The 56,485-nt window shown below is 65.6% G+C and carries 54 protein-coding genes and 1 tRNA gene; 24 read left to right on the top strand and 31 right to left on the bottom strand.

What is annotated here, in order from left to right; all coding sequences use genetic code 11:
* Positions 1-422: 422 nt before the first annotated feature.
* The 10 genes from LKK40_RS07330 (at position 423) to mobF (ending at position 12,344) form a co-directional block, all read left to right on the top strand.
* The gene (locus LKK40_RS07330) at positions 423-641 is read left to right on the top strand and encodes a glutaredoxin domain-containing protein (RefSeq protein ID WP_304310079.1); all 219 of its coding nucleotides are present in this window, start codon (positions 423-425) and stop codon (positions 639-641) included.
* 488 nt (positions 642-1,129) lie between these two features.
* Positions 1,130-1,747 (top strand): hypothetical protein, encoded by a 618-nt coding sequence (locus LKK40_RS07325; RefSeq protein ID WP_273296304.1) that lies wholly within the window; start codon positions 1,130-1,132, stop codon positions 1,745-1,747.
* Positions 1,748-1,770: 23 nt separating this feature from the next.
* Positions 1,771-3,333 carry a ParB/RepB/Spo0J family partition protein gene (locus tag LKK40_RS07320; RefSeq protein WP_273296306.1) on the top strand — a complete coding sequence of 521 codons (1,563 nt, stop codon included), beginning with the start codon at positions 1,771-1,773 and terminating at the stop codon, positions 3,331-3,333.
* Between the two features lie 404 nt (positions 3,334-3,737).
* Positions 3,738-4,046: a hypothetical protein gene (locus tag LKK40_RS07315; RefSeq protein ID WP_304310078.1), complete on the top strand. Its 309-nt coding sequence runs from the start codon at positions 3,738-3,740 to the stop codon at positions 4,044-4,046.
* A 30-nt stretch (positions 4,047-4,076) separates the two neighbouring features.
* Positions 4,077-4,688 carry a hypothetical protein gene (locus tag LKK40_RS07310; protein WP_304310077.1) on the top strand — a complete coding sequence of 204 codons (612 nt, stop codon included), beginning with the start codon at positions 4,077-4,079 and terminating at the stop codon, positions 4,686-4,688.
* A 406-nt stretch (positions 4,689-5,094) separates the two neighbouring features.
* The gene (locus tag LKK40_RS07305) at positions 5,095-5,973 is read left to right on the top strand and encodes a hypothetical protein (RefSeq protein WP_273296307.1); all 879 of its coding nucleotides are present in this window, start codon (positions 5,095-5,097) and stop codon (positions 5,971-5,973) included.
* Entirely contained in the window at positions 5,970-6,350 is a 381-nt protein-coding gene (locus tag LKK40_RS07300) for a hypothetical protein (RefSeq protein ID WP_273296308.1), read from the top strand. The genes LKK40_RS07305 and LKK40_RS07300 overlap by 4 nt, the downstream gene beginning before the upstream one ends.
* A gap of 511 nt (positions 6,351-6,861) precedes the next feature.
* Positions 6,862-7,575, top strand: a complete 714-nt coding sequence (locus LKK40_RS07295) for a hypothetical protein (RefSeq protein WP_304310076.1) — start codon at positions 6,862-6,864, stop codon at positions 7,573-7,575.
* A gap of 24 nt (positions 7,576-7,599) precedes the next feature.
* The gene (locus LKK40_RS07290; RefSeq protein WP_273296310.1) at positions 7,600-8,088 is read left to right on the top strand and encodes a hypothetical protein; all 489 of its coding nucleotides are present in this window, start codon (positions 7,600-7,602) and stop codon (positions 8,086-8,088) included.
* A complete protein-coding gene (gene mobF, locus LKK40_RS07285) occupies positions 8,085-12,344 on the top strand; it encodes a MobF family relaxase (protein ID WP_304310075.1) in 4,260 nt (1,419 codons plus the stop codon). The genes LKK40_RS07290 and mobF overlap by 4 nt, the downstream gene beginning before the upstream one ends.
* On the opposite strand, the gene LKK40_RS07280 is transcribed toward mobF, so the two are convergent.
* The 11 genes from LKK40_RS07280 to LKK40_RS07230 all read right to left on the bottom strand — a co-directional run bounded on the left by LKK40_RS07280 (position 12,230) and on the right by LKK40_RS07230 (position 23,228).
* Positions 12,230-12,892: a hypothetical protein gene (locus tag LKK40_RS07280; protein WP_273296314.1), complete on the bottom strand. Its 663-nt coding sequence runs from the start codon at positions 12,890-12,892 to the stop codon at positions 12,230-12,232. The two genes, mobF and LKK40_RS07280, sit on opposite strands and share 115 nt — an antisense overlap.
* The gene (locus LKK40_RS07275) at positions 12,889-13,722 is read right to left on the bottom strand and encodes a hypothetical protein (protein ID WP_273296316.1); all 834 of its coding nucleotides are present in this window, start codon (positions 13,720-13,722) and stop codon (positions 12,889-12,891) included. Before LKK40_RS07275 ends, LKK40_RS07280 begins: the two co-directional genes overlap by 4 nt.
* A gap of 5 nt (positions 13,723-13,727) precedes the next feature.
* Positions 13,728-15,638: a type IV secretory system conjugative DNA transfer family protein gene (locus LKK40_RS07270; protein WP_273296318.1), complete on the bottom strand. Its 1,911-nt coding sequence runs from the start codon at positions 15,636-15,638 to the stop codon at positions 13,728-13,730.
* Between the two features lie 11 nt (positions 15,639-15,649).
* Positions 15,650-17,230: an ATP-binding protein gene (locus tag LKK40_RS07265; RefSeq protein WP_304310074.1), complete on the bottom strand. Its 1,581-nt coding sequence runs from the start codon at positions 17,228-17,230 to the stop codon at positions 15,650-15,652.
* Positions 17,227-18,690 (bottom strand): SCO6880 family protein, encoded by a 1,464-nt coding sequence (locus LKK40_RS07260; protein WP_304310073.1) that lies wholly within the window; start codon positions 18,688-18,690, stop codon positions 17,227-17,229. The genes LKK40_RS07265 and LKK40_RS07260 overlap by 4 nt, the downstream gene beginning before the upstream one ends.
* 46 nt (positions 18,691-18,736) lie before the next feature.
* Positions 18,737-20,251 carry a hypothetical protein gene (locus tag LKK40_RS07255; protein ID WP_304310072.1) on the bottom strand — a complete coding sequence of 505 codons (1,515 nt, stop codon included), beginning with the start codon at positions 20,249-20,251 and terminating at the stop codon, positions 18,737-18,739.
* Between the two features lie 17 nt (positions 20,252-20,268).
* Positions 20,269-20,586, bottom strand: a complete 318-nt coding sequence (locus LKK40_RS07250) for a hypothetical protein (RefSeq protein ID WP_024463946.1) — start codon at positions 20,584-20,586, stop codon at positions 20,269-20,271.
* A 110-nt stretch (positions 20,587-20,696) separates the two neighbouring features.
* On the bottom strand, positions 20,697-21,335 hold the full coding sequence (locus LKK40_RS07245; protein ID WP_304310071.1) for a hypothetical protein: 639 nt from the start codon (positions 21,333-21,335) through the stop codon (positions 20,697-20,699).
* A 17-nt stretch (positions 21,336-21,352) separates the two neighbouring features.
* Positions 21,353-22,540 carry a peptidoglycan amidohydrolase family protein gene (locus LKK40_RS07240; RefSeq protein WP_304310070.1) on the bottom strand — a complete coding sequence of 396 codons (1,188 nt, stop codon included), beginning with the start codon at positions 22,538-22,540 and terminating at the stop codon, positions 21,353-21,355.
* Positions 22,465-22,785, bottom strand: a complete 321-nt coding sequence (locus tag LKK40_RS07235; RefSeq protein ID WP_304310069.1) for a hypothetical protein — start codon at positions 22,783-22,785, stop codon at positions 22,465-22,467. The genes LKK40_RS07240 and LKK40_RS07235 overlap by 76 nt, the downstream gene beginning before the upstream one ends.
* Positions 22,786-22,790: 5 nt before the next feature.
* Positions 22,791-23,228, bottom strand: coding sequence for a hypothetical protein (locus LKK40_RS07230; protein WP_304310068.1), 438 nt, complete (start codon positions 23,226-23,228; stop codon positions 22,791-22,793).
* Between the two features lie 170 nt (positions 23,229-23,398).
* Between LKK40_RS07230 and LKK40_RS07225 the strand changes: the two genes are divergently transcribed.
* Positions 23,399-24,601 (top strand): hypothetical protein, encoded by a 1,203-nt coding sequence (locus LKK40_RS07225; protein ID WP_304310067.1) that lies wholly within the window; start codon positions 23,399-23,401, stop codon positions 24,599-24,601.
* A 332-nt stretch (positions 24,602-24,933) separates the two neighbouring features.
* Here the strand turns inward: LKK40_RS07225 and LKK40_RS07220 are convergent, their stop codons facing one another.
* From LKK40_RS07220 to LKK40_RS07190, 7 genes are all read right to left on the bottom strand, one after another.
* Complete coding sequence (locus LKK40_RS07220) at positions 24,934-29,235, bottom strand: LPXTG cell wall anchor domain-containing protein (protein WP_304310066.1); 4,302 nt, start codon at positions 29,233-29,235, stop codon at positions 24,934-24,936.
* 173 nt (positions 29,236-29,408) lie between these two features.
* Positions 29,409-30,596: a hypothetical protein gene (locus tag LKK40_RS07215; RefSeq protein ID WP_304310065.1), complete on the bottom strand. Its 1,188-nt coding sequence runs from the start codon at positions 30,594-30,596 to the stop codon at positions 29,409-29,411.
* A gap of 114 nt (positions 30,597-30,710) precedes the next feature.
* Positions 30,711-31,205 (bottom strand): hypothetical protein, encoded by a 495-nt coding sequence (locus LKK40_RS07210; protein WP_304310064.1) that lies wholly within the window; start codon positions 31,203-31,205, stop codon positions 30,711-30,713.
* Between the two features lie 39 nt (positions 31,206-31,244).
* On the bottom strand, positions 31,245-31,778 hold the full coding sequence (locus LKK40_RS07205) for a hypothetical protein (RefSeq protein ID WP_304310063.1): 534 nt from the start codon (positions 31,776-31,778) through the stop codon (positions 31,245-31,247).
* A gap of 7 nt (positions 31,779-31,785) precedes the next feature.
* Entirely contained in the window at positions 31,786-32,232 is a 447-nt protein-coding gene (locus LKK40_RS07200) for a hypothetical protein (RefSeq protein ID WP_304310062.1), read from the bottom strand.
* 50 nt (positions 32,233-32,282) lie between these two features.
* Positions 32,283-32,750: a WhiB family transcriptional regulator gene (locus LKK40_RS07195; RefSeq protein WP_304310061.1), complete on the bottom strand. Its 468-nt coding sequence runs from the start codon at positions 32,748-32,750 to the stop codon at positions 32,283-32,285.
* Entirely contained in the window at positions 32,747-34,009 is a 1,263-nt protein-coding gene (locus tag LKK40_RS07190; RefSeq protein ID WP_304310060.1) for a helix-turn-helix domain-containing protein, read from the bottom strand. The genes LKK40_RS07195 and LKK40_RS07190 overlap by 4 nt, the downstream gene beginning before the upstream one ends.
* A gap of 53 nt (positions 34,010-34,062) precedes the next feature.
* Here LKK40_RS07190 and LKK40_RS07185 point away from each other — a divergent pair, with 53 nt between their 5' ends.
* On the top strand, positions 34,063-34,752 hold the full coding sequence (locus LKK40_RS07185) for a DUF6037 family protein (protein ID WP_033502839.1): 690 nt from the start codon (positions 34,063-34,065) through the stop codon (positions 34,750-34,752).
* Here LKK40_RS07185 and LKK40_RS07180 read toward each other — a convergent pair.
* From LKK40_RS07180 to LKK40_RS07140, 9 genes are all read right to left on the bottom strand, one after another.
* On the bottom strand, positions 34,731-35,417 hold the full coding sequence (locus LKK40_RS07180; protein WP_024464174.1) for a hypothetical protein: 687 nt from the start codon (positions 35,415-35,417) through the stop codon (positions 34,731-34,733). The genes LKK40_RS07185 and LKK40_RS07180 overlap by 22 nt on opposite strands.
* Positions 35,414-35,770: a helix-turn-helix domain-containing protein gene (locus LKK40_RS07175; RefSeq protein ID WP_033502829.1), complete on the bottom strand. Its 357-nt coding sequence runs from the start codon at positions 35,768-35,770 to the stop codon at positions 35,414-35,416. The genes LKK40_RS07180 and LKK40_RS07175 overlap by 4 nt, the downstream gene beginning before the upstream one ends.
* Complete coding sequence (locus LKK40_RS07170; protein WP_024464172.1) at positions 35,767-35,958, bottom strand: hypothetical protein; 192 nt, start codon at positions 35,956-35,958, stop codon at positions 35,767-35,769. The genes LKK40_RS07175 and LKK40_RS07170 overlap by 4 nt, the downstream gene beginning before the upstream one ends.
* The gene (locus LKK40_RS07165) at positions 35,955-36,176 is read right to left on the bottom strand and encodes a hypothetical protein (protein WP_024464171.1); all 222 of its coding nucleotides are present in this window, start codon (positions 36,174-36,176) and stop codon (positions 35,955-35,957) included. The genes LKK40_RS07170 and LKK40_RS07165 overlap by 4 nt, the downstream gene beginning before the upstream one ends.
* A complete protein-coding gene (locus LKK40_RS07160; RefSeq protein WP_304310059.1) occupies positions 36,170-36,352 on the bottom strand; it encodes a hypothetical protein in 183 nt (60 codons plus the stop codon). The genes LKK40_RS07165 and LKK40_RS07160 overlap by 7 nt, the downstream gene beginning before the upstream one ends.
* Positions 36,349-36,609, bottom strand: coding sequence for a hypothetical protein (locus LKK40_RS07155; protein WP_024464169.1), 261 nt, complete (start codon positions 36,607-36,609; stop codon positions 36,349-36,351). Before LKK40_RS07155 ends, LKK40_RS07160 begins: the two co-directional genes overlap by 4 nt.
* A complete protein-coding gene (locus LKK40_RS07150) occupies positions 36,606-37,094 on the bottom strand; it encodes a hypothetical protein (RefSeq protein WP_304310058.1) in 489 nt (162 codons plus the stop codon). The genes LKK40_RS07155 and LKK40_RS07150 overlap by 4 nt, the downstream gene beginning before the upstream one ends.
* 137 nt (positions 37,095-37,231) lie before the next feature.
* Positions 37,232-37,477 (bottom strand): helix-turn-helix domain-containing protein, encoded by a 246-nt coding sequence (locus LKK40_RS07145; RefSeq protein ID WP_304310057.1) that lies wholly within the window; start codon positions 37,475-37,477, stop codon positions 37,232-37,234.
* A gap of 482 nt (positions 37,478-37,959) precedes the next feature.
* A tRNA-Lys gene (locus LKK40_RS07140) sits at positions 37,960-38,033 on the bottom strand.
* A gap of 312 nt (positions 38,034-38,345) precedes the next feature.
* Between LKK40_RS07140 and LKK40_RS07135 the strand changes: the two genes are divergently transcribed.
* The gene (locus LKK40_RS07135) at positions 38,346-39,542 is read left to right on the top strand and encodes a glutamyl-Q tRNA(Asp) synthetase (protein ID WP_304310056.1); all 1,197 of its coding nucleotides are present in this window, start codon (positions 38,346-38,348) and stop codon (positions 39,540-39,542) included.
* Between the two features lie 719 nt (positions 39,543-40,261).
* Here LKK40_RS07135 and LKK40_RS07130 read toward each other — a convergent pair.
* Positions 40,262-40,564 (bottom strand): acylphosphatase, encoded by a 303-nt coding sequence (locus tag LKK40_RS07130; protein ID WP_304310055.1) that lies wholly within the window; start codon positions 40,562-40,564, stop codon positions 40,262-40,264.
* Between the two features lie 201 nt (positions 40,565-40,765).
* On the opposite strand from LKK40_RS07130, the gene LKK40_RS07125 reads away from it, so the two are divergent.
* From LKK40_RS07125 to LKK40_RS07085, 9 genes are all read left to right on the top strand, one after another.
* Positions 40,766-41,638 (top strand): YggS family pyridoxal phosphate-dependent enzyme, encoded by an 873-nt coding sequence (locus LKK40_RS07125; RefSeq protein ID WP_304310054.1) that lies wholly within the window; start codon positions 40,766-40,768, stop codon positions 41,636-41,638.
* Positions 41,639-42,297: 659 nt separating this feature from the next.
* Positions 42,298-43,113: a fumarylacetoacetate hydrolase family protein gene (locus tag LKK40_RS07120; RefSeq protein WP_304310053.1), complete on the top strand. Its 816-nt coding sequence runs from the start codon at positions 42,298-42,300 to the stop codon at positions 43,111-43,113.
* 478 nt (positions 43,114-43,591) lie between these two features.
* Positions 43,592-45,553, top strand: coding sequence for an FTR1 family iron permease (locus LKK40_RS07115; protein WP_304310052.1), 1,962 nt, complete (start codon positions 43,592-43,594; stop codon positions 45,551-45,553).
* A 142-nt stretch (positions 45,554-45,695) separates the two neighbouring features.
* Positions 45,696-46,334, top strand: a complete 639-nt coding sequence (locus tag LKK40_RS07110; RefSeq protein ID WP_273229040.1) for an iron transporter — start codon at positions 45,696-45,698, stop codon at positions 46,332-46,334.
* Positions 46,335-46,533: 199 nt separating this feature from the next.
* Positions 46,534-47,808, top strand: coding sequence for a DUF2318 domain-containing protein (locus LKK40_RS07105; RefSeq protein ID WP_304310051.1), 1,275 nt, complete (start codon positions 46,534-46,536; stop codon positions 47,806-47,808).
* A gap of 15 nt (positions 47,809-47,823) precedes the next feature.
* Complete coding sequence (locus tag LKK40_RS07100; RefSeq protein ID WP_304310050.1) at positions 47,824-49,212, top strand: ABC transporter permease; 1,389 nt, start codon at positions 47,824-47,826, stop codon at positions 49,210-49,212.
* Between the two features lie 106 nt (positions 49,213-49,318).
* Complete coding sequence (locus LKK40_RS07095) at positions 49,319-50,830, top strand: ABC transporter permease (RefSeq protein ID WP_304310119.1); 1,512 nt, start codon at positions 49,319-49,321, stop codon at positions 50,828-50,830.
* Between the two features lie 125 nt (positions 50,831-50,955).
* A complete protein-coding gene (locus LKK40_RS07090) occupies positions 50,956-51,756 on the top strand; it encodes an ABC transporter ATP-binding protein (protein ID WP_304310118.1) in 801 nt (266 codons plus the stop codon).
* A gap of 326 nt (positions 51,757-52,082) precedes the next feature.
* The gene (locus tag LKK40_RS07085; RefSeq protein ID WP_304310049.1) at positions 52,083-52,646 is read left to right on the top strand and encodes an FMN-binding protein; all 564 of its coding nucleotides are present in this window, start codon (positions 52,083-52,085) and stop codon (positions 52,644-52,646) included.
* A 155-nt stretch (positions 52,647-52,801) separates the two neighbouring features.
* On the opposite strand, the gene LKK40_RS07080 is transcribed toward LKK40_RS07085, so the two are convergent.
* Both LKK40_RS07080 and LKK40_RS07075 read right to left on the bottom strand, forming a co-directional pair.
* On the bottom strand, positions 52,802-53,812 hold the full coding sequence (locus tag LKK40_RS07080) for a ketopantoate reductase family protein (protein ID WP_273296377.1): 1,011 nt from the start codon (positions 53,810-53,812) through the stop codon (positions 52,802-52,804).
* Positions 53,813-54,796: 984 nt separating this feature from the next.
* Positions 54,797-55,234 carry a MarR family winged helix-turn-helix transcriptional regulator gene (locus tag LKK40_RS07075; RefSeq protein WP_273296378.1) on the bottom strand — a complete coding sequence of 146 codons (438 nt, stop codon included), beginning with the start codon at positions 55,232-55,234 and terminating at the stop codon, positions 54,797-54,799.
* Between the two features lie 28 nt (positions 55,235-55,262).
* On the opposite strand from LKK40_RS07075, the gene LKK40_RS07070 reads away from it, so the two are divergent.
* Positions 55,263-55,445, top strand: coding sequence for a hypothetical protein (locus LKK40_RS07070; RefSeq protein ID WP_273296380.1), 183 nt, complete (start codon positions 55,263-55,265; stop codon positions 55,443-55,445).
* Positions 55,446-55,492: 47 nt separating this feature from the next.
* Positions 55,493-55,903, top strand: a complete 411-nt coding sequence (locus tag LKK40_RS07065) for a DUF6069 family protein (RefSeq protein ID WP_273296382.1) — start codon at positions 55,493-55,495, stop codon at positions 55,901-55,903.
* Between the two features lie 258 nt (positions 55,904-56,161).
* On the opposite strand, the gene LKK40_RS07060 is transcribed toward LKK40_RS07065, so the two are convergent.
* The coding region (locus LKK40_RS07060; RefSeq protein ID WP_304310048.1) for a hypothetical protein at positions 56,162-56,485 on the bottom strand (324 nt) is incomplete at its 5' end.

Raw genomic sequence — 56,485 nt, 5'->3', positions numbered from 1 at the left:
GGGCCGCCATGCCGCAGCATCCCTGCCATCAGTGCATGCGCCGCCATTCGTGTCGCAGCCGATCTCCGGCTGGCTTTCGACCGCTATGGCAAGCGTAGCAGCCGTTCCTGTACGCTCTCGCAGGTTCCACAGGGACGCCGGCGGCCGCATGCAGCACCTTGGATTCCCGATCGGCGTGGCGGCTTGAAGTCCGGTGGCGCGTGTTCTGGCGCGGGCCGTGCCGGGATGCTGTCTGCGGGTCGAGTGGGCACATGGCTTTTCCTTCCGTCTTGTTTTTTTGAGCCGCTGCACTATATCTCCGCTCCGCGTCCGGTCCAGGCCCGCTCGTCGGAGCAACAGCGCCCCGCCGCGCGCGGCCTGGACCGGACGCTCCGCTTCGATGCGTTGCGCTTGTTCAAAAAAGCAACACGGAAGGAAAGACTATGAATATCACCATCTACACCAAGCAGGGATGCCAGCAGTGCAAGGCCACCAAGCGGCGGCTGGACAGGCGGGGCATCGCCTACCAGGAGATCGATCTGGACACTGATCCGTGGGCCAGGATCTTCGTCAGGCAGCTGGGATACCGGTCGGCCCCGGTGGTCGACACGCCTCGCGGCACCTGGGCGGGATACCGGCCTGGCCTCATCGACCGGATATGACCGGCCCGGGGCCGCCCCCGGCAGGCGGCCCCTCCCCATTTCCCTTGCGGTGGCGCAATGGCGCGCCTCGCGCCCCCGGCGATGCCGGCGGGATCGGCGCGCCCGAACCGGCACGGTTCGACCCAGCAGAGAGCGCGAGCCAGGCAGGCGATGAGGATGCTGTCGTGTTCGTCTCCCGACTTGCGGGGATATGGGCCGCTGCTCCTTCGTCGCAGCGGGACGGCTTCAGGCCGCCCGCCGGCAATGCCGGCGGATCGGGAGTCTGCCAGTGGGGTGTTGCTGCCGTCTCCCATTCTGGCACGGCCCGCTGCGCGTCAAGTCGGAGCGTTCGCGCGCCACGCCTCGCTCCCGGCCCGGGGATTCGAAAAGCATAATCCCCGGCCCTTCCGCTCCCCGTCTCGCGCGCCCGCACGCGACTTGACGCTCCGCTTTCCGGCCGTGCCGCCATGCGAGCCGTCAGCAACACAGACGAGCAGGAAGGCTCCATCATGACACAACCAACAACCGCAACCACCACCATCCAGACAGCCGCGCGCCAGCTCACCAGCATGCGCCGCGAACAGGGAGTCAAGAAGGCCGACCGCGCCTACTGCGCGACCCCATGCGCCGAATGGCTCGACAGCCTGAACGCGGGCCGCGACCAGACCAGCATAGAGACCCGGCAGCGGCTCGCGGCGGGCATGAGCATAAGCCTAGCCATCCGCGACGCGCTCATCCTCAGCGCCGTGGACAACGAAACAGGCCTCGACGCGATGCTCGACTTCGCCGCCGACCCGCACGCGCCACGCACCGCGCAACGCATGTACCACACGCTGCGCACCGCATTCGACGACCCCCTGTGGGCGCCCGACCAGCCGCGCGTGGACACGGCGCTGGACATCCTCGACGCCATGCGCCGCGACCTCGCCGACCACGAGAACGAGTACGCCGCGCAGCCCTTGGCCGTGAGCGCCTACCTGCGCTGGTGGACGGGACAGGCCGGAGCCTTGGAGAAGGCGATGCGCGCCCTCGCCGTCCAGCCGGACACCACGCTGGCCGCCATCGTGCTCACCGCGCTCGACCACGACATCAAGCCCGCCCACCTCGCCAACCGCAACAACCAATAAACCACAGATACGAAGGAATCATCATGGACAGCCAGACGCTACAGGACATCAGCATCGAGAGCATCGACCCGAACCCCGCCAACCCGAGGCAGGATGTGGGCGACGTGAGCGAACTCGCCGCCAGCATAGCCGAGCAGGGAGTCCAGCAGAACCTCGTCGTCGTGCCCAGCGGCGAGAACCGCTACACCGTGGTCATCGGCCACCGGCGGCTCGCCGCCGCCAGACAGGCCGGACTAGCCAGCCTGCCCTGCGCGATACGCGAATGGGACGAGACCACGCAGCGCGAAATCATGCTCGTCGAGAACACCCAGCGCACCGACCTGACCGCGCTCGAAGAGGGCGACGGGTACCAAGGACTGCTCGACCTCGGGGTGAGCGTCGAGCAGGCCGCGCAGCGCACCGGACGCAGCGAGAAGACCGTGCGCCGCCGCCTGAGCATAGCCGCCATACCCCAAGCCGCGCGAGACAAGGCCGCAACGGCCCAGCCCACCATCGAGCAATGGCAGGCCATCGCCGAACTGGACGACCAGAGCGACCTGCAAGAGCAACTGGCCGCGACAGCCGGAACCCGGGACTGGGACTACACGCTGAGCACCACGACGGAGCACGCGGCCCGCCGCCGCTGGTACGAGGCAGCCAAGACGCTGCTCGACCAGCAGCAGCGCGAATACACGTCCGAAGAGCCCAACGGCGGCTACTACCAGACGCCCGAAGGCTGCACGCAGCTCGCGCTGCTCGCCCCCGGCAAGCCCTTCGAACAGCAGGAGGCCGAATGGCTCGAAGCGAGAGACGAGGGCGCGCAGCCCGTCACGCGAATCGGGATGCGCGCGTGGGACGGCAAGCGCCCCACATGGAGCGAAGGCATCGCCCTGTACGCGCAATACGACATCAAGCAAGTCAAGCAGGAGCGGGCCGAGCGCGAAGCCGCACGGCAGCGCCAGCGCGAACAAGCCGAAGCCGAGCAGGCCCCAGCCAAAGCGCACGCCGCCACCAGCCTCGCCCTGCGCCGCGAGTTCATCGCGCACCTGCTCGAACTCAAAACCCTGCCGCGCAACACGAGCAAAGGAATCGCCCTGCTCGCAGCCACGGCCATCCAAGGACTCATCACCGGCCGCATCGACGCATGGGGCCGCGACTCGGGCGAAATCCTCCAGACCCTCGAAGACATCGGACTCCAAGACCCGCGCAACGACGACGAGAACGACACGGACGAGGGCGAGTACGAGGGCACCGGCGCAATCATCGCCCGCACCATAGCCCGCCTCGACCCGCAACGCCAAACGCTGGCCCTCGCCTACGCGAGCATCGAAAGCAGCATAAGCTGGCTCGACTGGCTGCAGGACGACGGCCTCACACAATCCATCACGCCCCTGTACGCCGCGCTCGAAACGCTCGGCTACCAGACCAGCCAGCCCGAACAAGACGGACTCGACGGCGCATACCTCCCTGAACCCGAACCCGACGAAGAGAACGAGGAAGAACAGCCGGACGAAGACGAGGCAGAGACGGCAACGCAAGAGGAGAACGAGGAAGACGAGACGGAGACCGGAAAAGAGCCGGAGGAGAGCGAGGCCATCGAGCAATAAGAGCAAGGCCAAGGGCCGGGAGTCCGCAGCGGGACCCCCGGCCTGCCCTCGCGCCCAGGCCGACCCGTCGACCATCCCGCGAGGGGACGGATCTCCGCGCCGGCACTTCGCCGGACGGCAGGCGAAGGCGGAGCGCCTTGCGGCGCGCGCCCCGGCCGAATAGGGCCGGTGCCGACAGCGGCCGCGGCCGCCGTCGAGAGGAGCGGGCTTCGCCCGCCGTCCAGTTTTTCTTTTTGGCCGGTCGGCTTCGCCTTGGATCATACCGGCGTCGCGGAACCCGTCAACGCCCACGCGCCGGAACAGCGCCGCGCGTGTTCTTATGACGGAACCCGCTTTGGCCGGTAACGCTTCGCTTGACCAACCGGCCAAAAAGAAAAAACAGGAAGCACTAAGGAGCACACGACATGAACGCATCCACCTCACCAAACTGCGCGGGAACCGCAAACAACGCATACTACTGGCCGGCCGTGCCGCCCAAGCTGACGGACAGCCAATTCGAGCAGCGGGAGCGCCACTTGGCGAAGCAATACCGCCATTTGGACCGCCTTCGCCGCCGGCATGAACTGCGTATGCACTATCTGACGCTGCGCATCACGCTCGGGAAGATGAACGCCGTGCTCGACTACTGGCCTTCGACCATCGCCGGCATCGCCACGGCATCCGCCGCCGTCGCAGCGCTGCTCAGCATCGCGACCAGCAAGCACAGCAAGTAACCCCACTCGCAAACCGAAGGAGCACACGACATGAACGCACCCACCTCGCCTGACATCGCGCAGCCGACCGTAACCAACAGCCACAAGGACGGCATACGATACACCGGCGGCAAGTACGACCCGAGCAAGACAGCCAAGCAGCGCGTCGCCGCCATGCGCAAGGACATCAAAGCCCTGCAAAGAAACGGGAGCATCCCCAAGGACTACGCCATCAGCTGCCGCACCCGCGACTACGGAACCGGCGGCAGCGCGTGGAGCGCCGACATCACCATCGCCATACCCACGTCCGGGCTGTACGCCGTGCCGAGCCTCGGCCAGCTCACGCACATCGCCACCACCCCGGCTGAACGCGAAGCCGCCCGCGTGTTCTCCAAGCTCTGCGCGCGCCACGGCGGCCAAGCCAGCGACCAGCAGCTTCAAGCCGACCTCGACGCCGCGCAGAGCAAGCTGGACGCCAAGGAGTTCGACAAGCTCGACAACGACGACATGGACATGCTCGTGCTGGCCCCGGCAGCACGCCGAGCGCTCGAACTGTGCAAGCAGGTGGGCGAGCAGTACATAGCCTACGAACTCGCGCCCGCACGCGACTACAGCACGCGCGACGGCATCATATGCGCGAGCCTCGAAAGAGCCCTCGACTAGCCAGCCCCGCCAGCGGCATCCGGCCCCGCCAGCCAGCCGGACGCCGCCCGGTCGCGCCGATGCCGTTTCTCGCCCGCCCATGAAACGGGCGGGACTCGAAGCCGGCACTTCGCCGGACGGCAGGCGAAGGCGGAGCGCCATGCGGCGCGCGCCCCGGCCGAATAGGGCCGGTGCCGACAGCGGCCGCGGCCGCCGTCGAGAGGAGCGGGCTTCGCCCGCCGTCCAGTTTTTCTTTTTGGCCGGTCGGCTTCGCCTTGGATCATACCGGCGTCGCGGAACCCGTCAACGCCCACGCGCCGGAACAGCGCCGCGCGTGTTCTTATGACGGAACCCGCTTTGGCCGGTAACGTTTCGCTTGACCAACCGGCCAAAAAGAAAAAACAGGAAGCACTAAGGAGCACACGACATGAACGCAGCACAGGCAATCAGCGAGGACGCGGCCCGACAGGCGAAGCAGGCGCGCAGCCTCGCCGGCTACCGGGAAGGCAGCGCCACCAGCGAACACGAGCAGGCCGTGCAGGAGATACGCCAGCTCGCCGAGCAGCGCAAGCAGGAAGTGGACGAAACCTACCACGAGCGAATCGACCAGCTGGCCGACCGGTACGCCGCGATCCTCGCCACGCAGACCAACGAATTCAACGAGCGCAGCGCGCGAATCCCCAGCGTGATGCTCACCGGCCCCGCGAACTACCCGGCCGAGAAAATGGCCAGGCGAACCGACAGCATGATGCGCCACTACGCGCGGCAGGACGAACAGCTTGAGAGGACACGCGCCGCGATCCTCGCATGCGGCAGCAGCATCAGCAGCACGCAAGCCAACGCCGAGCAGCTGCTCGCAGAAAAGCTCGCCAGGCTCGAGGCCAGGCAGACGGAAATGAAGCAGGCCAACAAGAAGGCCCGCGCCAGCAACGAGCCAGCGCCCTACGAGTCCTTCACGCTGAGCAACAACAACGCGAATATGCGCCGCATACGCCAGCGCATCGAAAGCATCCGACGCCACAAGGCCGCCGGACGCGAAGAGCGGACCGGCACCATGCCGGCGGGCGAGCCATTCACCCTCGTGCAGGACGGCGAGGAAGGATACACGTACTTCCAGTTCGACGCCAAGCCCGGCGAGGCGACGCGCGGCACGCTGAAGCACCACGGCTTCCACTACTCGCCCCGACTGACCCGATGGCAGCGCAAGACGACCGGCGGCAGCGCCTGCGCCATCCGCGCCATCCTCGCCCAATGCCAGCAGACGACAAACCAAAACCAGCCAGAGACACCGAAGGAGCAATCATGAACACGAAAGCAGCGCAGGCCATCGCCCAGACCATCATCGAGGCCTACGAGCTCGACTACGGCAGCAGCGAGGCCATCATCCAGGAGACGGACCTCATCGTCGAGCTCGAAGCGGAGAACAGCGGCACCACGCAGGCGTGGCTTCCCATCACCGAGAGCACCGACGTGTACGACATCGTCAGGAAAATAAAGGAAGGCATGTACGCCTTCGACGCGGACGAGCAATTCGATGAACTCTACTCGCCGGACTTCGCACGGCACAACAATCTCACCCCCAGCCGCTTCATCGCCATGCTGCTCGAGGACGAACAGTACTTCAAGAACGCCGCCGACAAAATAGATCCCAACCGAATACGCGACCTCATACAAGCCGCATAAAAAAACGCCACCCAGACACGGGCCGCCTGCACACGCAGACGGCCCGAATTTTTTCCGCGCCACCGCTCTTGCAGCACGAGCATGACGGTCACCACATCACAACGCCACAAGCAAAAAAATCACAACAGCAGACGAACCATCACCACAGGAATCAAGAGAGAACGAGAACACAATCATGAGCACAGTCAGAGCAGAACCATACGAGAAGCAAGCAGAAACGAAATCAGATTTTTCAGACGATCTAGCAGAGCTTTCATCGAAAACCATGAAAATCGATCAATGCACTTCTTGCTCCCAAGGAGCAAAAACGGCCGGAAACGGCGGAATAAAGCCGAAATAAGCCATCTTAAACGGCTTAAGGCCGAAAACGACGCAGTGCGAAACGGCGGAAGGCTCCAGCCGTCGCAGTCGGGAAACAGTGACGCATGCGCTCCGCGGATCCGCGGAAGGCGATTTAGGTTGAATGGGAACAGCCTCGAAAGAGGAAAACGAATGTGAAGGAAGTGTGAACATGGGCGGGCAGGCAATGAGCGTATGCCCCGTGTGCGGGAAGGAGTTCCCCGTCGAGTTCAACCGGAACGGGGAGCTCAAACGCTTCGACTCCGAGGCGTGCCAGAAGAAGTACTACTACGAGCACGAGGGCAGCGCCGCGCGACAGGAGATGAAGGAGGCGCGGGCGCGGATCGAGGAGATGGAGCGCCGGCTCGAAGCCAGCGAGGCGGCGAACGGGTCATGGCGCGAGCAGTACGACGAGCAGTACCGGCAGCTGCGCATCCTCCAGCTCGACGTCGCCAAAGCGTGCGAGGACATGCGCCTCATGTTCGACCGGGGCGTGCTCGGCGTGAACACCAGAAGCCCGAACTACCCGATGCTCGCCGGGCACAGCGGCTTCCTCAAGCTCATCGACAAGTACGAGGACCACCGGCCCGCGCAGGTCATCGCAGAGGAGAAGGCCCTGGACGAACAGGACCAGAAGCAGCGCCGCGAATGGCGCCAGGCGCAGCTGCGGGGCATCGCTCACGACGAGCAGACAGCCATGAGACACCGGCAGCTCAAGGAGCGCAGCACAATGCTCAAACGCTGCCGGCACTGGAAGGCATGGCGGGGCCTCGAGGACGCGCAGCTGTACGAGCGGGAGCAGTACGGCGTCGAGCTGGGCGACGACGACCCCATGATCAGACCCTATCTCGACATCCTCAGAGACGACCGGCCGGCCTTCCAATAAGCGTTTCAATAGAAAGGAACCACAATGAAACAGAACAACGAATCCATGGAAGCCGAGATCGAAAAGCTCCAAAACAAGCTCGCCGAGGCGAAGAGGATGCAACGCATAGCCAGGACGCTCGCCAGCACATTGGAGCACAGGCGGGCGGGCATCGCCAGAGCCATCAAGGCCTATGACGACGTGCGGTGCGCAGGCATCGACGAGCTTTCGTGGACGGATTCGCACGCCCGCGACAACGGCCTGGCCACCACCGCGCAGGCCATCGCCAGCGCCAGAGATGAGGTGATGGGGCCAGCTGCCAAGAGCGGGAAGAAGGAGGACTCAGCGCCGGGCGAGCCAGCGCCGGGCGAATCCGGAAGCGTCCCGAACGCCGAGGAGCAGGGCGCGCCGGCGCAGGAAGGCGGCGACGGGAACGGCATCAGCCAGCAGGATCACGCTGCGCTCGACGCAGTTCAGGCGCAGCCCGCCGATACCAGCGACGGACCGCGGGAGGACGCGCCCTCGTGGCAATGAGCATCACCAAGCTGATGGCCGGCACCGCCTCCAAGTACTACGAGAACACGGTCGACAGCGTGCTCTCGGACCACGGCGGCGGCATGGCCAACTACTACAACGCGCCGGGAACCCCGCCCGGCGTGTGGCTCGGCAGCGGGCTGAGACGCTACGGCCTCAAGGCCGGAACGCAGGCGTCGAACAAGCAGGTGCACCGCCTCTACGACGGGCTGCGCCAGCCCAACACCGGCAAGAAGCTCGTGCGCATGAACGACGAGAGCATCAAGGCGGGCAAGGTCGTGGGCGGCTACGACCTGACCTTCCACATGCCCAAAAGCGTCAACATCCTGTGGGCCAGCGGCGACAAGGACGTGCGCGCCGCCATCACGAAGGCCCACAAGGAGGCCATGGGCGAATCCGTCGCATGGTTCGAGACCCACGTCGCCAGCTCCCGCTCCGGCAGAGGGAGCGTCGTCCGGCAGCGCGCCAAGGGCGTCGTGGCCGTCGCCTACACGCACTGGGACTCGCGCGACCACGACCCCCACCTGCACGACCACGTCCTCATCTCCAACCTCGTGGAGCGCGCCGACGGCAAGGCCGGCGCCCTGGACGGCGGCAGCGCGTTCCGCGCCGCCGTCGCGATCAGCGAACGGCACACGAACCTGCTCATGGACAAGCTCACCCAGAGCCTGGGCGTGCAATGGCACCGGCGCGAAAGCCTCGACAGCAAGGCCAGCGTGTACGAGATCGACGGTGTCAGCGACGAGCTCATCGAGGCGTTCTCCAGCCGGCACAACGGCATCGCCGACAAGAAGAAGCAGCTCATCGAGCTCGCGAGGAGCAAGGGCGACACCGTGGAGAAGGCGCGGCTCGAAGCGCTCGACCGGCAGGCATGGCGCGAGACGAGGAAGGCCAAGCCGAAGCAGCCGCTGAGCCTGAGCCAGCTCATGGACTCCTGGCAGAGCGCCATGCGCGAGCACGGCATCGACCCCGCGCAGCTCGCCGGCTCATGCGTCGGCGCGAGCTTCAGCGCGATCGACGTGCGCGCCGCGCTGCGCGACAGGGACGCGATGCGCCAGCTCTCCGCGCTCCTGGACCAGAGCATTCGAGAGCAGGGCGGACAGCTCCAGAGGAGCGTGACCGGCGCGCTGCACGAGAACGTGAAGGCGAACCGCACGCGCATCACCCTGGACAACGTGCGCGCCGAAGCGGCCCGCCTCGTGCGCGGCGTGCGCGTCATCGACGGGCAGGCGGACGAGCTCATCGACGCGCTGTGCAGCGTCGAGACCGCGCGCCTGGTGCCCCTGACCGCGCAGCGCTACGAGATCAGCGAATCCATGAAGGCGGACGAGCGGATCACCGGATGGAACGGGCGCGCGGTCACCGACGACCAGGAGGGATTCGTGTTCGCCACGCGCGAGCTGCTGGACGCCGAGCAGGCGTTCATCCAGCGCGCCGACGCCACGTACGAGCCCGCCCGCCAGCTCGACCGGCAGGCGGTCGCCGACGCGGTCGAGGCCGCATCGGCAGCAGCCGCGCACCCGCTGGCCAAGGACCAGAGCGCCGCCGCGACGAGGCTGCTGCTCGACGGGCGCATGATCGTGGCGCTCAACGGGGCGGCGGGAACCGGCAAGACCACCACCCTGCGCGCCGTCGTGCGCAGCGCCGGCCGGCTGCAGGGCGAAGGCCTCGTGCTCGGCCTGGCCCCCACCGCCGCCGGCGCGGGCGAACTGAAGAAGAGCCTGGGCATCCAGACCGAGACCGTCGCCAAGATCCTCTACGAGGCGCGCACCGGCAGCCTGCAGACGCGCCTGGCCCGGGCGAACGAGCGGCTGGGCGCAGCGCGGACCCCCGCCGCCCGGCGCGCCGCCCGCGAGCAGGTCGCCGCTCTCAGCGCCCAGTCGGCCGCGCTGCGCATACCCCGGAACGGGATCGTGATCGTGGACGAGGCCGGCATGGCCGACACCATGAGCGTCGAGCTCCTGTCCCGCCTGTGCGCCGAGAACGGCGCGAAGATCATCATGGTGGGCGACAGCATGCAATTGTCCTCGCCCGGCGAGGGCAGCGGCGCGTTCAGCTGGCTCGTCGACCACGGCAGAGCCCAGGAGCTCACCACCGTGTTCCGCTTCCGCGACCCCGGGGAGGCCGTGCGCGCCGAGCACCTGCGCCGAGGAATCAAGGACAAGAAGAAGGAGACGTACACCGCCCTGGACGAGTACGAGCAGGCCGGAGCCATCCACGCCGTGCGCGAGGCCGACGCCGAGCGCGCCGTCGTGGAGCGCATGGTCGCGGACCTGAGCCGCGGCGTCGACTCGATCCTCGTCACCGCCACCAACCAGGACATGGCAGACCTCAACGACGCGATCAGCGGCAGGCTGCAGGATCTCGGGCTGGTCGATTCGAAGCGTCGCGTCACGCTGTCCGACAAGAGCAGCGCCGGGCGCGGCGACGCGGTGTGCACGCGAACCAACAACCGCGGCCTGCGCACGCCGGACGGGACCATCGTGCGCAACAGCGACATCTGGACCGTCGAACGAGTCAACGACGACGGCTCCCTGGACGTGCACCGGCGAGGCGACCGCTCCGCCACGCTGACGCTGCCGGCAGCCTACGTGCAGTCCAGCACGGAGGGCGGGTACGCGATGACCGCGCAGCGCTCACAGGGCAGGACCGTGGAGCGCTCATACACGTACCTGAGCGCGGAGGCCGACTCGTTCAGCCGCTCCATGCTCTACGTGGGCATGACCAGAGGACGCCAGAGCAACGAATGCTACGTCGCGGTCAAAGACCCCGAAGACATGAGGACCGAGGGCATGGACTCCTACGAGATAGCGTTCTGGCAGCAGCGCAAGCGCCCCGGACTCGAACAGGACGGGCGCAGGGAATGGAAGGGCCAGGGCCCCGCCCCCGACAAGGAGCGCTGGTACACGGCCGACGACCTGCTGCCCGAGGACATCGAGCAGGCCAGGCTGCGACTGGGCCAGGTCATGGACGTGGGCGGCGGCTCCGAGCTCGCCACCTCATGGCGGCAGCGCTACGAGAAGTCGATGCGCCAGCCCAAACGGCTGGCCGTCGAATGGGACTACTACACGAGGCTCCTGGCCGAGCGCCGGCTCGAAGAGCAGGTCGTCGGACCCGAGCGCATGCGCCAGCTCGCCGGCGACCCGCAGTCCCTCGCGGGCATGGTCGCCGCCTACGGCGAGGCCTCGCTCATCGACCGCCGGCAGGCCGACCGCATCGTCAGGACCAGCATCCAGGGCGGGGCGAACAGCGTGCGCCGCGCATTGAACGAGCAGATCAACGACCGGGACGCGGGGCGCAACACATGGGTCGCGGGCCGCTACGCGCACGCCCAGGCCGGCCCGGACGAGAGCCAGAGGGTCAGGGACGCGGCCGGCATGGCCAATCAGAGCCTGGCGATGCTCGCCGACGGCCTGGCCGAGCGCGCGGCGCGCGACGGCGAGAAGGGGCTCGCGCCCGCATGGACCAAGGCCATCGGCCCCGCCCCCGAGCCCGGCGGCGCGGGCCGGCGGCAATGGGAGCGGCTCATCGAGCAGATCGAGGCGTACCGCGCCGAGAACGACGTCGACGACCTCGAGCACCCATTGGGAAAGCCCGGAGCCGGAGCGCAGGACGCATGGCGAGACCACGCGTGGCGCGAACGCCTGGAGCAGAGAATAGAAGTCTACCGGGCGACGCCGCCCGACCCTGACGTGATGCCCGGGCTCGCCCCCCAGGATTCGCGCGGCTTCGACGGCGGCACCGTCAGAAGGCTCCTGTCCGGCCGGCCCCTGCTCATCGACATGACCGCAGGCCAGCCCCATGACGGGATCGGGCGGGACGGGGAGTACGCGACGGTGCGCAGCGCGAACCCGGCCGGAGCGATCGAACGCGCCCGCGCCATCAGCCCCGCCGCCGTGGAGAGGATCGCCATACGCGCCGACGGTGCCGACGCGCACGCGCTGCTGCGCGCGTGGGACGCGCTCAGCCGCTCGCAGCGGTACACGGCCGTGCTCGTGGACGCTCCCGGCGGGCCCCGCCCCCTGTACGAGTCGGTGGCCCGGCGGGCCGGCGCCGAGCGGACGCTCGGGGCGATGGACCCGGCCGACGCCAGGAGCGCGGAGCGCGCGCTGCGCCGGCGGGCCCCGGAGCTGATGGCCGGCTACATGGCCCCCGAGAGCGGGTCGACGAACCCGCCGTCCGCATCCCGGCCGGGATCGGCGGGACCGTCCTCCATGTCCTCGCCGGGCGAGGGCATGGAGATGGGCGGCATGTGATCGGCTTCGATGGGACGGCCGTCATCGGCCGCCTCCAGGCTCGCCCCCCACGGGTACATGCCGGCCGGCTCGATGCCGTGCTCGGCCGAGAACGCGCGGCGCCGCATCGTCGCGGCGCTGAGCGCGGACGGCTCGTCGTGCCCGATGCCGCACTCGTGCTCGCCGTCGCCCACGCCCTGCGACTTGCAGTACTCGCGGATCATGGACAGCGTGCGGTCCTCGTCCTGCCAGAAGCGCGTCTGCTCGGCCGAGGGGATGGGAGGGTGCAGGCCGTTCTTGGTCCGGAACGGCAGGTAGCAGGCCGCGTACTGGCAGCGCAGCGCGTCGAGCAGTGCGAACAGGTAGGGGTGCAGGATCCAGCATTCCGGCAGCGCGCGGTCCATGCGGTGGTCGATCTGGCACAGCATCTCCGTGAAGTCGGCGTCCGCGCCGGCCGTGGCCGGCTGCCTGGCGCGCGCGTGGAAGGCGTGGGGGGACATGCCGAGCTGCTCGCCGATATCATGGTCGGCGGCCGGCAGATCCCAGAACGCTCCCGCGTACCCGTTCATGGCCTGACGCTGATGTCGGGCAGGGGGCCGTCGTTCGAGACCTGGTCCTGGGGCATCTGGTTGGCCTGGTCGGGCGTCATGTCGCCGATGCACTGGTTCAGCTCGCTGTCGGCGGTCTTGATGCGGTTGGCCATGTAGAAGAAGTCCTGGCGGGCCATGGGCCTGCCCAACGACCCTTCGGTCTCGTGCGAGGCCCATACCCGGCAGGAGTAGGGCCACTGCGGGTGGTTCCTGATGAACTCGCGGGCGGCGCGCTCCGACACGTTCTTGGTGATGACGTGCTCGTTGAGCAGCTTGTTGGCCCAGTTCCACGCCTCGGCCTGCCATGTCTGCCAGGCGGCGTCGAGCTGGTCGCATTCCCGGCTCACGCCCTGCTGGTCGGATGCGGGCCGGGCGATGATCCGCTTGGCGAGGTCGGTCAGATCGTTCTCGGCGTTCGCGTAGTCGCCGTGCGGCACGTTCCGCTCGACCGGGGCCAGGTAGTCGCGCAGCAGCGGCTTTCCGTCGATCGGCAGGGTCGTGTCCAGCTCGTCGCCCATCTGCTGCATGAGGTCCCTGGCCTTGATGGCCGACGCGTTGCGCCAGTCGCCCCCGTCCAGCGCCGGGTTGCGGCTCGCCGGCGCCTGCGCCGTCGCGCCGGCCGACGCTCCCGCCGGCGATGGCGATGGCGCCGGCTGGCCGCCGTACAGGCCGGGGATGATGCCGGAGGCGAGCAGAGCGGCGAGCAGCAGCAGCGCCGCCAGCGTGTAGAGCAGGCCCGCGAGGGCCGGATGGCGGTCCTGCAGCGCGCGCAGCCGGCCCCTGATTCCTGGGTTCTTCCCGTTGTCCATGCCTCTCACCTTACCGTCATCTGCGGGGCGTCGCTCCATGCCTGCGCCGGCCCGTCCGATTCGCCCGATTCGCCCTGCCAGCCGCGCTGCCACCAGGGGATCAGCTTCACGGCCGCGGCGGGCGTGGCCGCGCTCATCAGCAGCGCGCACCATTGCGGTATCTCGCGCAGCGCCTGCTCGTCCAGCGTCGCCACGCGCTGCGTCTGCTCGTTCGTGCCCAGCCCGTCGCTCAGCCGGCCGCCGAGCCAGAAGCCGCCCCGGTAGGAGCGGTTGACGCTCTTGACCTCGCGCTTGCCGACCAGGGCGCTGATGTCGCGCAGCGTCTGGCTGTCGGACAGGCCGCCGAGCACGACCTTCTGCCCCGACTCCCACATCTGCGCCTCCGCCTTCCTGTACACGTCCTGGGCCTGCGGGCGGGACTGGAACACGGCGCACGCGAAAAGGCCGTCGCCCGAGCCGGCCGTGAACACCTGCGGCAGGGCGGGCCAGGGGCTGATGTTGGCGCACTCGTCCAGGATCAGGCTCACGGACGGCTCGAGCTTGCCGTGCTCGGCCTCGGCGGCCATCTCGCGCGCGGTGTCGCGCACGTCGTCCAGGAACATGCAGTTGAACACGGCCGTGCTCGCGTCGGCCTGCCCGTTCACGCTGCGCAGCTCGGCGAGCAGGTACACCGTCTGCCTGCTCCTCAGGAAGGCGCGCATGTCGAAGCGGCGGGCCAGCGGGTCCGGCCTGAACCAGGCGCGCACCTGCGGCAGGCTCAGGGCGCTGAACGCGCTGGACATCGTCAGCAGCTTGTTCGACGCGGTGCGCCGGTCGTCCTCGGACAGGCGGGCCAATGGCAGCGCCCAGGCGCGCGCCTCGGGGCATTCCTGCTCGTGGCGCTCCAGTATCGAGCGCGCGCGGCTGATGCCCTGCGTGTCCTGGGACCACAGGAACACGTCGTCCAGCCCCTTGCCGTCCAGCGCGGCGGCCAGCAGGAGCGCCTGGGTGATGTCCACGCCGATGCGCGCCCAGGTCGCGTCCTCGCCGCTGAAGTTCGCGCTGCTCACCAGCGCGCTGGCCAGGGTGCGCGCCTTCCTGGTGTCCCGGCAGGCGGGCACCGGGTCCCAGCGGATGCGCGCGTCCGAGTACCTGCGCACGGAGCCCACGATGCCCATGGGGTCGAACACGTAGGCCCGTTCGCCGCCCGAATGCGGGCTCGAGCCGTCGAAGTCGCGCCGGGATGGCGTCGCGTAGCCGCCCGTGCGCAAGTCGAACGTCGCGTCCAGGATGTCCTTCCTCGAGCTGGTGGCCACCACGGGGCCGGGCGCCTCCACGATCAGGGGGATGACCAGGGCGTTGGTCTTGCCGCCCCTCGCGGGGCTGAGCACGTACGCGGGCCGCTCCATCGAGAGCCATACGCGCGCGCGATGGCAGTCGCCCAGGAGCACGCCGGCCAGGCTCGGGCTGATCGGCCTGCGCCTGGCGTCGCCCGAATCGAGCATGGCGCGCGTGCCGGGCATCGCATGGTCGGCCGCATGGCTCAGCGCCCGGTCGGAGAGCTGCTGCATGCCCTCGCGCCGGGTCAGCAGATGCTCGTCGGTCAGGAACCGGTCGGCCGCCTGCTGCGGGCTGCCCGAATACCAGGACCACGCGAGAGCGCCGGCCGCGCCCAGCGCGGCCAGCAGCGCGACGCCGAGGACGAGGATCCATGGCTGCCGGAAGAGCGCGGCCAGCAGGACGCACAGGAGGAACGGGGCCAGCACGAGCAGCGCCATCGCGCGCCGCCCCCTCTCCCGGGACGCCAGGGCGCGCACCAGGGGCGTGTGCTCGCGCAGGAAGTCGCCCGCGCGGGTGCGCTGGAAGCCCTCCCACCAGTCGGTGAACCCGCGCGCCTCGTCGATGTCCGTGTGATGCCTGTCGTATCCGCCGTTCATATTCCCTCTCCCTATCCTTGCCTGTTCTTGTCGGTCTGGAACACGTCGTAGGCCTCCGGGCCCACGTAGGGCCTGACCACGTCGCGCACCCTGGGCCCCACGCGCCACAGCGCGCAGAAGTCGGGCAGCGCCCGGATCGTGTTGATCTCGCGCAATGTCAGGTCGGGCAGCAGCCTGGTCATCTGCTCCAATGACGAGGAGGACTGCGCGTAGACGACCTGCGCCTCCGACTTGGTCAGTATCCCCATCATCGTGTTGCGGTGCTCGCTGCCCTCCTCGCCGAAGCTGCTCAGGTCGCCCAGCTCGTGCATCAGGAACCAGTTGCTCACCCCGAGCTCGCCCGACAGCCTGATCCTGCGGTCCCAGGCGCGCACCAGCTCCGGGTTGGACAGCAGCTCGTGGCCCTCCTCGGCGATCACGATGCGGAACAGGCCGTCGCGCTGCGCGCACAGCCGCTCCACGGTGGCGCTCATGGCCGCCATGTAAAGGGTCTTCTTCTGCTCGTTGCCGTCCGAGGCGCTGCCGGTGTCGAACACGAGCATGGGGCTGGCCGGGTCGACGTCCACGGTCGACTCGCGTTCGAACGCGCCGGCCATCGCGCCCTCGACCAGCGGGTTGAGCAGGAGGATGAGCCGGTCGGCCGCCGAACGCCGGTCTGTCTGGCCCACGCCCTTCACGGGCGTCTGCTCGGGCCACTGGGATACGAGCAGGTCCACCAGGCCGGCGATGGTCGGCGTCTGTTCCCGGTCCAGGTAGTGGTTCAGGGCCGCGTCCACGATCCCGCTCTCCTGCTCGTCGATGCCGGCGATGCCGTCCTGGCGCATCGCGGCGGCGATGCTGCGGATCGCCTGCGTCTGGATGCCGAGCACGTCGCCGCGCCAGTCCCGCTCCGAGCGGGCGGCGGGCCGTCGGCCCGGGTCCAGGACGTTGAGATAGGAGCCGGCGCCCACGGAGACGACCTGGCCGCCGACCGAGCGGGCGACGCGCGCCCACTCGCCCTTCGGGTCGCCCTCGATGATCACGTGCCTGTTCCACGGGGCCGCGGTCTCCCTGGTGGCGAACATCTTCAAAAACATGCTCTTGCCCGAGCCCATCAGGCCGATGACCCAGCCGTTGACCGAGGTCGCCGCGTGCGTCTGGTAGGGCTGCCACGCGTCGTAGCGCCAGACGGCGCCGCTCAGCGAGCTCTCGCCGATCACCGGCCCGTCGAACGGCGGGTATCCGGACACGACGAACGGGTCGAGCACGCCCGCCTGCTGCACCGACGCGCTGTGCCAGGGGATGGCCGGCGCGTAGTGCGCCAGTCCCAGCCGCCGGCCCGCGCCATGCGTGCGGGGCAGCGCGTCCCCGGCCGCGTCCGGCTCGGCCGCCTTCTCGCTCTTCCCAGCCAGGCTCCGGTACCAGTCGCGCAGCCGCCTTCTCGCCTCGCGCTCGGCCCGCCGGCGCTGGAAGCGGGGCGTGGCGGCGGCCATGCCCTGGCTGGCCGGCACGCCGTCCGCGTCGACCTTCGCGAGCTGGCGCAGTGTCAGCTGCGGCAGGACCGGCGCGAAGCCCAGCACGCCCGACGCGCCCTGCTCCTCGCGCTCCCTCATGACTCCCTGCCTTCCAGGCCCAGCGGCCACACGCCGTTGAACCGGGCGAGCTGCTGGTCGCGCATCGCGTCCATGTGGATCCATTTGGAGGTCCTGCCGTCGAATCGCGAGCAGGCGGCGTCGAGCCGCTCGCGGCTGTCGGCGAATATGGTCACGAACCCCTGGAACTCGATGTCGCCGCCGTCGTTGGCGATGTCGGCCAGATGCTCGTCCAGGCGGGCCGCCTCGGCCACGGTCCGCTTGTCGTCCGAACGGCCCAACCTCCGGTTGATGCCGCTCATCGTCTCAGTCTCGTGCAGCTGGCCGGTGACCTGCTTCTTCGCCGTGTGCTCGTCGCGCGCGCGGAACACCTGCGTGAGGACCATGGGCGTCATCGTGGCCGAGGTGACGTTGGACAGCCAGCTGGGGAACACCGGGTTCTTCCCGTCGGGCCACCGGTCGATCCACCGGGTGCGGGCGAACAGGGGGCCGACCTCCATCCAGGTCGCGTGCGCGTGCCAGGACAGGGCCAGCGGGATGTCGTCGGGCAGCCGGCCCTTCGCGTCGAGCAGGGCCGTGGCCGTGGGGTCGATCAGCGTCTTCATCAGCCCGCGCAATTGCTGCATGTTCAGCCACTTCCATGCGGCCGCCTCGTCCACGCCCGTGCCGGACAGGCTGCCCATGAGCTCCTCGACCCTGGCGGACAGGAGCCGGCTCACGTCGGCCGGCGTGCTGCGCGCCGCGCTCTCGCCCTGCGCCTTCGAGGGGTCCACGGTGATCGTGACCACGTGGTCGTGCTCGAAGGGCATGGACAGCACGCTCTCCTCGACGTAGCGGATGTCCCTGTCGGCCAGCGAGCCGGAATCGGCCGGGCCGTCCCCGCTGGGCCGGACCGGCGCATGCAGGGCGCGCGACTGGATCACGACCCGGGTCACGTCGCCCTTGTCCCTGAGCGTGGCCACGGCCGCGCTGAACTGGGCGGAGAGGGACGAGAGGCGGGAGAACGAGGCGAGCTGCGCGTCCAGGCCTCGCACCCGGACGCACGCGGTCGCCTCGCCCTTGGCCGCGTCCCACACGTAGCACGCGCCCTCGTACGCGGTGTTCACGATCCGGTACAGGTCCACGCTCCCGTCGTTGCCGGGGATGTCCAGCAGGCCGACCGTCGCGCCCACGGTCAGAGGGCTGACCGTGGACCTCGCCCGGCCCGTCGCGCTCAGCAGCGCGAAGCCCAGCCTGGTGCCGATGATCTGCCATATGCTCAGCCCGCGGATCACGAGCAGGTCCGCCGCCATGACCAGGCACAGGGCCAGCGTGAACGGGCTGAGCGGCGAACGCCCGGCGAGCAGGTTGAGGCTGAACAGGGCGATCAGCGCGAACGCTATCGCGACCTGGTGCGTGGACCAGAACGCCAGCGCCTTCTGGCGCGGCACCCTGGCGAACGATGTGGAATAGAGGTTGTCCGATGAGGTCTCCGTTGCCAAGATCCCTCTCCTTTCTCACGCGTGGGCGTGGGTGTGCGTGCTGCCGCTACTGGTCGACGTGCGCGTTCGCGCCGCGCGCGCCGCCCGATTCGACATGCACCGTGACATGCGGCGTGCCGCCGCTCTCCTGCCCCTCGCGCCCGGGGCCCGAGGCGGGCTGCGGGGACGGGGCCGGCGAGGACGGCGATCCCGCCGCCCCGGGGGATCCCGGAGCCGTCATGGGTGGCGCGCCCGCGGGGCCCGCCTCGTCCGCCGCTCCCGGAGCGGCCGGGGATGGGGCCGCGCCCGGGGCGGGGGCCAGCTGTGCGGCGGCCGTGTTCATCGCGGCCGCCATGCCGGCCACGGCCGGCGACGTGTGCATGGAGGCGGCCGCCGCGGCCAGTCCCGCCTTGGCGATGCCGCCCATGCCCGAGCCTGGCGCATGGCCGGAGCCGGAGCCGGATGCGGCCGTCGCGCCGGGCGAGGACGGGGAGCCTGCCGGCGTGGGGGCGTGGGAGCTGCCGCCGTTCCGGGTGCCGTCCGTGGATGTTCCGGGCGTTCCGCCCGTGGGGCCGCCGGCGTCCTTGGATGGGTTCGCGGCCTTCGACGCCTCGGACGCTGCGGAGCCTGACGCCTTGGCTCCGGCTCCCGCCGCGCCGGCGCCCATGCCTGCGGCGGACGCGCCGCCCGTGGCCACGGCCCCGGCGATCTGCACGGCTGCGGCGGCGGCCTTGCCGGCCTCCTCCTTTGCCTTGCCGACGGTCTGCTTGCCGGCCGTCGCGGCCGTGTTCAGGCCCTGGCCGGCTGGCAGATGGCCCGCGAACTTGGCGACCAGCACCCAGGGGAAGACGCTGGAGAGCACCATGCCGACGATCGCCTCGAGGAAGGCCATGGGGTTGTCGGAGCCGGCGGCCTTCATCAGCTCGCCCGTGATCGTGATGAACAGGCCGACCAGCGGCTGGTAGAGGATGATGCCGATGACCCACACGATGTATTTGCGGGCCGCGCCCATGGCGCGGCGCGCGAAGCCGGTGTCCATGATGCCGGCGGGCAGCAGGCACACCGCGACGACCAGAAGGAACTGGCGCGCCCCCATGCACAGCAGCAGGCTCGCGGCCGCGAACAGCATGATGACGAGCATCACGACGAGCAGCGGGCCGGCGAACTGGCCCTTGATCGCGGCGGCCGAGAGGCCGGGCAGCGAGGGCGCCTGCAGCTTGGGGCTGGTCAGGTCGACGCCCAGGATGAGGCCGGTCAGCGCGGTGCTGATGTTGATGGCCTGGACCATGACCCACAGGGCGGCCATCGTCAGCGGCCAGGACAGGAGCGCCTGGCCGCTGATCCGCCAGATGTCGCCCATCCGGCCGGCCGTCGCCGCGCGGGCGATGGCGTACCCGGCCGAGAGGATCACGACGAACAGGACGACGCCGGCGACCTTGCCGATGATGTTTCCGGCGACCGTCCACTGGCCGGAGGTGATCACGCCGGCCTGCAGGGCCATGGCGCAGGTCTGCTTCCAGGCGTCGACGGCCCCCTGCAGCACCCAGTCGAGGAACGCTCCGATCATCGTATTGAACACCATGGGTCAGGCCTGTCCTTTCAGAACATCTTGATGCCGGCGAACCACCAGATCAGGCCGCCCGCGGCCGACACGATGATCGCGCTGACGCCGCACACGAGCATGACGATCACCGAGATCTTCTGCCCGGTGCCCGATTGGACGATCTTGCTGCCTACCCAGCCCACCGCGGCGGCGATGAGCAGCCCGACGAGGACGTACAGGGCCGAGCCCTGGAACATCTGGATCAGGCTGCGCAGCGTCGCGTTCCAGGGCGCGTCGAACGTGGGGGTGATGGTGGACGGGTCGTCGGCGAGGATCGCCTGGGCCAGGTCCGTGGTGATATGCGGTCGAGTCATGTCAATGGCTTCTTTCTTCTTGTTGTTCGTTCATTGGTTGGCTGGATGATGGGCTGGATGCCGCGGCGGCGGCGAGCGTCCCCGGCTCGCGGCGGCCCGGATGGCCGCGCTCATAGCCCGACCTTGCCGGCCAGCCAGCCGATCGTCTGGCCGGCCTTGTCCCTGATGGCCTGGTAGCCCTGCAGCAAGGTCTTCGCCACGCCCTGCTTGCGCACGATCTGCACCCCGGCCTTCAGGTCGTCGATCACGCTGCCGGCTGCGGCCTTGCCGGCCTGGACGGCCGAGCCGGCCGCGCCGGGGATGTCCCCGTGAGACGCCTTGCTCTTCGCCTCGCCCCACGCCTTGCCCGCCGCGTCGCTCTGCGCATGGGCCTCGCCCAGGCTCTGCGCCGCCGCGGCGCCGACCTGCGCGGCCAGTGGGGATCCGGGTCCGTACCCGGCTCCGATCTGCCCGTCGGGCGCGGCCGTGACGCTCACGCCCTGCGGGATCGCGTCGAGGCCCGTGCCCCAGGTCACCGCCATCGGCAGCGCCGTGACGAGCGTGGCGGCCAGCAGGCAGGAGAGGATGGCGATGCCGCCCCGGCCCTGCGCGATGAAGAAGTTGCCGCTGATCTTGGCCGCTGCCCACCACACGCAGGCGACGACCAGGCCGAGCACGAGCAGCAGGACCAGCGTGCCCAGCAGCATTCCCACCAGGCTCTTGAGCTGGGGCGGGACCCATGAGTAGTCGATATGCGGTTTGATGGTCATTTCCTAGCCTTCTCTCTCTAGTACCAGTGCGGGCTGCGCGACTGCCACAGGCTCCAGGCGGCGCACGGCGTCCCGTAGTCGGGCCGGCCCTTGATGTAGCCCAGGCCCCATTTGATCTGCGTGGTCGCGTTCGTCTTCCAGTCGCTCCCGGCGGAGCTCATCTTGTCGGCGGGCAGCGCCTGGGGGATGCCGTACGCGCCCGACCCGGGGTTCTCGGCGTCCGCGCGCCACCCGGACTCGTGGTCCCATAGCTGCTCGAGGCACGAGTACTGCCTGTCCGCGTCGTCCGGCCACTGCTGCCTGACGAGCTGGCGGGCGGCGTCCTTGGCCTGGCCCACGGATCCGTTGGTCACGGCCGCGGCGTTCATCACGCTCGCGCCGTCCGCGTCGCACTGCGCCGTATCCTGCGCGGCGGATGCCGTGCCGCCGTCCGCGCCCGGCGTGGACTTCGCGTTGGGGTCGTGCCGGTACACCTGGGTGAGACCGGGGTCGAGGTAGGGGCCGATGCCGATCTCCTGGTTCGCGCCCTTGCCCTGGTCTCCGGGCATGCCGTCCTCGGTTCCCGAGGGCGTGGCGTGCCGGGCCCCGGCGAACAGGCCGGAGCCCACGTACACCTCGGTGTGCTCCGTCGGGTTCACGACGATGTCGCCGCGCTTCAGGGACTGCCTGGCGTCGTGGAAGTCGCCGCTCCATGTCAGGTGCGCGAATCCGACGGCCGTGAGCGCCTGTCCCTCGCTCATCGTGTTGAACGGGGCGGCCGGAAGCCCGGCCACGCCCGCGTGTTTGACCGCGAAGTACACCAGGCTCGAGCAGTCGTAGTCGGGGTTGCCGTAGCGCCGGTTCTGCGAGTAGCCGTGCGAGTCGTCGTTCGCCGTGGCCTCCATGAACGTGGAGATCTGCTCGGCCACCGGGTCGTCGGAATGCTCCGGCGCCCGGTACGAGGCGTTCGACGCGTTCGTCGTGCCCTGCCCTGCGGCCACGGCGTCGCCGCCCGACGCGTCGCTCGCGCCGCATCCGGAGAGCATCATGCCGCCCAGCAGGGCGAACAGGAGCATCAGCGGGGCGAGCACGCCCGCCGCCACGGCGATCAGCGCGCCGATCAGCGCATGCGACGAGCTTTTGGAGCCGTTCACGCGGCCAGCCCCGGGACGGGCAGCGGCAGGCTGGGAAGGGCGTGCGGCACGAGCGCGTACAGCGCCTGCCATCCCTCGGCCATGAAGGCCAGGACGAGCACGCCCGTGAGCAGCCAGCAGGCGGCCGCGAGCAGCGCGCACGCCAGGCGCATGGCCTCGTAGCGGCTGGACCGGGACATCTGCCGGGCGAACGCGGAGGCGAACAGGAGGGCCGCGAGCAGGCCGAGCCGGGCGGGCAGCGGCCAGGAGACGAGCAGCATGTAGGCGCCGGAGATCATCGAGCCGAGCGCGGCGAACAGATCCATCATCGTTCCCATCACTCTCACCTGCGCTTCGAGGGCAGCAGGGCGAAGACGACCGTGGGCAGCATGCACAGCGGGTAGGTCACCAGGATGAAGTAGACGGCCGCGGCGGTCGCGTTCCCGTCTCCGTCCATCGCAATGGCGGGCACGAACACGGCGCACGATGCGGCGAACAGGACCGGGGCGAGCACCAGGCACATGACGGGCCTGCCGATCCCGGCGTCCCGGCCGCGGCGCGCCACGGCCGGGCACAGCGCGACGAGGAACAGGAGCGTCCACGCGCACAATGCGGCGACGGCCCAGGCGTGCGGCTCTCCCAGCAGCCAGCCGCCCAGCAGCGCGCCGAGCAGGCACAGCGGGGCGAACACGGGCCAGAACACGGCGCGGGGCATGCGCGCCGGAGCGCCCAGCGGCCTCCACGCGCCCAGCACGGCCGCAGTGGAACGACGATCGGTCATGACAGCATCTCCCTTCCTTGGAGAACGGCAAAAAACGAAAGCGGAAGCGTGACGGGCAGCATCCGGAGCGCCGCGCCATGCGGGTTAGAATCTGCTCGAACCCCGGCGGGAGAGCCGATGCCACGGGCATGGCCGCATGCGGGGGACGATTCACGGGAACGGAGCGTCGCATGGGCGATTGGATGGACGAATGGGGCCAGTACGGCCCGCAGGGCGAGAGGAAGGAGCGGCTCGACGCGCTGCGCGCGCGCCTGGACGCGCGGCCCCGGCCCGACGTCGAGTCCGAGGACGAGGACGAAGGCCCCCGGCAGGACGAGCGCGAGGAAGACCGGGAGGACGAGCCCGCCGAGCGGATCCCCGTCGGGCCGGCCGGCGAGGCCGAGAGCACGGCGCCGCTCGATCTTGAGGCCGTGGCCGAAGCCGGCGGCACCGAGGATGCGACGGCCGGGCCGTCGCACAGGCGCGCGCTGCGCGCGGCCGCGATCGTGCTTGCCGTCCTCGCGGCGGGAGGCGTGGGAGCCGTTGCCGTGAGCGGCGTGCAGGCCAGCCAGATACGCGGCCTGCAGGCCTCCTGCCAGGACGCGCGGCATGCCCAGGGCCAGGCGTTCGACCGGCTCGGCGAGGCGATGCATGGCGACGCCGCGGCATTGTCCAGGCTGCCCGCCAGCGCGGTCCAGGACCCCGGGAAGGTCACGGCCCTGGCCGCCCTGCTCAGGAACGCTCCGAAGCCGGCCGCCGCCGACTGCGCCGCAGGAGGGCGAGGCGGGCTGCGCGCCGGCATCGATGCGCTGGACGCGGCCGCGAAGGCCGCCCAGGAGCGCAGCGGCCGGATCGAGGCGGCCGGCAAGGCCGTGCAGGCCAGCCGCGACGCGAGGATCCTGGCCGACGCGAAGGCCTCGCTGCGCCAGACGATCGGCCAGGGCAAGGCCCAGCTCAAGGACTCCTCCGGCAAGGTCAAGGACGAGGCCGCGCGGACGGCCCTGCAGCACGCGATCGACGCGGCGGGAAAGACCCTCGCCGGAACTGCGACGGGCCCCAGAACGTACCGGGACTCCCAGAGCGCGCTGCAGGCCGCGATGAAGAGCGTCGGCGACAGCATGGCCGCCAGGCAGAAGGACGATGCGGCCAAGGCCGCGGCCGCCCAGAACAGCGCGCCCGCCCCTGCCGCGAACGAGCAGCAGGCCCCGGCGCCCGCTCCCGCCCAGCAGGGCGGCGGAGGATACGCGCCAGGCGGGTACTCCGCTCCGCGACGCCAGGCCCCGGCTCCGGCGCCAGCCCCCGCGCCGGCCCCGGCCCCCAGTCAGGGAGGCGGGACGGGCGGCTGGTCCGTGCCGCCCGTCCAGCACGGCATCCCGATGCCCGATCATCTGTGATCCGCAAGCCATCGAGCGCCTCCCTCCCAAGAAGTTAAGAAGATAAGAAGATAAGAAAACAAGAAGTTAAGAAGTTAGGAAAACAGGAAGTTGAATGTCCGGAGCCGTGTAAGGCCGGCTCCGGACGAGGAGGCGTCGCCCCCTCTCCCGTGGGGATTGCGGGAGAGGATGCGGCGCCTTCATTTATTCAGGACTCGCCGCACGGGTTCGTGATGCGGCGAAGAGTTCCCCGGCCGGCGTCCCGCTTCTCAGCGGGACGCCATCCCCATGCCGGGACATGCGCGGGAAGGGCAGGGGCCGCCCATGGCGCGAAGGCCACGGGCGGCATGCGCCTACTCGGCCGAATCCTCGGAGCCGGACGCCATCGACGCCGCGGCGTGGGCCGCGTGGCGCCTGCGCGTCACGAGCATCACGGCGGCGCCGCCAGCCAGCGCGACGACCACGAGCACGACGCCCGCTATCGGCGCGCCGGTCTGGGCGAGCTGCTCGAGCTTCGTCGGGGCCTTGCCGTTCCAATCGTCCTGGTTCGACGTCACCGGCGTGTCCGAGCACAGGGTCCTGCCATCGACGTGGACCGCGTTCCTGGGCGGGACCGGCTCGCCGGCCTTGCCGTTGCCGAACGGGTTCTGGTCGCTGGCCGGGCACTCGAACAGCGGGGTGCCGGTGACCTTGGCGCGGTCGGTGTGCACCGTGGCGACGCCCCGAAGGGTGCCGGTCACGTCCACATGGTCGCCGGGCTTCAACACCAGCGTGTCCCAGTTGGCGGGGTACTTGAGATCCGTCACGGTGCCGTCGCCGGCGATCGTATGGTCCTCGAGCTTGAGGTCCTTGGCCTGGAAGACGGCTCCGTGGCCCTCGGGATCATTGCTGGTGTTGGTGATGGTGAACACGATGGTCGTGTCGCCGGTCACGCTCAGCGCGTCCTTGGGGTCGTTGCGGTCGCCCTTGGGCAGGCCCGACTTCTGGTCCCACTTGACGATGTGGATGGAGGGGGTCAGCTGCGGGGTGCGGGTCCACACCACGTTGCTCGGCAGGACCTTGTCGTTGTAGTGCTCAACGAACTGGTTGGCCTGCTTCTCGGTGACGGCGATGCGCGTGCACTGGATGTACGCGCGCCATCCCGCCTCGTGCGCGTTGTCAGCGCTCACGAGCGCCTTGTAGGCGCTGGTGGCGCTGACGGTGACCACGCCGTTCGCGTCCTGCTGGGCGGTGAACAGGTCGGAGCCGAACGCGGAGCTGTCGAATCCGGAACCGGCGATCTTGCTGCCCTTGTCCGCGACGATCTTGCCGTCCTTGTACAGGTCGGCCTGCGCGTACACGGCCCACTGGCCCGTGTACTGGTCGACCTTCGTATTCAACTGGTCGGCGATGTCCCACCGGTCCACCGTCGGGTAGGCGCGGCTGGCGGGGATCGTCGAGCTGTCGAGCTGGTAGAGGAACGTGCTGTTCAGCCACACGGACTGCCCGTTGATGGATGCCCCGCCGACCTTGATGGTCACGTCCTTGACCGGGTTGATCGGGGCCAGCGGGTTGGAGACCTGATTGGTCTGCTTGCGCATGTCGTTGACGACCTGGGTGGCCGTGTTCTTCACGACGTAGCCCTTGGACACCTTGATGACCGTGTAGGGCATGACCAGCTGGTACGACTGGCCGAGCAGGGACTGGTCGATCGCGGGGCTCTTCAGCGCGTCGTGCTTGTCGCTCTTCGCGTAGGCCGCGAGGTCCGCCGGCTGCGGGTCGCCTTTCACCGTGGCTCCGGTCGCAGGCACCTTCGTGTCCACGGTCCTCGCGAACGCGTAGACGACGCCGTCGATCACCTTGATGTTGAACCTGGACGTGTAGTCCTTGCCGTCCGCGCCCAGCACCGCGATCTTGGACTGGTCGATCGACACGTACTGCTCGTCGAAGTCGTCCACGATGCCCAGCTTCCACACGTCGTACGCCTGGTTCTGCTGCTTGGCGTCCAGGGTGACCGTGTAGGTGCCGGTGTCGCCCAGCATGAGCGTCCGCCCGTCGATGCTCACGGTCGGGTCGCCCTGCCTGGCGCCCTGCGTGTCCGTCTTCACGGGGGTGAAGGCCGGGGGCACGTTGAACACCACGTTGGACGGGGTCAGCGAATTGTTCAGGGTGAGCATCCACTGGTTGTCGACCTTGTGGTCCGTGGGAGCGCTCTTGGAGACGGTGCCCTCGAAGCGCAGCTGGATGCGCGGGTTGCCGCCCGCCTTCCAGCCTGCGAGGAGCGCCTGGTCGCTGATCGTGGCCTGCGCCAGGTGCTTCGCGTCGTCCCACTTGGTCGCGTACGCGCTCTTGGGGATGACCTTGCCCGTGTTCAGATCCATGAGTTCCAGGGTCTGCTTGTCGGGCTGCAGGTACTGGTCGTAGGTGTCCGTGAGAACCAGGTTCCTCACGCCGTAGGCGAGGGTGTCGGGGAGCTTGGGGGTGGTGAGCAGCTGGTATTCGACCCGCTGGCCGGGGAAGACGACCTTGCCGTCCACGCTGGCCTGATCGCCGCCCTGGCTGGCTTCGCCGATCACGTCCTTCTTGACCGGTGGCACGTAGCCGCAGATCGCCGGGACGTTGGTCGGCGTGGTCACGTCGTTCACGCTCTCCGAGCCGGAGTTCGTGAACCGGGTGCTGTTCGCGTCGCAGAACTCGAGCTCGTCGCCGGGCTGCTTGCCGTGGTCGGCGCGCACCTGGGCCGCGCCCTTGCCGTTGGCGAAGTTCACCGTCATCGGCACGAGCAGGGTGACCTGCAGTGGCGTCTTCAGCCCCTTGAGCTTGGCCAGGTAGGCCGGCTTCGCGGTCGCGCTGGCCTTCGAGCCATTCAGTGCGATCTTGAACTGGCTGGTGACGTCCTTGCCCTTGGTGGCGATGTCGTTGACCGACGCGCTCACGTAGTGGCCGTTGGCGTCGGACTGCCCGTTCGCCTCGTACACGCGGATCGAGGATGCCGGTTCGGGGTCCACGAGGTAGTCCGAGGCCGTCCAGTCATCCGCCAGCGCGAGCTTCGTGGGGGCCTGGATCAGGTTCGCGTCCACGGTCCCGTTGACCACGGAGGCGACCCGGTCTTCATCCAAGAACACGTTGTTGTCAGCGCCGGTCGCGTTGGTGCGCCCCGGGTCGACGACCGTCTGCCACTTGCCGTCAGCGCCTAGCTTGACCCAGGACTTGTCGGGGGCCGGCGTCCAGGTGGGGAACTCGTGCTCGTCCGTGGATGCGGCGGGATGCTCGTTCCAGGTCACCTTGGCGATGTCCTTGACCTTGTTCACGTCAGGCTTCGAGACCGTCACATCGAACGAGAACTCGTACGAGTGGTCCGAGGGCAGGAAGGACTTGTACGGCTGGTTGCGCGTCGCGCTGACCGTGTTCTTGGCCTTGTCCCATGTGATCGCGAAGTCCGCGCTCACGTCCTTGTTGCCGTCGTCCTTGTCGATCAGCTTGTAGTTGCCGACCGTGTACTTGACGCCGTTGGGGGTGATCTGGTCGCTGAATGCCATGGCGTAGCCGAACAGGCCCGTCTTGGACGTGATCACGGTGCGGTTGACCATCTGGCTGGCGCTCACGCCCTTGTCGATGCTCTTGGCCGGCGGGGCCGGGGGCACGTCCGTGACCGTGAAGTCCTCGCCCGCGGCGCACGCCGGGGTGTTCACGGCGGCGCCCATGTGGCCCTGCTTGGCGACCTGCGCGCTGAAGCAGTAATGGCCCGGCACCCAGCCGTTCGCCATGCCGAAGTCCTTCGGGGTGAAGTCGTCCGAGCCGGTCGCGCCCTGGTTGGGCATCGCCTTGTCCCGGTTCGCCTCCGCTCCCGGCACGATGCCGGCCGCGGACCCGGCGTACTTCAGATGCGTGCTCACCGTCACGTTCTCCGCGACCGAGCTGCCCGAACGGTCCAGCGTGACCGTGTCATGCACCGGATCGTTCGACCCGGCCTTCGGTGCGGTCGAGGCCTGCGTGTTCACGGTCAGGTTGTATGTGGGTGGGGCGGGCTGGTTCTTCGCCAGCACGATCACGCGCAGCGAAGCGCCCAGATTCGCGTTGATGACCTCATCGGCCAAAGTGCTCAGGGTATGGTTGCCGCGCTTGTCGGTCCATGCCGTGTTCGCGTTCCAGTTCACGCCGTTGTAGTTGTAGGTCTTTCCAGCTACCTCGTCATTCCATTTCTGGTGCCACAGGCCGCTGTCCGCCCAGTTGCTGATGCCGGTGAACGTGTGGCTGTCGTCGTTGCCGACGATGCCCACGCCGACCAGGCGGCAGTCGGCCGCGCCCTCGCCGGTGTAGCTCGCCTGGCACTGGTTGATCGCCTGGCCCAGCGACGTGTTGATCACGTCATTGGCCGTGCCTGCCGTGCCGCCTCCCGTGATGGGGTAGCCCATGTCGCCAAGGGCCTGGCGCACGCCGTCGTTCGTGGCGGGCCACGCGTCCTTGGTCAGCCAGTGGATCGACGCGGTGCCGCCCGTGCCGCCTCCGCCGTCCGATCCCGTGCCGCCGCCCGCGTCGGCCATCGCCACCGCCGGCGCGGCCAGCGTGGCCAGCGCCGCGACGCCCGCCACCAGGGCGCGCCAGCCCTTCTTGCGCGCCAGGCCGGGATGATCGCTCCCGGTCTCGCGTGCGCTGTGTTTCAGATTGAACCCCATAAGGCTCTCCTCCGATTTCTGTCATGACAGAAGCCCGGATGGGCTTCCCGACATCAATCAGACCACCGGCGACACGCCGTAGCCGAGGACAAGCGTCACTATTTTTATATAAAAAAATCCGCGCCCCCTAGCTATTAGGGAGACGCGGATGCTATCCGATAGATCTGATGGGTCTAATGGCCCAGCTGCTGGGCCTGCTGCTGCGCCGACTGCTGGTAGAACCTGTCGCAGGAGCCGAACACCTGGCATTCGCCCAAAGGCGACAGACGGTTATTCGGATCGTTTGCCTGCCTTTGCGCTTCAGCGCGCCAGGCATTCTCATCGAAGCTGCTGCCGCCGCCGCCCTGTGGCTGTGCCTGCTGTCGTGGCGCGGCCGGCTGCTGGTAGCCGCTTGTGCCGCCGCCAGCGTAGGACTGGGTGCCGCCGCCGTAATTGCCGTAGGCAGGGGCCTGGGCGTACGACTGCGCCGATTGCGCCGCGCCCTGGGATTGCGCGGCGGCTGCGGCCTGGGCTGCTGCAGCGTCGGCCGCGGCCTTCGCGTCGGCGTCGCTCTTGGCCTTCATGGAGTCGTTGACCTGCCGGCTCGCGTCCGCCAGGGGCTTCAATGCGGCCGTATACGCTTCGGCCAGTCCCGGCTTCAACCCAGTGGGTGTCTTGAGCGTCCTGTCCGCGCCGCTGATCGCGGCGGAGAGCGCGTCGCGGGTCCTGTTGTCCGCGACCTTGCCGTTCGAGTCCGCTAGGAGCTTCTTCGCCGCCCCGTCGGCATGCGAGAGCATGTCCTTCGCGTCCTTCACGCGCTTCGCGGACTGCGAGGCCCTGACCTCGGCGATGGCCTGGTCGATGGCCTTCGCATCATCGCCCAGGGTCGCGCGGGCCTGGGCGTAGCCGTGCAGCACGGGGATCTGCTCCCAGAGCGCCCAGGGGCGCGCCTGTCCCGGAGCCGGCAGACGCCGGCCGGCGGCCGCGTTCAGCGCGTCGATGGCCTTCGGGTCGAGCACCTCGCCCTTCGCGCTCCTGGCGAGATTCCTCGCATCGCCCGTCTTCCCGATGTAAGCGCTCCGCTCGGCGGCATAGGACGCCTTCTCCGCATCCAGCCTGTGCGCGGCGTACGCGCAGCCGCCCGCGTATGCGGCGGCCAGCGCCACCACGACGCCGACGGCCGCGATGACCGCGGCGCGCCTGCGCCTCCCGGCCCTGGCAGGACCGCTCTGTGCCATCCCGTCGTCCGGCCCGTCGGCCATGCTCTGCAGGCCGTCCGTCCCAATGACCGGCAGCGCCTCGGTCTCGGCCATGTCGTTCTCCTGGCTTTCCATGATCTTCTCCTTCGAATCTCCCCTGGCCCGGCAGACGCACACTACCACAGACGTCCGCCCATCCGGCCGGGAACACATCTAATCAACTAGATGTCTTATTGTTTTCTTGTCTAATTGTTTTATTGCTTATCTATGTTTCTATATATCTATGCATCTATTCGTCTATGCGTGCAGCAGGTCGGACGCGGCGCGCAGCACGGGCACGAAGGCCGCTGCGGCCAGGAGGCCGGCCGCGCCTAGGCACAGGCGCACCCAGAACGGGACCGGCCACCAGGTGCGGCCGGTGGTCATCACGACCCTGCCATCCTCGTCCACATCGATGGGGCGCTTGCGCCCGTACCTGGCCCACCTCCACGCCTGGCGGCAGATCGCGGGCACCATGAACACGGCCACGAGAGCAGCGGCCGCCTGCACGCACAGCCAGAGAGGCACGCCGGACAGCGACGGATCCCTGGCCGCGAACGCCGCGCGGAAGCGGCACACTGAGTAGTCGAGCAGCACGACGCAGCCAGCTAAGAGCCAGAAAGCCGCTATCGTATCCGCCTCGGCCTCGGCCATGCTCCGCTCGTCGATGACCACGGACTGGATGGTGAACCAGGCCTCCGAATAGAAAATCATGGCGAATAGCGGAATCGCCAGCCAGTCATAGAACGTCATGATCTTCTCCTTATCTCGTACAGGTCCATCAAAATGGCGTCACCGGCCTGGAACCAGAGCGGACCCGGCATGGCTGTCAACGGTGCCTTCGCAGGCATGGCCCGGCTGGCCGGGCATGTGATCGATGCGCCCGTCAATCAGGCACGCCATGGGCATGCCTTCCAGCGCGGGTCGCAGCGTCACGATGACCGCGTCGCTGTACGGGTCGTACTCGGCCCGGAAGTGGCCGTCCGCGCTCACGCCCAGCGGGATCATGGACTCCGGGTAGTCCCGTCGCGTGCAGTGGACGCTGTACGAGCGGCGCAGGCGGCGGACGCCGCGCCATGCCTGTCCCAGGGCGTCGAGGAAAAGCACGACGATCAGCGTCCATCCCACCGACAGCGCGACGATGCGCGCGTCCCCGCCATGGTGGTCTCCCACGACCGTCGCCGTGGTTGCCGCCATGCCAGGCAGAAGTTCGAGCTCTGCAACGGCTATGAGGACCCACCCGGCAGGCCGTGCGGCATCCGCCGCGTGCATCCAGAGCCAGCTGTTCCTTGTATTCGTCGTCTTCATCTCCGTTTTTCCTTTCATGTCGTCGTCAGTACAGGGCTGGCTGGATCGCGTGCGGGCCGTCGGGGCCGTCGGCCAGGATCAGCCCGAAAGCGTCCGATTCCAGCCGTTCGACGTCCCCGATATCCGCCGCATGCTCGGCCAGGATCCGCTCGAACGTGCCCCGCGAGACCGGCGAGGGGACCAGCCGCCCGCCCGGGCCGGACGCGAGCACGCTCCACGAGTCCGTCTCGAAGCGCGAGAGCCACGACGGGCACCGGACCGACAGGCCCCGCCCCACGTGGAACGAGAACCGTATCGCGTCGTTCGCCTCGGCCGAGCCCGCAGGCTCCGCGATCCCGTCGACCTCGTACACGCGGGGGAGCGTGACATAGAACTCGAGCCCCTCGCACACGCCGATCCGGGGCACCTCGAACGGCGCGCGCACGCCCAGGCGCCTGTTGCACGTCACCCTCACCCTCCGCTTGCCAGCCATGGCCGCATCCTTTCCGCACTAGACGAATAGTTGGTTTTCAGATTCATTGCTCAGCCCGTCTGCCTGGCCGTCCCGCTGTCCGGGGCGCGGTGCGCGGCGCGCCAGCGGCGCTGACGTTCGGCCGAGCTGCGGTGCCGCGCCCGGCTGCGCTCGTTCTCCCTGTCGCGCGCCTGGCGCACGACCTCGGGGTGCTCGCGCAGCCAGCGGGCCAGCGCGCCTCGCGGGTCGGGGTCGCCGGGCGCGAACCGCACGCCGGCCTCCTCGGCCAGGCGCTGCAGCTGCTGCCTCGCCCTGACCGGAAGCCCGCCCATGACGCCGAACTGGTCATGCGTCGCGATGCCCAGCGCCAGGCAGTCGGCCTGCAGCGGGCACATCTCGCACAGTTTGACGGCCGCGGCGGTCAGCTCGCGCTGCGCCCTGGCGTCCGGCAGCGAGTCCGCGCCCCACATCAGGTCCTGCACCGGCTGCGGCAGCCCCATGCAGATCCCCGCGGGGGCCTGGGTCTGGACGCTCGTCATAGCCCGCCTCCTTCCGCAGCCCGCAGATTGCCGGCGAAGTGGTACCCGCCGGCCATCGTGGCGGCGGCCCGCTGCTCGGCCGGCGGCCCGCCCTCGCCCTGATGCTCCGCCTGCCAGTCCGCGACGATCCGCTCGTCCGCCAGGCCGTCCCGCAGGCCGGCCACGACGTGCTTCTTGGCGGCCGGGTAGTGCCCGTCGTCGAAATCGAGACGGACCAGCACAGCCATGATGGCCGCCTCGGACGCCTCGCGGCGGGCCGGGGCGGGATGCTCCGGCCGGGCGCCGGGCGTCGCCTGGGCGATGAGCCGGCGGCCCTGGGGGTCGTCGGCCATCTGCGCGCCGATCTTGTCCCACTTCTGCACGAGCTTCGCAGGGCCGGTGACGCACGAGCGCCACGAGAACGCCCCGGGCCGCTCCCGGTCGCCGGGACGGCGCAGCGCCCATTCGGCCACGGCCAGGCTCAGGTCCGGGCCGTGCGCGTCGAGCAGGCTGCGGGCAGCGTGCAGCTCGCGCTTCGAGCGCGGCCCGCCATCGGCGCCCGGCTGCAGGCCGCTGGGCACCGGCAGCCCGGCGTCGGCCAGCAGCCGGCGGAACCGGTCGCACAGCCGCCCGGCGTCGGCGTCCAGCTCCGGAGGGTCCGCTCCGGCCTCGAATCCCGATCCGGTGGATCCCCCGGTGGGGGGATGCCCCGTAGGGGCAGAGGGGTATTTGTTTGTTATTTGTCTATTGGTGGACATTTTCGACACTTTTCCGGTCAGAATGTCCACTCTCGAATCCGCCTCGGGGTGGGTGGACATTTTGTCACTGTCGAAAATGTCCACCCACGAATCCGGCTCCTCGCCCGCCGCGTCGGACTCCTCGCACGCCTCGGCTCCGGGATACTCCTCCGCTGCCTGCACCGGCTCGGTCTCGTCGGGCTCCTCGATGTCCTCGGGCTCGATCTCGACGGGGCAGCCGCGCATGACCACGTTCCACACCGTGCACCGGTGCCCAGGCCTGACCGTCAGCCCCGTGCGCGGGTTGTGCGCGCTGAAGTCCTGATCGCCCGGCTCCAGATAGCCCTTCGCCACCAGGCAGTCCAAGGCGCGGCGCACCGTGCGCTCGTTGCAGCAGCACGCATCCGCGATGCTCGCCAGGGCCGGCCACGCGGCCTGCCCATCGTCGTAATACGCCTTCCTCGCCAGGAACACCAGAATGTTCTTCTCCGACGGCTTCAGCCCGCGCACCGTCCACGCCCACGCCTCGCACGCCCCGCTCATGACTCGCCCTCTTCGGATAATTCGCGCACGTCGCCGCGAGCGGGCACAATGGGATGATGGAACTCGCGGGGCTGACCAGAATCGTGGATACGGTCATGCGCGAGGAAGCCATCGACGCGCCCCGCCTGGCATGGGACTTCACAGACGGCCCGGCGGCCTTCCAGGCGACCTACGTCCATCAGATGGACCACAAGGACGAGTACGGCGATTACGCGCAGATGCTCGTGGCCCAGATCCTCAAGGACACCGGAGGCGAGCGGCCGTGGTCGCACATATTCCACGTGCATCAGGGCCGCGCCGGGCTGTGGATGAAGCCCTGGATCGGAGAGGACTACGCCACGCTCAAGAAGATCCTCGGCATCGAGGCAGGCCGGAACGGGCCGAGATGGTCGCCCGTCAGCTTCATCCAGCACATCGACGACGCGGCGGGCGCCATGCGCTTCCCAGGAAGGCATCTGATCAGATACGCGGCAGCGCTTCCCGAACGGCTCAGACGCGACGTGGACGAGGCGGACAAGACCATACTGCTCGGCTTCCGGCACAACACCGGAAACGCCCACCAGACCGCTGAGAACAATGACAAGACCAGAAGGCTGATATCCAAGCAGGTCGCCGACTACTGCCGGGAGACGAACCAGTCGAGCTGCTGGACCGACCAGCTGAGGAACGGGCAGAGGGAACTGCCCATACCCAGGAACGTCATGGAGCTGCAGAACTCGCATCAGTACAGCCTCCCCGCCTGAATCGCCTCGAGGACGCCCTGCACGGCCATATCCGCGCACTGCATGGCGAGCGGCTCCAAGCGCCTCTCGAACGCCTCGATATCGGCAGGCGGATCGGCCAGAAAGGCATGGACGCCCTTGCGCAGCGTGTCATCGAGAAACTCGTAGACCTCGTCCTTCATGGCCCGCTCCATGCTGTCCGTGAAGTCGAACGCGCGCGCCAGCACCAGCCGGTCGTGCTCGCTCAAAGCGGTCCGCGGATCGCGCCAGCTGCCATCGGAAGACGACTGCGGGCAGCGCTCCCTCACGGGAGGACGCCCGAGCGTGCCGGATTCCAACGCCTTGCGCGCCTGATCCGTCTCGCGCTCCACGCGCCTGGAATAGGCGTCGAACGTCAGCGACCAGCGCCGCTCGCGGCTGGTGCGCGCAGGGAGCTTCAAAAGCTGCTCGAATTCGAGGATCCGCAGGCAGTCCATAACCGACAGGTCCGGCGCATCCCGCTCCGTGGTCTGCTCGCGCAATCCTGTCTCCTCGGCCAGGCTCGCGGCCATGTCTCCTATCAGCGGGCCGGCGGGCGTGACATGGCCCTCGTCGTCGGCCCGGCCGGCCAATGCCAGCAGCGTGAGCTTCCCGCCCGGCCACGGCAGCCGTACCTCCAGCGCCCGCGCCATCATTCCCCAGCTCATAGCATTGCCTCCTTCGCATGCCTTCCGGATACAGGGTCCCTGCCTGGCAGCAGGTGCCAGTTCTCCTCCTGCAGGTCGTCGTCCCCGCCGCATCCCGGCCAGCCCCACATCGGCCGGCCGCGGCATTCCAGATAGTTCTTCCTGATCAGAGCCGAGAGCGCTTCCCGCACCTTGTCCTCGCTCAGGGCGAGGACGTCGGCGAGGTCGCCCACGCTCGCCCTGGCCTCGAGACGGCCGGGCGACGCGAAATGCGCCAGAAACGCCAGCACGAGCCGCGCGTTCGGCTCCAAGCCATACGCGCGCCACACCCACTGCGAGACGGCCTCCCGGCTCATCGGATCCACAACCCTCATCGCGACCACCACCCGAACATCGCTTCGAGGACATAGACGATCATGACGCCCGCCATGAGCGCCAGGAGCGTGGCGGCGAAAAGTATCCGGTCATGCTCCTGGGGGTCGCCTTGCAGACCGCGCACCACCACGCCGAGGCCGAGTTGGCAGGCCAGCAGGCCAATCAGCACAATGTAGAACCAGCTCATCGCCCGCCTCCCTGCGTCGGGGCGCCGCGCAGCGTGCGCTCACGCTCGGCCCGGATATCCGCGTCCATGCCCAGCGCCTCAGTCAGGGAGTCACGCAACGCCCTGGCCTGCGCCTCGTCCAGCGTCACCACCTGGCCGCGCAGCCCGTAGGCCGAATCGTCCCGGATGCGCACCTCGAAAAAGCCCTGCACGACCCGCACCGCAACCATGCTCAACATTCCGACCGCCTCCCCGCCGTCACCAGCCGGCGCAACGCGCCGACCATCACCTGCGGCACGCCGATTGTTGTGCTCACATAGCAGTCCATCGACCCGTCACGGGCGCTGGACGCCAATACCTGCTCGTCTGTCCTGCTCAAGCGCTTGCGCAGGCGCGTCACCGTCGACTCCATCACTCGGCCCCCTTATCGATCTCGGCCATCTCAGGCGCGACGATCAGCTCGTGTGCCAGGAAGGCGACCGTGGTGACGACGGCGAAGAATCCGCCGGCCGCGACGCACACCAGGTACGAGGGATGCCAGACACCGGCCAGGCCAATGAGGAAATAGAGCAGGAAGCCAAGCCCCGCATACACGCCCAGGCACATCGCCAGCACGCCCAGCCAGAACAGCACACCACGCAGCAGCGCGAAACGAGAAGAATCATTTTTCATCGGGATGCCTCCGAATCGGCAGTCGAGCGCCGACGCTCGGCGTTGAGGAAATCACGGGACGCCCGCCAGTCCAGGACGGACGCGGCCAGCCACGCCGAGCACCCCGCCAGAGCGAGGAACACGGCAGCGCCTGCGGCCAGGAGAGCGACGCCCCGCCCGGCGGACGAGACGCATTCGATCAGCAGCAACGCCAGGAACAAGGCCGAGACCGCGGCAAGCACGATATTCTGCATGTAGCGGCGCGCCCGGCCATGCCAGTACGCCACCTCATCCACCACATCGGCAGCATGGGAGACAGTCGGACGCTTATGCCCGCCGTTCGCGGGATGCGCCGCCATCGCACGCCGACGCTCGGACGACGACACGCCCGGAGCGGAAAAATCAGGAAAAGTGACGCATGCGCCCGCCACTCCCCGCACGACACGCATACCATTGTCATCAGGCACCAAGGAAAAACCCAAGGTGCGCCTGTTAAAATCAGTCATCGCAATGACTCCTTACTAGGAACGAACGAAGCAGCCGTCCAAAACTGGCTTCGTTTGATTCTTTGTTATTGCACGCCGGCCCGGTGGCCTAAACACCGGGCCGGCATTCTTTTATCTGGTAGAAAAGGGTGAAAAGGTTAACTGGCCACGGCACTCTTCTCTTTCGAATTACGAATGAGTTCAAAATCAGATTCCAAAGAGGGGAAAATGATGCATAGCGGGATCCCATATTGTTCATGCAGCGACAAGGCGCGATCCATTGAAAGCGGTTGCTTCCCACTCAAAATTCTTGAAACAGTTGAAACCGAAACGTCCAGTGTGCGAGCGACTTCCGCCTGCCCGACAGCACGCTTTCTGAACCATTCGTTCATTTGAGTTTTCACCACCTTTCACCTCCACAATTTGTTATCATGTTTACGAACTGTTATCACAGTAACCTCAATTTGCGCAATATGCAAATCGTGTCGTAAGATTAATTGCAGATGGTAAAGATAACCACGAAAGGACCTTAAGCTATGCCGGTGGTTCAAACCGAGATAACTCCGAAACAACGGGCAGCATATAAAATGCAGGTTGTTTCTTTCAATGTGCAGCAGCTCATGAACGCAAAGGGGAAAACGCAAAAGGGTTTTGCTGACTACATGGGTGTAAAACCAGCAGCGATTTCCTTAAAGATCTCGCGGGCAAACTGGAAGTTCGATGAAGTTCTGCTCGCCGCTGAGTTCTTGGACGTGACAGTTGATGAGTTGGCAGATGACACCATTATGAGGATGATGATTGGAAATGATGCTGCCGAAGATATGCTGCTTGATGCGAATAGCAAAAATGCCGCAGTCGCTGATATGCGACCACGGCATTCTCAAGGTGCCCCCGCGGGGATTCGAACCCCGGACACGCTGATTAAGAGTCAGCTGCTCTAACCAACTGAGCTACAGGGGCGTTGGCAAGTTCCTTGAACCGAGTGACTACTTTACTCCCAAATCATCCCCCCGCAAACCGGCGTGTCGAGCCGTTGAAAAGACAGCGCAGTGCTGAGCCGTAAAGCAGACAGCGCTGTGCGCTGTCTGTAGGCGAAGTGAGCAGCCGCTAAGGCTGCGAAGGACGATGCTGAAGGCATCGTCAGTCTGTAGGTTCGACCGAATCTCCCGCTAACACCGCGAAGCTAAACCGCAACCCGCCCAACACGTCACCAGCCGGAATAGTGAATAATGGGTGCGTGGAAACGAGGTGAGACTCATGCCGGAGTGCACAATGAAAGGGCGCTTTGCGCCGACTCCCTCGGGGCGTCTGCACATCGGCAACGTTTACGCGATGCTGGCAGCGTGGCTTTCGTCGCGCGCCTGCCCCGGCGGCCATATCGCCTTGCGTATCGAGGACATCGACATACCGCGCGTCATGCCTGACGCCGACCGATGGATTATGGACGACCTGGCATGGCTGGGGCTTGATTGGTATGGCGACCCCGTATACCAGTCGCAGCACGGCGAAATCTACGAATCGGCGCTGCGGGCGCTTGCAAGCCGCCCGATGCCCGAAGCGGCAACGACCGCCGACCCCGTGTATGATTCCTCGCTGATCTACCCGTGCTTCTGCTCGCGCGCGGAAATCCGCGCGGCGTCCGCACCGCAGGAAGGTGACGGATTCACTGTCTACCCAGGTACGTGCAGGCGGCTACTGCTCGAAAACCCCGACGAAGTGCGCGGTAGACTGGCCGCAGATGCCCAGCATTCGCTTCGCATAGCAGTGCCTCCTGCACAGTCTCCGCTGACGTCGGTTGCATTCGAGGATCAGATCTTCGGCACACAACGTTTCGACCTCGCCCGCGATGTGGGCGATTCGGTCGTGCGGCGCTCGGACGGGCTGTTCTCCTACCAGCTGGCCGTGGTGGTCGACGATTTGCTCATGGGCGTGGACGACATCGTGCGCGGGCGGGACTTGCTGCGCTCCACCGCGCTACAAATCTGGATTCGCCGCCAGTTGCTCGCCGCTGGATTCGGAGCCGACTCCGTGCAAGGATTTGGTGGCGTCGTGGGTCCCGGCACGGATTCCGGCACGAGGCAGCAACCAGGCCAAAATCCAAGCACGGCGAACCCGCGATACACCCATCTGCCGCTGATCGATGACAATGCCGGCCGCAGACTCGCCAAGCGCGACCGTGATCTCGACATGGGCGCGCTGCGGGAATCCGGAGCCAATCCACGCCAAATCATCGGATACTGCGCGTGGCTGCTGGGTCTGCGCGAGCCGAACAGGACAAACAGGCCAAGCAATCCAAACGAACCGGGCAAACCTGATTCCGGTTCCGATTCTGGCCCCGTCCCCATGACACCAGACGAGGCGCTGCAGTTGTTCAGGCGTAACGGTTGGAACGCCCTGCGAGTGGACCCCACAGATCGCGCGATTGAACCGAGCGCAATGACTCATCTCATGGATTGTAGGGATGCTTAAGAGAGCGGCTTATTTCGGCTATGCTGTGCGACTGCCCCGCATGATTCATTGTTGGCAGACACGGCCCATTGAGGTGGAAGCCCTATGCAGGTCGTATGTGATGATATGCGGATTATCTGTTTAGTCGTTTCCGCGCGCTGTACGACCTCTTTGCGAATTTCATTAGGCTCTTTTTCGGGAATATGCCGTCGCATGCAGCGAAACGCTTGTGCCTTACATTTTGAAGAATGGCGGTATTCCGCCAAAGTGGTAAGTGCATGATGTGGTGTCTACTTGGCGAAAGGCCTAATGAACGAAAAAAGGGCCTAACAAATGACGATTGTGGCCGCCCGACTGCCCGACGCCATCCAAAGCCGACTCCCCGGCGCAAATGACATGACGTAAACGGCATGACAGTGAGACAGCTACTTTGGCAACCGCGAAAACCCATTCATTAGGTCTTTTTTTCGTTCATTAGGCCCTTTCGAAAGTATCCGCTTGTTTCGCCTTTCATGCAATCCTTGAAATTCCGCCGTTTCTTGGAATGCGACGCAATCGGAAAAGTCCTTGCACGGATGGGTTTGCGCAATAATGGGCCTAATGAACGACGGGTGAGGTGAGTGGGGAGCAGCGATAGTCCTCGCAGCGCCGCTTGAAAACGTCTGAAAGCGCTTGAAATCAAGCAACGCAGCGTTTGAACCGCTTCAAAGGGAATTTTCCAAAAAGCTGTGCAAGCGGGCTCAGTACCCCGGCTCTACGCGGAACTCCTTGGCCCCGGCACCGTGACGAATCGAGACCGACTGAGCCTCCACGCTGCTCACCTGGGACCAGCGCGGACCAAGCTTGAGCTGGGAGAGGAGCTGCGCGATGGCTGTGCGCTCGCCCTGCGCCTCGACTTCAACCGAACCGTCGGCGCAATTGCGCACCCAGCCGGTGAGATTGAGCCGCCGCGCCGCATTGAAGGCGAAGTAGCGGTACCCGACGCCCTGCACGAGGCCGGTCACCCGAGCATGAATCCGAATCTCATTCGCAGTATCGTTCATTCGTGATGCCTCCGCCGCTATCTTGCCCCATCCCTTGTCATGATTTACCATAACGCGATTTGTGCACGCAATCCAATACGCTCCAATGCCAGTTATGGCAACGCGCCATAATCATGCGATATAGCGCCTTCGGCCAATTCCGCGCTCTTCGGCCGGCGCGCGGCTACGATGGGAACGGCGAAACGATATGGAGAGGCAATCATGACGTCGTATATGGAGCACAGGGATTTGGCGAACGAGACCATCGAGGCACCGCGCGCGCAGGAGATCGCCGATAATGTGCATCGGGTGCTCGACCGCGTGAGGGCGGCCGAGGAGTCGGCTGGCCGGGAATCCGGCTCGGTGCGGCTGCTTGCGGCGACGAAGACCCGCGATGTCGGGGAGATCATGGCGGCGATCGATGCTGGCATTCGCATAATTGGCGAGAATCGGCCGCAGGAGATTGCGGCGAAGGCTGACGGTTTGCGTCGGCTGTGCGCCGCGCGCGGGTTTGCGCTCGGGCGCGACGAGGGCGACGGGCGCAACGATGACGAAGGTATCGAAGGTATCGAAGGCAGCGGCGGCAACGGCGGCAACGCCGACTCGACCCACATTCCCTTCCACCTCATCGGCCAGCTGCAGACGAATAAAATCGGCAAGGTGCTTCCCGTGGTGGACACCATCGAATCCGTGGATTCGCTGGCGCTCGCCGAGCGCATCGCCCGCCGGGCGGTCGCGCGGGGCATCGAGGTCGGCGTGCTGCTTGAGGTGAACGAGTCGGGCGAGGAATCCAAATCGGGCTGCAATCCGAAGAACGCCATCGATATCGCCACGCGCATCGGCATCATGGGCGGCCTGCGGCTGGAGGGTCTGATGACCATCGGCGCGCATGTGGACGACGAATACGCGATCCGCAAGGGCTTCGAACGCCTGCGGCACACGCGCGAGCAGATTCTCGATTCCAAGGCGCCGGGCACCGAGCATTGCGCGGAGCTGTCGATGGGCATGACCGGCGACATGGAATACGCCATCGCGGAGGGCTCAACGATTGTGCGCGTAGGCACCGGCCTGTTCGGCGAACGCGAATTCATCTGAGTTCGAGTCGAATTTCGGGTTTCTGATTGCGTGCGTGCGGAGGAGTACCGCATGATTTTTGGACGGTTTCTTCCTGGCTGATCATCTATTAAGCAGATTGCCGGGTGAAACCGCCTGTATGCGGCTTCCCGAGGTGGTACCGGCTATCGAGGAATGGCTAGATTCCAAGGATTTCATGGAGGCTGAAATAGGCGTGTACTTTCGCAAGTGCTTAATAGACGAAAAAAGTGCTTAATAGATGGCCGACACCGCATTTGCGCGCATTCGGAGAGTGTCGAGGGCGGCGACGGGGGGGAGGGCAGCATCCGGTGCCGCCTTCCATGCGATTTCGTGCGATTCCACGCGCGCATCTGATGGAAATATGGCGTTGAGGCAATCTTCTCAGCACTTTTTTCGTCTATTAAGCACTTGGCAAAGTAGCCACCGAAATCAGCGCGCAGCGTTTTGGCGGAATGCCGCCATTCCTGATTTTCTGTGGACGCGCGTCAGCGCCCGGATACCGTCGGAAACGCATAAATCTGCTTAATTAAAAAATTCGCGAGGGGAAAATTCGCAAATTCGCAAGTCAGCAAATCCGTAAAACAGCAAATTCGCGAGCTTTTCGAGATGTTTCACACGGCGATAACTCCGCTGACGCATGCCGGCGGTAGGGTAGTCCTATGAGAATCGCACGCTTTTCACATAATGACGTTCCGCAGTATGCCTTTGTGCAGCAGGACGAGTCCGACGGCAGAGATTACCTGGTGGCGCTTGACGGCTTCCCCTTCGGCGCGCAGCCGGTCAAGCCGACCGGCGACCGCTACGAGCTGGACGGCGAGGGCATCCGTCTGCTCTCCCCGGTGATCCCCTCGAAGGTCTACGGCCTGGCCAAAAACTACGAGGCCCACGCCGAGTTCATGCACGAGCATGGGCATTCCGACATCGCCCATGCCCCTGAGGACATGGTGATTTTCATGAAGCCGAGCACGTCGGTGATTGGCCCGGACGACCCGATTGTGATTCCCGCGTATTCGCACGACATGAATTTCGAGCCGGAGGTCGCCGTGGTAATCGGCCGCATCGCCAAGAACGTGCCGGTGGAGCATGCCATGGAATATGTGCTCGGCTTCACCTGCGTCAACGATGTGACGCTGCGCGACCTGCAAGGCCCCGACCCGATGTGGACGCGCGCCAAGGGCTTCGACACCGCCTGCCCGCTCGGGCCGTGGATCGAAACCGAGCTGAACTGGAAGGACACGAAGATCTCCTTCTCGCTCAACGGCGAGGACGTATCGAAGGCCAGCGGCACCACGGCGGAGCTGATTCACGGCATCCCCGAGCAGATTGCCGCCATTTCCAGCTTCGCGACGCTGCTGCCGGGCGACGTCATCATGACCGGAACCCCTGACGCCTCAGGTCATCTTGACGCAGGCGATGAACCTGTGGTGCACATCGAAGGCATCGGCTCGCTGCGTAATGTGGTGGTGCGCGAGTAGTGCTGCACTGACATTTCAGTAACGAACATAGATGACGCAAGCCGTTGTGCAGGCCGTTTGCCGTTGAGTGCTGCCGGTCGGCGCAGCGGCTTTGTATTAAGACTGTGTTAATGCGATGTTGAGACGCTTTGTGGTTGGGCGCTGTCTGGTTAGGTGCTGCCTGAACAGACAGACCAGCGCGGCAAATCGCGCGCAGGTCGTGCGCGGGCGATGCGAATGGCGAAGGGGCCTTCGCAAAAGAGCCCAAAAAGGTCGTTGCGTAGTCGTCCACATAATGGACATCGTATAATTCGCCCGGCCAGTTCGTCCACATATTGAGACGATACAGAGAATTTTTGTCGCAAAAATCACCGCACAAGCACTCTGAAATACGACAAAATTTCGCGAATGTCAAGACTGTTGGTTTCTTGCGTTTTCCCTTACCTTGTTCCACAGAGGACGTGCCTTCACCGGTGCGTCATGTGAGAGAGGAATAGGGATGCCCCAGTCTCGTCGCCGCCGGTTGCGCGCTTCGTTCGCCGCGCTGGCCTTCGCGCTGATGCTCGTATGCTCCTCGATGCTCGTCGCTGGACTTTCGACCGACCGAGCCTACGCGCAGGATGTGGCGCAAAATACGGTTGCCACGTCGGTAGCCGGGAAAGACGATGCCTCGGCTGCGGCGGAAGTCAGCATGACAACTGCCGCCAATGAAACCGCTGCCGTCAGGCCGATTGCAGACAAAACCACTCCTGCCTCCGCCGCTTCTGCTCCCGCCGACCCCACCGATTACGCAAGCTGGAACGCAGTCGCCACCCAGATCAACGCGCAGCTCGATGCCGCGCTCAAGTCGTACGCCTCGGGCGACGCCAGCACCGCCAACTCCGACGTCAGCACCGCCTACAACGTCGGCTATGTTGCCAGCAATTTCGTTATGGTCGCGCGCGACACCTTGGGCGCTGACCGTCAGCAGACGCAAGCCGCGCAGTTCCAGTCAATTCAGCAGCTCACCTACGCTCCCGGCCACGAGGCGGACTTGCAGACCCAAATCGCCGCGTTGCAGGGCGAGCTCACCGGCAGCGCAAAAACCCTCGACGCGACGGCAAACCTTGCAAACCCGCGCGATTACGCCGCTGCGCGCACCAAAGTGACCCAGCAGCAGCGCAAGAAACTGCAATCCGAGAAGAAAGGCGTCTTCAACGGCAAGGGCAATCGGTCCTGGGCGCAGGTCGCCAAGGAGATGGGCACAGTGCTCGACAGCGCTGTGCAGCAGGCCCGCAGCGGCGACAAGCGGGCTGGCATCAACAAGGTCAATGAAGCCTACTACCAGTACTACGAAAAGCTCGGTTTCGAGAAGAATGTGATGAACGCGATCAGCGGCAGCCGTGTATCGCTGATTGAAAACCAGTTCGCGGAAATCCGCAAATCCATACTCGACGGCGATCCGATAAGCCATACCACCGGTCTGGTCAATCAGCTCAAATCCATGCTTGCCGAGGATGCGGCGAAGCTGGATGGCGGCAGCGCGAATCAGGGGAACGGCTTCACGCGCTTCGTCACCAGCGCGTTCGGCCAGGCCTTCGTCATCCTGATTCGAGAAGGGCTTGAAGCCCTGCTGGTCGTGACCGCGATCATCGCGTATCTCGTCAAATCCGGCAACCGCCGCCTGGTGGTCTGGATCTACGTCGGCGTGGTCGCTGGTCTGATTGGCTCGGGAATCGTGGCGCTGCTCTTCGGGCTGCTGTTCAGCGGCAGCGGGCCGCAGCAGGAGATTATGGAGGGCGTCGTCGCACTTATCGCGATGGTCATGCTGCTCTACACGAGCAACTGGATGCTCTCGAAATCCAGCGTCGAGGCGTGGAACAGCTACATAACGGCCAAGGCGCACGCCGCAGTCGACAGCGTGACCTCGCAGCAGCGCATGACATTCGGCGGCGTGATTTCGCTCGCGATGCTCAGCTTCCTCGCGGTGTTCCGCGAAGGCGCAGAAACCGTGATGTTCTACCAGAGCATCTACTCGATGAGCCGCGATTCGGCGGGCATGTGGGCCGGCGGGCTGTCGGCGGCCGTGGTGCTCGTGGTGATTTTCCTGCTGCTGCGCTTCACTTCGGTCAAGATTCCGCTGCGGCCGTTCTTCATGGTCACTTCGATTCTGATGGCGCTGCTGGTGATTACGTTCGCGGGCGGCGGCGTGCATTCGCTTATCGAGAGCACGCTGATCAGCGGACGCTATATTCCCGGCGTGCCCACCAACGACTGGATTGGGCTGTATCCCTACTGGGAGACGATTATCGCCCAGATTCTTGCGGCGATTGCGGTCGTTGCGTCGTTCGCGACCTATGCGCTCAAGGAACGTCGCAAACGCGCGGTGGCTTCGAACGAGCTGCCGAAGCAATCATCGCAACCAGAGCAATCGTCGCAGTCGGAGCAGCTAAAGCAATCAGAACAATCGTCGCCGCAATAAGTCAAGTCCCGCTGTTTTCTAGCAACACAGTTCTTTCTAGCAACACAGTTTCCCGCCAACACAATTTTCCGCCAACACAATTTTTCCATCACTACCAATGTTGCGATTCACCACGAATCCACACGACAAGAAAGAGAAGAAGATAATGAAAAACAAGACCCTCTCCGGCCTTCTGGGACTGGTCGTCGCCGGCGCGCTGGCCTTCTCCCTATCCGCATGCGGCAACGCGAACAATGCGTCCGATGGCGGAGCCGCGAAATCCTCGAGTTCGAAGTCCGCCGCGTCGGACAGCAGCTCGCAGGCGGCCCCCAAGTTCGAGGAGATCAAGATTGGCGATGACCAGCAGAAGTTCCCGCTGAACATCGGCGCGGTCTACTTCCAGCCGGTCGACATGTACCCTGCGGGTATGGGCCTGTCGGCGGCGGACTCGAATCTGCATCTCGAAGCCGACATTCACGCGCTGAAGAACAACGAGCTGGGCTATGGCACCGGCGAGTTCATCCCCAAGCTCACCGTGAAGTACAAGATCGAGGACAAGAACGACGCGAGCAACACGCAAGAGGGCACGTTCATGGAGATGAACGCCGACGACGGCCCGCATTACGGCGCGAATCTCAAGCTCGACAAGGCCGGCCAATACAAGCTGACCTTCACGATCTTCAGCCCGCAGACCAACGGCTGGACGCTGCACGTCGACCCCGACACCGGCGTGAAGGGCCGCTTCTGGACCGAACCGATTACGGCTACATACGACTGGGATTACACCGTTCACCAGTGGTGAGCCTCGCAAAGTGAGCGAATCGAATCGCGGCCGTTCGGCTGGGCGAAAACCGGGTGACGGTCCTCGTCCAGCCTTTCGGCGTATTCACCCCGTGCACTTTCGTACAACACCATGCAACACGCCGCCGCCACACACCTATTCACACCACACACCACACATCATAAACTACTCACCACGAACTCAAGGGAAAGGCTGACGGATGCTTGAGCAATATGTGCAGGCGCTTCCGGGGATGCTTGCCCCCGCGCTGCTGACGATGACGATGAGCGTGCTGCTCGGCGTCGGCGAAGGCCGCGATATGCCAATCAGCCGGCATTGGCGGCTTTTTGGACTGCTTGCGGGGCTGGCGGCAGCCGTGGCGTTCACGGTATTGCGCACGCTGGTCATCATCACGCGGCGCTCGGATGTGAATCTCGTGGTGCTCATCGCCTGCGTTATCTGCGATGCATTGCTGATTGCGGTTGCGCTGCGCTCGAAGCGGCTGACATCGAATTGGCACCAGCATCCGAAACGCTTGCACGCGGCGAACTTCATCGCGGCGCTCGGCATCGCATGCACGACGTTTTTCGCGCTGCAGGATGTGCTTATGCAGCTCACGAGTTTCGTGGAGACCGGGGATGCCCCAGTCTCGTCGGCCATGCTGCTGCGCGCGCTTGGCTTCGCGCTCGGCATCGCCACCGCCGTCGTGGCTGCGGCCATATTCCGCACGCTGCGTACCACGGCGACGCGCGGCACGTTCCTGCTCGCCGCATCGCTTATGCTGGTGGTGCTGCTGGTACGCCACCTCACGCAACTGCTTTCGCTGCTGATGTCGCTTATGCTGGTGGTGCTGCACGGCTCGGCCTTCCGCGTGCTGATTCTGGCCGCGAATCATGATATGGCGCTGGTGATCACGCAATGCCTCGTCTTCGCGATTCCTGCGGCTGCCTCGATTGCGGCCGGCTTCCGACTCCCGCTCGCCGGCCCGAACGAGGCTGTCGAGCGCACGCACAAGGCCCTGCGCCGTCGCGCCAAAGCCGCAGGTGTTTGGAGCCTGGTCGCCATGATTGGCATTACGGTCGCGCTGACTGCCGGTGTCGCCGAAGTCAACAAAGTGCCTACGCTTTCGCCGCCGGAGTCCTACTCGCTCAAGGGCGACATCGCGACAATCCGCTTCGATCAGATTTCGGACGGCCATCTTCATCGCTTCCAATACAAGGCCAAGGACGGCACGGTGATGCGCTTCATCATCATCAAGAAAAATGGCGGGGCCTACGGCGTCGGCCTTGATGCGTGCGAGAACTGCGGCGATGCGGGCTACTACGAGCAGAACGGCACAATCATCTGCAAACGCTGTGATGTGGCAATCAACGTTGCCACCATCGGTTTCAAAGGCGGCTGCAATCCCATTCCGTTCCCTTATCAGGCAGGGCACGGCGCGATTACGATTCACACGGCGGATCTCGACGCCCTGTCCATGCACTTCCAGCATTGAAAGGAGTGATTAGCTATGTTTTTCCTGCGAATGATTCTGCGCTCCTTCAGCCGGCAATTGCGGCGGCGTCTGCTTATCGCGGTGACGGTGTGCCTGTCGGCGACCATCGCGGTGGCGATGCTCGGCGTCGTTTTTGATGTCGGCGACAAGCTCAACGCGGAGCTGTCGTCCTACGGCTCGAATATCACCGTCCAGCCCAAATCCGACGCGGTCGTCTCCGACCTGTACAACACCGAGGGCGCGCAGCCCGATCCGACGTCGTTCCTGAAGGAATCGGACGTGCCGAAGATTAAAACGACCTTCTGGGCCTTCAATATCACCGATTTCGCGCCGCAGCTCAATATTCATGCCGAGGCTATGGGGGGCGGTATGGGGGCTGGCGGTGCTCATTCCGATGCTGGTGCTCACTCTGGTTCGGCCGGTGGCTCTGGGGGCGGCGCTGGTACTACTGCCGGCACGGTTTCGGTGCCGATCGTCGGCACCTGGTTCAACAAGACGCTGCACCTGCCCACCGGCGAATCGACCGTCGCGGGCGTGCAAGGCCTGCGCTCCTGGTGGAAGGTCGAAGGCAGCTGGCCCAAGGACGACAAGGCGCAGGCCATGATTGGCAAGGACTTGGCCGCACGGCTGCACCTGGGCGTCGGCGACGAATTGATGCTGCACAAGACGACCGCCACCGGCGCGCACACCATGCAAACGCTTGCCATCACAGGAGTCTATGACTCGGGCGACACCGATAACGGCTCGGTGTACATGCCGTCCGCGCTGGCGCAGAAGCTGGCTGATTTGCCGGATTCGATCGACCGCATCGAAGTCAAGGCACTGACCACGCCGGAGAACGATCTGGCGCGCAAGGCGGCGAAGAACCCGGCCGCGCTCAGCCAGGAGGAATGGGAGACATGGTATTGCACCGCGTATCCCTCGTCCATCGCCTATCAGATCGAGGAGGTGCTGCCCGGCGCGGTCGCCAAGCAGGTGCGGCAGGTTTCGGCGCTGCAGGGTGACGTGATGCTCAAAACGCAGGCGGTGATGATGCTCATGACCGTGCTGAGTCTGATTGCGGCCGCCGTCGCCGTGGCAAACCTCATGGCCGCATCGATAGGCGAACGCAGCGCCGAGCTTGCGCTGCTCAAAGCCGTCGGGGCCACCGATGGCGCGGTTTCGCGGCTGATGCTCGCCGAAACAGCCGCGATTTCGATGGTCGGTGCGCTCGCCGGGGCTGGTCTGGGGTCGGCGCTGGCGCAGCTGGTCGGCCATGTGGTCTTCGGCTCCGGCATCACCATGCGGCCTATGGTCTTCGTACTGGTGTTCGTGCTGCTGGCCGTTACGATTCTCATTGCTTCGTTCTCGTCGATTCGCTCGATTCTGAACCTGCGTCCCGCGGAGGTGCTTCATGGCCGCTGATCGTCAAACGCACAATATTGACAATGCTCATGATTCGTCGACTGGGCAGATTTCGGGCACGGCGCGGCAGAAGCGGCGTTCGGCGCGCAGCCAGCGCCGCCATGCGATGACGAATCGTCGCATGTTCTTCGTGATGCTGTTCAGCGCCGTCTTCCGTAGGCGCTCGCGGGCCATAATGGCCGTCATCGCTTCGATTGTGGGCGCTGCGACGCTGTTCTGCCTGGCGGCGGTCTGCGTCGCCGTGCCGCAGCAGATGACCGAGGACATGCGCTCCTACGGCGCGAATCTCATCGTGACGCCTGCTGCTGTGGCTGCCCAATCCCACCAGTCCGGCAGCACAGGCATCAGCGCTGCGGCGGCCGGCAAGGTCAGCGCGAAAGTGACGGCTGCCGCCCCCGCGCGCTCGGCCTCGTACCGCTACGAAAACGTGCGCATCAACGCCGCGCCGTACGTCATGGCCGGCATCGACCCCATTGCGACGAAGGCGCTCAACCGGCATTGGGATGTGGAGGGCCAGTGGCCTTCCACAGGCAGTGTGATGCTCGGTCACGACGCGGCCAACGCGCTCGGCCTCGGCGTCGGCTCATATGTCACGATTGGCTACCGCGCTGCGGATAACGGGGCGAATGGCGTGTCTGGCGGCGCTTCCTCCGGCGACTCCTCGAACGGTCCGAGCAGCACGTCTGGCGGCAGCGGAAATGCTGCTGCTGACGGCAATGCGGATAGTGGCTCCAATACAGGCGATATGTCTGGAATGTCGGGCATGTCTGGAATGTCTGGCATGGACCACAGCGCCCATAATCACGGCGGCAGTACGGGTTCCGGCAGTTCCACTGGCAGTTCTGCCGGCGGAACTGCCAGTGGCAGCAGTTCGAGCAGCAATTCCTCCGGCAGTTCTGCCGGCGGCACCAGCAGCGGCAGCGGTTCCATCAATAATGGTACCGATGGCCGCGCTTCCACGGACATTCTGGACACCAAAGGCACGCAGTTCCGCGTCTCCGGCATCGTATCGACCGGCGGCAGCGAGGACGAGATCGTCTATGCCAAGGCCTCCGATCTGGCCGCGCTGACCGGCGTCACGCGCGGCGCGGATGTCATCGAATACTCCTCGGATGCGTCGGGCAACGGCCTTACCAGCCTTGTCGCAAGCATCAACCGCGACACGGCTCTGGGCGCCAAGGCGCAGCAGGTCACCAAAATCACCTCGTCGAACCAGCGCATCATCACCATGCTGCAGACCCTGTTCTGGATTGTCTCGGTTGTGGTGCTCGTGCTGACTTTGGTCGGCGTCGGCACGACGATTTCCTCGATTGTGTCCCAGCGGCGCAACGAAATCGGCCTGCGCAAAGCCCTCGGCGCCCCTTCGCGCGGCGTCGGCTTGGAATTTCACGCCGAATCGGCTTTGTATGGCTTGCTTGGCGGGCTTATCGGCACTGGAATTGGCTACGGATTCGCGCGAGTGCTCGGCCTGACGGTATTCCACCGCGTCATTGAATTCGACTGGGCGCTCGGCGCAGCCTCGATAGCGCTAAGTGTGCTGGTGGCTGTCGCCGCCTCCATCCCGCCGGTGCGGCGGGCCACGCGAATCGACCCGGCAGTAGTGCTGCGGGAGGAATGAGGGAAGTAGCCATGACTATGAATAACGCATCGACCGCCGCAACCATGAACGCCGCGAAGGCAGACACAGCCACGAACACCACAGTCACGAACGCCGCAACCATGAACACTGCGAAAGGAAGCGATATGCTGCTTGAACTTGACCATATCTCCAAGATCTACGGCGATCTGCACGCCGTGGACGACCTGAGTCTGACCGTGCCCGAGGGTGAGTGGCTTGCCATCGTCGGCTCGTCGGGGTCGGGCAAGACCACGCTTATGAACATCATCGGTTGCATGGATGCGCCGTCGCGCGGCTCGGTCGCGCTCGAAGGCCGACGGCTCGAAGACCTCAACGCCACGCAGCTGGCCGATGTGCGCAAGAACGTCATCGGGCTGGTGTTCCAGAAGTTCTATCTGGTGCCGCATCTCACCGCCGTCGAAAACGTGATGATGGCGCAGTACTACCACTCCGTTGTGGATGAGCAGCAGGCTTTGGAAGCCCTCGACCACGTCGGGCTCAAGGACCGCGCGCATCATTTGCCCGGCGAGCTGTCGGGCGGCGAGCAGCAGCGTGTGTGCATCGCGCGGGCGCTTATCAACCATCCCAAGCTGATTCTGGCCGACGAGCCGACCGGTAACCTCGATGAGACCAACGAGCGCATCGTGCTCGATCTCTTCCGCGAGCTGCACGGCCAGGGCACGACGATCATCGTCGTCACGCATGACGCCCTGGTGGCTTCCTGCGCTGAGCGCGAGATCATGCTCAACCACGGCGTGCTGGTCGGCGAGCGGTGGAACGACGAACAGGCGAAATCGGCCTACGAGCAGTCGGGCGGCCGCCCGGCCTTCACCGGCTCCAGCGCGCAGGATGCGCAGCGCGAGGGCGCAGCAGTCGATTTCACTGATCCGACCAAAAAGGCCAAAACCGCCGGGCTGTCGGAATAAGAGGTACTCGTGCTGTGGGGAACATACCGTTCCGCAGCGCATACAGGTGTAACTACGTTATGTGAGGCGTTAATTCACCCTTGCGGAGGTCTATCTTCGTTATGTGAGGCGCTATTTTGCGGAAGGCCGAGTATCAGACGACTTAAACCGCCATTTTCAGCCATCAATACTTGAGGTACCAAAGAATTAGCGCCTCACGTAACGTAGATAGACCTCCGCAGCACGCCATTAACGCCTCACATAAGCGAGATAGCCTTGCGACTTCCCATCACGGCGAGGGTGCTATAGCATGAACGCGATAAAGACATATATATAAGGAGTGGAACATGGCGAACGAAAAGGAATCGCAGCGGCGGGGTCCGACGATCACGGCTCACAAGTCGGGCAGCGCAGGCGTCAAGTCAGCCACGGTTGCCGCTGTCGGGCTGATCGCGGCCACGACGCTGCTCGCTGGGTGCGGCAGCAAGGACGCCATACCAGCCGACGGCGCATATCAGGGCAACTCAGGCGAATCGATGGCCGCACCAAGCTCCTCGGCTTCGGCAAACGGCGCAGGCGGCGCGGGCAATGACGCCAAGGCGCAGGACACCGGCAAATACCGCGACGGAACATACAACGTCGATAATCAGCCTGACCCCTCAGGCAAGGACGCCATCGATGTGACGGTCAAGGTCGCCCAGGGCGATATCACTGGCGTCACCGTCGTCGGCCACACCTCGAACGACATTTCCAAAAAGCATCAGGCCGCGTTCATCGAAGCCATCCCGGGCGTGGTGGTCGGCAAACCGCTCAAAGGCCTCAAAGTCGACAAGGTCGCCGGCGCAAGCTGGACCACCCAAGCCTTCAACGACGCTCTCGACAACGCCCGCACCCAAGCTTCGGTGCAATAAGGCCCCTTTCGTGACGCTGGCCACCGGTAAGCGTCACGAAAAGGGCATTACTCAGGGGACACTGCCCCTTTCGTGACGGATATCACGAATTAGCGTCACAAAAGGGGCAGCAGCAGCGAGTGAGTTTGACTGTGACTTCTAGGTCGCCCGGGTTCTCAGACGAGCGCGAGTTCAGGCTTGGTAGCGGCAGGCTGCGCGTCCGCCACGACCGACGCGTCGGTGAACTGGCGCATCGTCTCGGCCAGATGCATCTGCTTGGTCACGAACTCGTGGACGTGGCAGATGTAGTCGTTCTCGCGGCCGAGCCTGGCGATGTAGCCGTTGATGTAGTCGATCTCGGTGTTGCGGCCCTTCGAGAAGTCCTGATACATGGACGGGTAGTGCAGCGGATTCGCAACGCGGCTGACATAGTCGATCGATTCGACCTCTTCCTGCCGGGTCGAGATAAGCTGGATGCCGGCGCGCTCGCAGGCGTCGTAGGCTTCGTCCAGCATCATCCGCGATAGTTCGGGGATACCCTCATAGACGGCGAACTGGCCCATCTGCACGCGGAACATCGTGCACAACGTGTTGACCACCGCGTTGAAGACCACCTTGGCCATAAGCGTGCCCATGAAGTTGTCGGTGAGCACCGGGTTCAGATTGGCGGCGCGGAAGTCGGCCTCCATCTTCCGGGTGATGTCGTCGGCCTGCTCGGTGCGATTGCACATGTGCATCTCGCCGGCGCCGGACTTGCCGATGAAATCGACGTCGCCGGGGCCGTTGAGCACGGTAGCGATCATAGCGGTGCCGCCCACGATGTGCTGGTCGGGGAAGTACTGCTGCAGCTTCTCGATGTGCCCCATGCCGTTCATGGCGCTGAAGACATACTGGTCCGGGCGGAACAGATGGGCGCATCGCTTGAGCATGTCGGTCAGCTGCATCTGCTTCATGAATACGATCCACACATCGGGTTCGCCGTGATATTCCTCGGGCGTATATATATTGACAGGGACGAGGTGGCGGTTCTCGTGATCGCGGGAGACATAGACGCCGCCCTGCTCGCGCACCGCGTCGATGTTGGGCTGCCAGGCATCGATGAAGTCGACGTCAAGCCCGGCCACCTCCTGCAGCAGTACTCCGTAGCGGTATCCCATAGCTCCTGCGCCAATGACTGTGTATTTCATAAGATGCTCCATTCTGATGTCTGATGGCTAAGCGGGCGCGGAGCTCCTGCGTCGACGCGCTCGCAGTAATGAGGGAATAATGATTGTCTCAGCGATCAGCCGGAATGCGGCTGAGCCCCGTTCGCTGAATTGCCGTGGAGAATTTCCCCTTGGGTCCCGACCCGGTGAGGGTCGCAGGACGGCGGCGATGGCCTTATGAGCACGCGCCTCACGCTAGCACCGTGACCAGACGCTGAAGCTGAAAACATCCCATTCGTGCAGACCCGTCCAAACGCGGGCGCAGACAGCCCCCGCCCCAAAGTGACGAAGAGTTTATGCGAATAAGCGATGTCGAAAACATAAGCTTACTGGACTCTAGTCTAGATTATGTGCCACAAGCAGCCGCGTATTTCGGCTGTGCAGTCGCAGGGCTGCTCGGCGCAATCCGTGAAGCAATTCACGCAGGCAATCCGCAAAAGCAATCCAATAACGCAATTGATTGGATTTCCGACACTTTCTGTCGGGCATTCGTATGAATGGGTCTGCTGAAAATTTGCTGCAGGAGTAGACGCTGGTGTTTTCAGACGTTGCAATGTAATCGTCCAGAAAATGCTGAATGACTGGCAGTGAGCTCCTGTATCGTTGCACCAACAGCGCAACTATTTCGTTTTTCGGTCGCATACGTTGTGAAAGTGCCGGTTTGTAACCTCTGGTGCCTCGCAGAGACCTATTGGCGATAAGGCTTTTCGCGTATATCTGATCGGATGACTCAGAATCCGCATCCCGGACAGCTTTCCGGCGTACAGCAGCAGCATGTGGCGATTGCCCGCGTACTGGCGCTGGAACCCAGCTCATGCCGTTCGACGAGCCGGCGTCCGCCCTTGACCCTGAGCTGGCACATGGTGCAGGCGTATCGTGCGTCGGCAGTTTGGAGGCGAGTTCCGTTTGTTTTTTGGTCGTCTCGGAAGTGAAAGATTTCTTGTTGGTGCGTGGGATGGCTCATGGTTATGGCTCAAGCAGGAGCGTCAGGAGATCTTTCAACTGAGCTCGCTGCTCGGCGGTGAGTTGGCGACCGAACGCCGCATCGCCGGAGACGGCTGCCGCTAATTTCGTGCGCAAGGCTGCGCCGGCATCTGTGGCGGCGATGAGTTTGACCCGGCGATCGCTCCCTGTTGTGCGCGTGGCGAGGCCATATTCGGTAAGTTGATCAGCCAGCGACGTGACGTACGAGGGGTCGCAGCCAAGCTGCTCGGCGATGTGGCGCATCGAGCGTGGCTCGTCAAGCAGCAGGAGCGCGCGGCACAGCGCGATGGGGATGCCGAAGCCGTGCGCCGATTTGGCGAATCCCTGCCGAGCGTTCGTTGCCGCCTGTACGACGAGCCGAGCTAGCTCGCGCGATTCTTGAGGTGTTGGAGTGTCTCCCGTGCGTTGCGCAATTGCCATGCTTCGATATTACGCGAAGCATAAATAGTTGACTAGTCAAGTTTTGACTTATATAATATTTGAGTATATTGAATTTGGCATTGCAGAATCGGGTATTGGCGAATTCAGCACTGTTGAATTAGGCACTGCTGAAATAAGCAACATTGAATTGAACTCTGTTGAATCAAGCACTGTTGAATTAGGCACTGTTGGATCAAGCACTGTTGTATGAGATACCGCTGAATGTGAACATGCATCAGGCGACGGAAGGAAGCTACCATGACAGCAAGCATTACGCCCACAAATTCCCCGAAACCGAAGCGCTCATTCGGTCTGTTTCGGCTCCTTGCCGCAGCGGTTATTGCGGCCATCGCCAACCTCGTCGTGTTCTTCCTCGCAGGCGCAACCGGCACCACCATTACGACCTTCGGGAAGCCCATGGGTGCCTACGAGCCAATTGTCGCATCCCTTGTCCCGATTGTGCTTGCCGGGCTGATCGTCTGGCTTGTGCTGCCTTACTGGCGTTGGGTCGGCACGATAGCGCCGGTGGTTGGAGGCATCGTGGCAGCGCTTACGGCGATTGCGCCGCTGACCATCGTAGGCGGCGCATCTGGCCTGTGGCTTGCGCCGATGCACATCATCGCCGGAGCAGCATGGTATTTAGGTACGCGCCCGCAGCGCCTCAAGTAGGGCCTGGCATTTGCGGACGCGGTTCTGGTTAACCTGCGCGGCGTACCTTTCCGTCTCCTCCCAGTATGCTCCGCATGCATCACACTGATAGAAGGTCGCATGCTCCGGCGCGCAGCTAAACAATTCCCGCGGATGCGAGCCGGACAGCCACTGCTGCCTGCAGATCTTGCATCCTTGGTCATCGAATTCTGTCATGACAGCATCCTAACGATTGTCTTCTCGCCATGAAGCCGAGATGGACCTCGCAATGGTGAAGCGTCACTGGATGGTGAGGTTGAAAGCCTTGTCGATGCGCTGATTAACAGAGTCTAGGTGCTGATTGACAACGTCGAAGCGGCGATTGACGGAATCGAAACGCTGGTTGACGACATCGAAATGGCGATTGACAGAGTCGAAACGCTGGTTGACGACATCGAAACGGTGATTGATGGCGATGAGCTCATTGCTGAGTTTCGCATTCGTGGCCTGAATCTCGCTGCTGAGTTTAGCGTCTAGGGCTCGAATGTCACTGCTGTTTTCATCGATGCGTTTGCCGAGGTTAGTTTCGACGCTGTCGATACGCTTATTGAGACTGTCTTCGAC

The organism is Bifidobacterium tibiigranuli (assembly GCF_022655035.1).
In the GTDB taxonomy this organism is placed as follows: domain Bacteria; phylum Actinomycetota; class Actinomycetes; order Actinomycetales; family Bifidobacteriaceae; genus Bifidobacterium; species Bifidobacterium tibiigranuli_A.
Note: the sequence above shows the minus strand (reverse complement) of the source record. Positions and strands in the feature narration are given on the sequence as shown.

What these genes read in the sequence shown, in the direction of transcription:
- LKK40_RS07330 (WP_304310079.1), top strand. Translation starts at nt 423, where the DNA reads ATGAATATCACCATCTACACCAAGCAGGGATGCCAGCAGTGCAAGGCC.
- LKK40_RS07325 (WP_273296304.1), top strand. Translation starts at nt 1,130, where the DNA reads ATGACACAACCAACAACCGCAACCACCACCATCCAGACAGCCGCGCGC.
- LKK40_RS07320 (WP_273296306.1), top strand. Translation starts at nt 1,771, where the DNA reads ATGGACAGCCAGACGCTACAGGACATCAGCATCGAGAGCATCGACCCG.
- LKK40_RS07315 (WP_304310078.1), top strand. Translation starts at nt 3,738, where the DNA reads ATGAACGCATCCACCTCACCAAACTGCGCGGGAACCGCAAACAACGCA.
- LKK40_RS07310 (WP_304310077.1), top strand. Translation starts at nt 4,077, where the DNA reads ATGAACGCACCCACCTCGCCTGACATCGCGCAGCCGACCGTAACCAAC.
- LKK40_RS07305 (WP_273296307.1), top strand. Translation starts at nt 5,095, where the DNA reads ATGAACGCAGCACAGGCAATCAGCGAGGACGCGGCCCGACAGGCGAAG.
- LKK40_RS07300 (WP_273296308.1), top strand. Translation starts at nt 5,970, where the DNA reads ATGAACACGAAAGCAGCGCAGGCCATCGCCCAGACCATCATCGAGGCC.
- LKK40_RS07295 (WP_304310076.1), top strand. Translation starts at nt 6,862, where the DNA reads ATGGGCGGGCAGGCAATGAGCGTATGCCCCGTGTGCGGGAAGGAGTTC.
- LKK40_RS07290 (WP_273296310.1), top strand. Translation starts at nt 7,600, where the DNA reads ATGAAACAGAACAACGAATCCATGGAAGCCGAGATCGAAAAGCTCCAA.
- mobF (WP_304310075.1), top strand. Translation starts at nt 8,085, where the DNA reads ATGAGCATCACCAAGCTGATGGCCGGCACCGCCTCCAAGTACTACGAG.
- LKK40_RS07280 (WP_273296314.1), bottom strand. Translation starts at nt 12,892, where the DNA reads ATGAACGGGTACGCGGGAGCGTTCTGGGATCTGCCGGCCGCCGACCAT.
- LKK40_RS07275 (WP_273296316.1), bottom strand. Translation starts at nt 13,722, where the DNA reads ATGGACAACGGGAAGAACCCAGGAATCAGGGGCCGGCTGCGCGCGCTG.
- LKK40_RS07270 (WP_273296318.1), bottom strand. Translation starts at nt 15,638, where the DNA reads ATGAACGGCGGATACGACAGGCATCACACGGACATCGACGAGGCGCGC.
- LKK40_RS07265 (WP_304310074.1), bottom strand. Translation starts at nt 17,230, where the DNA reads ATGAGGGAGCGCGAGGAGCAGGGCGCGTCGGGCGTGCTGGGCTTCGCG.
- LKK40_RS07255 (WP_304310072.1), bottom strand. Translation starts at nt 20,251, where the DNA reads ATGGTGTTCAATACGATGATCGGAGCGTTCCTCGACTGGGTGCTGCAG.
- LKK40_RS07250 (WP_024463946.1), bottom strand. Translation starts at nt 20,586, where the DNA reads ATGACTCGACCGCATATCACCACGGACCTGGCCCAGGCGATCCTCGCC.
- LKK40_RS07245 (WP_304310071.1), bottom strand. Translation starts at nt 21,335, where the DNA reads ATGACCATCAAACCGCATATCGACTACTCATGGGTCCCGCCCCAGCTC.
- LKK40_RS07240 (WP_304310070.1), bottom strand. Translation starts at nt 22,540, where the DNA reads ATGGCAGGCGCTGTACGCGCTCGTGCCGCACGCCCTTCCCAGCCTGCC.
- LKK40_RS07235 (WP_304310069.1), bottom strand. Translation starts at nt 22,785, where the DNA reads ATGGGAACGATGATGGATCTGTTCGCCGCGCTCGGCTCGATGATCTCC.
- LKK40_RS07230 (WP_304310068.1), bottom strand. Translation starts at nt 23,228, where the DNA reads ATGACCGATCGTCGTTCCACTGCGGCCGTGCTGGGCGCGTGGAGGCCG.
- LKK40_RS07225 (WP_304310067.1), top strand. Translation starts at nt 23,399, where the DNA reads ATGGGCGATTGGATGGACGAATGGGGCCAGTACGGCCCGCAGGGCGAG.
- LKK40_RS07220 (WP_304310066.1), bottom strand. Translation starts at nt 29,235, where the DNA reads ATGGGGTTCAATCTGAAACACAGCGCACGCGAGACCGGGAGCGATCAT.
- LKK40_RS07210 (WP_304310064.1), bottom strand. Translation starts at nt 31,205, where the DNA reads ATGACGTTCTATGACTGGCTGGCGATTCCGCTATTCGCCATGATTTTC.
- LKK40_RS07205 (WP_304310063.1), bottom strand. Translation starts at nt 31,778, where the DNA reads ATGAAAGGAAAAACGGAGATGAAGACGACGAATACAAGGAACAGCTGG.
- LKK40_RS07200 (WP_304310062.1), bottom strand. Translation starts at nt 32,232, where the DNA reads ATGGCTGGCAAGCGGAGGGTGAGGGTGACGTGCAACAGGCGCCTGGGC.
- LKK40_RS07195 (WP_304310061.1), bottom strand. Translation starts at nt 32,750, where the DNA reads ATGACGAGCGTCCAGACCCAGGCCCCCGCGGGGATCTGCATGGGGCTG.
- LKK40_RS07190 (WP_304310060.1), bottom strand. Translation starts at nt 34,009, where the DNA reads ATGAGCGGGGCGTGCGAGGCGTGGGCGTGGACGGTGCGCGGGCTGAAG.
- LKK40_RS07185 (WP_033502839.1), top strand. Translation starts at nt 34,063, where the DNA reads ATGATGGAACTCGCGGGGCTGACCAGAATCGTGGATACGGTCATGCGC.
- LKK40_RS07180 (WP_024464174.1), bottom strand. Translation starts at nt 35,417, where the DNA reads ATGAGCTGGGGAATGATGGCGCGGGCGCTGGAGGTACGGCTGCCGTGG.
- LKK40_RS07175 (WP_033502829.1), bottom strand. Translation starts at nt 35,770, where the DNA reads ATGAGGGTTGTGGATCCGATGAGCCGGGAGGCCGTCTCGCAGTGGGTG.
- LKK40_RS07170 (WP_024464172.1), bottom strand. Translation starts at nt 35,958, where the DNA reads ATGAGCTGGTTCTACATTGTGCTGATTGGCCTGCTGGCCTGCCAACTC.
- LKK40_RS07165 (WP_024464171.1), bottom strand. Translation starts at nt 36,176, where the DNA reads ATGTTGAGCATGGTTGCGGTGCGGGTCGTGCAGGGCTTTTTCGAGGTG.
- LKK40_RS07155 (WP_024464169.1), bottom strand. Translation starts at nt 36,609, where the DNA reads ATGAAAAATGATTCTTCTCGTTTCGCGCTGCTGCGTGGTGTGCTGTTC.
- LKK40_RS07150 (WP_304310058.1), bottom strand. Translation starts at nt 37,094, where the DNA reads ATGACTGATTTTAACAGGCGCACCTTGGGTTTTTCCTTGGTGCCTGAT.
- LKK40_RS07135 (WP_304310056.1), top strand. Translation starts at nt 38,346, where the DNA reads ATGAAAGGGCGCTTTGCGCCGACTCCCTCGGGGCGTCTGCACATCGGC.
- LKK40_RS07130 (WP_304310055.1), bottom strand. Translation starts at nt 40,564, where the DNA reads ATGAACGATACTGCGAATGAGATTCGGATTCATGCTCGGGTGACCGGC.
- LKK40_RS07125 (WP_304310054.1), top strand. Translation starts at nt 40,766, where the DNA reads ATGACGTCGTATATGGAGCACAGGGATTTGGCGAACGAGACCATCGAG.
- LKK40_RS07120 (WP_304310053.1), top strand. Translation starts at nt 42,298, where the DNA reads ATGAGAATCGCACGCTTTTCACATAATGACGTTCCGCAGTATGCCTTT.
- LKK40_RS07115 (WP_304310052.1), top strand. Translation starts at nt 43,592, where the DNA reads ATGCCCCAGTCTCGTCGCCGCCGGTTGCGCGCTTCGTTCGCCGCGCTG.
- LKK40_RS07105 (WP_304310051.1), top strand. Translation starts at nt 46,534, where the DNA reads ATGCTTGAGCAATATGTGCAGGCGCTTCCGGGGATGCTTGCCCCCGCG.
- LKK40_RS07100 (WP_304310050.1), top strand. Translation starts at nt 47,824, where the DNA reads ATGTTTTTCCTGCGAATGATTCTGCGCTCCTTCAGCCGGCAATTGCGG.
- LKK40_RS07095 (WP_304310119.1), top strand. Translation starts at nt 49,319, where the DNA reads ATGACGAATCGTCGCATGTTCTTCGTGATGCTGTTCAGCGCCGTCTTC.
- LKK40_RS07090 (WP_304310118.1), top strand. Translation starts at nt 50,956, where the DNA reads ATGCTGCTTGAACTTGACCATATCTCCAAGATCTACGGCGATCTGCAC.
- LKK40_RS07085 (WP_304310049.1), top strand. Translation starts at nt 52,083, where the DNA reads ATGGCGAACGAAAAGGAATCGCAGCGGCGGGGTCCGACGATCACGGCT.
- LKK40_RS07080 (WP_273296377.1), bottom strand. Translation starts at nt 53,812, where the DNA reads ATGAAATACACAGTCATTGGCGCAGGAGCTATGGGATACCGCTACGGA.
- LKK40_RS07075 (WP_273296378.1), bottom strand. Translation starts at nt 55,234, where the DNA reads ATGGCAATTGCGCAACGCACGGGAGACACTCCAACACCTCAAGAATCG.
- LKK40_RS07065 (WP_273296382.1), top strand. Translation starts at nt 55,493, where the DNA reads ATGACAGCAAGCATTACGCCCACAAATTCCCCGAAACCGAAGCGCTCA.